64 protein-coding genes and 1 pseudogene (1 of these 65 cut by a window edge) are annotated in these 54,521 nt (G+C 60.0%); 52 read left to right on the forward strand and 13 right to left on the reverse strand.

Features of this window, described 5'->3' with window-relative positions:
• Positions 1 to 49: 49 nt before the first annotated feature.
• The 45 genes from ASC97_RS11040 to ASC97_RS11265 all read left to right on the forward strand — a co-directional run bounded on the left by ASC97_RS11040 (position 50) and on the right by ASC97_RS11265 (position 36,032).
• Positions 50 to 559 (forward strand): hypothetical protein, encoded by a 510-nt coding sequence (locus ASC97_RS11040; RefSeq protein ID WP_057468401.1) that lies wholly within the window; start codon positions 50 to 52, stop codon positions 557 to 559.
• A gap of 223 nt (positions 560 to 782) precedes the next feature.
• Positions 783 to 1,313: a GcrA family cell cycle regulator gene (locus ASC97_RS11050; protein ID WP_057468403.1), complete on the forward strand. Its 531-nt coding sequence runs from the start codon at positions 783 to 785 to the stop codon at positions 1,311 to 1,313.
• Entirely contained in the window at positions 1,313 to 3,850 is a 2,538-nt protein-coding gene (locus tag ASC97_RS11055; protein WP_200959459.1) for a DNA methyltransferase, read from the forward strand. The genes ASC97_RS11050 and ASC97_RS11055 overlap by 1 nt, the downstream gene beginning before the upstream one ends.
• A complete protein-coding gene (locus ASC97_RS11060) occupies positions 3,847 to 4,293 on the forward strand; it encodes a hypothetical protein (protein WP_057468405.1) in 447 nt (148 codons plus the stop codon). The genes ASC97_RS11055 and ASC97_RS11060 overlap by 4 nt, the downstream gene beginning before the upstream one ends.
• A complete protein-coding gene (locus ASC97_RS11065) occupies positions 4,293 to 4,823 on the forward strand; it encodes a hypothetical protein (protein ID WP_057468406.1) in 531 nt (176 codons plus the stop codon). Before ASC97_RS11060 ends, ASC97_RS11065 begins: the two co-directional genes overlap by 1 nt.
• Positions 4,824 to 4,826: 3 nt before the next feature.
• Entirely contained in the window at positions 4,827 to 5,039 is a 213-nt protein-coding gene (locus tag ASC97_RS11070) for a hypothetical protein (protein WP_057468407.1), read from the forward strand.
• Complete coding sequence (locus ASC97_RS11075; RefSeq protein WP_057468408.1) at positions 5,036 to 5,335, forward strand: hypothetical protein; 300 nt, start codon at positions 5,036 to 5,038, stop codon at positions 5,333 to 5,335. Before ASC97_RS11070 ends, ASC97_RS11075 begins: the two co-directional genes overlap by 4 nt.
• Positions 5,329 to 5,535: a hypothetical protein gene (locus tag ASC97_RS11080; RefSeq protein ID WP_057468409.1), complete on the forward strand. Its 207-nt coding sequence runs from the start codon at positions 5,329 to 5,331 to the stop codon at positions 5,533 to 5,535. Before ASC97_RS11075 ends, ASC97_RS11080 begins: the two co-directional genes overlap by 7 nt.
• A gap of 26 nt (positions 5,536 to 5,561) precedes the next feature.
• Complete coding sequence (locus tag ASC97_RS11085) at positions 5,562 to 7,388, forward strand: DNA cytosine methyltransferase (RefSeq protein ID WP_057469318.1); 1,827 nt, start codon at positions 5,562 to 5,564, stop codon at positions 7,386 to 7,388.
• A gap of 374 nt (positions 7,389 to 7,762) precedes the next feature.
• Complete coding sequence (locus ASC97_RS11090) at positions 7,763 to 8,644, forward strand: DUF7146 domain-containing protein (protein ID WP_244481446.1); 882 nt, start codon at positions 7,763 to 7,765, stop codon at positions 8,642 to 8,644.
• Positions 8,645 to 8,652: 8 nt separating this feature from the next.
• Positions 8,653 to 10,482: a DNA primase family protein gene (locus tag ASC97_RS11095; protein WP_057468411.1), complete on the forward strand. Its 1,830-nt coding sequence runs from the start codon at positions 8,653 to 8,655 to the stop codon at positions 10,480 to 10,482.
• Positions 10,483 to 10,792: 310 nt separating this feature from the next.
• Positions 10,793 to 11,587: a hypothetical protein gene (locus ASC97_RS11100; protein ID WP_057468412.1), complete on the forward strand. Its 795-nt coding sequence runs from the start codon at positions 10,793 to 10,795 to the stop codon at positions 11,585 to 11,587.
• Between the two features lie 177 nt (positions 11,588 to 11,764).
• Positions 11,765 to 12,301: a hypothetical protein gene (locus ASC97_RS11105; RefSeq protein WP_082529970.1), complete on the forward strand. Its 537-nt coding sequence runs from the start codon at positions 11,765 to 11,767 to the stop codon at positions 12,299 to 12,301.
• 124 nt (positions 12,302 to 12,425) lie between these two features.
• Positions 12,426 to 13,088 carry a hypothetical protein gene (locus ASC97_RS11110; protein ID WP_244481447.1) on the forward strand — a complete coding sequence of 221 codons (663 nt, stop codon included), beginning with the start codon at positions 12,426 to 12,428 and terminating at the stop codon, positions 13,086 to 13,088.
• Positions 13,085 to 15,070, forward strand: coding sequence for a terminase gpA endonuclease subunit (locus ASC97_RS11115; RefSeq protein ID WP_057468413.1), 1,986 nt, complete (start codon positions 13,085 to 13,087; stop codon positions 15,068 to 15,070). Before ASC97_RS11110 ends, ASC97_RS11115 begins: the two co-directional genes overlap by 4 nt.
• A gap of 41 nt (positions 15,071 to 15,111) precedes the next feature.
• Positions 15,112 to 16,644, forward strand: coding sequence for a phage portal protein (locus ASC97_RS11120; RefSeq protein WP_244481448.1), 1,533 nt, complete (start codon positions 15,112 to 15,114; stop codon positions 16,642 to 16,644).
• A complete protein-coding gene (locus ASC97_RS11125; RefSeq protein WP_057468415.1) occupies positions 16,641 to 16,910 on the forward strand; it encodes a hypothetical protein in 270 nt (89 codons plus the stop codon). Before ASC97_RS11120 ends, ASC97_RS11125 begins: the two co-directional genes overlap by 4 nt.
• A 9-nt stretch (positions 16,911 to 16,919) precedes the next feature.
• A complete protein-coding gene (locus ASC97_RS11130) occupies positions 16,920 to 17,840 on the forward strand; it encodes a S49 family peptidase (RefSeq protein ID WP_057468416.1) in 921 nt (306 codons plus the stop codon).
• Between the two features lie 15 nt (positions 17,841 to 17,855).
• Positions 17,856 to 18,449 carry a hypothetical protein gene (locus tag ASC97_RS11135; RefSeq protein WP_057468417.1) on the forward strand — a complete coding sequence of 198 codons (594 nt, stop codon included), beginning with the start codon at positions 17,856 to 17,858 and terminating at the stop codon, positions 18,447 to 18,449.
• Between the two features lie 2 nt (positions 18,450 to 18,451).
• Positions 18,452 to 18,835, forward strand: a complete 384-nt coding sequence (locus ASC97_RS11140; protein ID WP_057468418.1) for a head decoration protein — start codon at positions 18,452 to 18,454, stop codon at positions 18,833 to 18,835.
• Between the two features lie 11 nt (positions 18,836 to 18,846).
• Positions 18,847 to 19,857 (forward strand): major capsid protein, encoded by a 1,011-nt coding sequence (locus ASC97_RS11145; RefSeq protein WP_057468419.1) that lies wholly within the window; start codon positions 18,847 to 18,849, stop codon positions 19,855 to 19,857.
• A 103-nt stretch (positions 19,858 to 19,960) separates the two neighbouring features.
• Positions 19,961 to 20,362: a hypothetical protein gene (locus tag ASC97_RS11150; RefSeq protein ID WP_057468420.1), complete on the forward strand. Its 402-nt coding sequence runs from the start codon at positions 19,961 to 19,963 to the stop codon at positions 20,360 to 20,362.
• Between the two features lie 5 nt (positions 20,363 to 20,367).
• Positions 20,368 to 20,760 carry a hypothetical protein gene (locus tag ASC97_RS11155; protein WP_057468421.1) on the forward strand — a complete coding sequence of 131 codons (393 nt, stop codon included), beginning with the start codon at positions 20,368 to 20,370 and terminating at the stop codon, positions 20,758 to 20,760.
• A 242-nt stretch (positions 20,761 to 21,002) separates the two neighbouring features.
• Positions 21,003 to 21,479: a hypothetical protein gene (locus tag ASC97_RS11160; protein WP_156390355.1), complete on the forward strand. Its 477-nt coding sequence runs from the start codon at positions 21,003 to 21,005 to the stop codon at positions 21,477 to 21,479.
• 14 nt (positions 21,480 to 21,493) lie between these two features.
• Positions 21,494 to 21,652 (forward strand): hypothetical protein, encoded by a 159-nt coding sequence (locus ASC97_RS33930; RefSeq protein WP_156390356.1) that lies wholly within the window; start codon positions 21,494 to 21,496, stop codon positions 21,650 to 21,652.
• Positions 21,653 to 21,656: 4 nt separating this feature from the next.
• Entirely contained in the window at positions 21,657 to 23,135 is a 1,479-nt protein-coding gene (locus ASC97_RS11165) for a phage tail sheath subtilisin-like domain-containing protein (RefSeq protein ID WP_057468423.1), read from the forward strand.
• Between the two features lie 55 nt (positions 23,136 to 23,190).
• A complete protein-coding gene (locus ASC97_RS11170) occupies positions 23,191 to 23,565 on the forward strand; it encodes a phage tail tube protein (RefSeq protein WP_057468424.1) in 375 nt (124 codons plus the stop codon).
• Between the two features lie 2 nt (positions 23,566 to 23,567).
• Positions 23,568 to 23,942: a hypothetical protein gene (locus ASC97_RS11175; protein WP_057468425.1), complete on the forward strand. Its 375-nt coding sequence runs from the start codon at positions 23,568 to 23,570 to the stop codon at positions 23,940 to 23,942.
• 58 nt (positions 23,943 to 24,000) lie between these two features.
• Entirely contained in the window at positions 24,001 to 25,872 is a 1,872-nt protein-coding gene (locus tag ASC97_RS11180; protein WP_057468426.1) for a phage tail tape measure protein, read from the forward strand.
• Positions 25,873 to 25,882: 10 nt separating this feature from the next.
• Complete coding sequence (locus ASC97_RS11185; protein ID WP_057468427.1) at positions 25,883 to 26,341, forward strand: DNA circularization N-terminal domain-containing protein; 459 nt, start codon at positions 25,883 to 25,885, stop codon at positions 26,339 to 26,341.
• On the forward strand, positions 26,341 to 26,964 hold the full coding sequence (locus ASC97_RS11190) for a hypothetical protein (RefSeq protein ID WP_057468428.1): 624 nt from the start codon (positions 26,341 to 26,343) through the stop codon (positions 26,962 to 26,964). Before ASC97_RS11185 ends, ASC97_RS11190 begins: the two co-directional genes overlap by 1 nt.
• Position 26,965: 1 nt before the next feature.
• Positions 26,966 to 28,009: a phage baseplate assembly protein gene (locus tag ASC97_RS11195; RefSeq protein ID WP_057468429.1), complete on the forward strand. Its 1,044-nt coding sequence runs from the start codon at positions 26,966 to 26,968 to the stop codon at positions 28,007 to 28,009.
• A complete protein-coding gene (locus ASC97_RS11200) occupies positions 28,006 to 28,449 on the forward strand; it encodes a phage baseplate assembly protein domain-containing protein (RefSeq protein ID WP_082529972.1) in 444 nt (147 codons plus the stop codon). Before ASC97_RS11195 ends, ASC97_RS11200 begins: the two co-directional genes overlap by 4 nt.
• 28 nt (positions 28,450 to 28,477) lie before the next feature.
• Positions 28,478 to 29,014: a phage GP46 family protein gene (locus ASC97_RS11205; protein WP_057468430.1), complete on the forward strand. Its 537-nt coding sequence runs from the start codon at positions 28,478 to 28,480 to the stop codon at positions 29,012 to 29,014.
• A complete protein-coding gene (locus tag ASC97_RS11210; protein ID WP_057468431.1) occupies positions 28,986 to 30,065 on the forward strand; it encodes a baseplate J/gp47 family protein in 1,080 nt (359 codons plus the stop codon). The genes ASC97_RS11205 and ASC97_RS11210 overlap by 29 nt, the downstream gene beginning before the upstream one ends.
• Positions 30,058 to 30,840: a DUF2313 domain-containing protein gene (locus tag ASC97_RS11215; protein ID WP_057468432.1), complete on the forward strand. Its 783-nt coding sequence runs from the start codon at positions 30,058 to 30,060 to the stop codon at positions 30,838 to 30,840. Before ASC97_RS11210 ends, ASC97_RS11215 begins: the two co-directional genes overlap by 8 nt.
• 15 nt (positions 30,841 to 30,855) lie before the next feature.
• Positions 30,856 to 31,770: a hypothetical protein gene (locus tag ASC97_RS11220; protein WP_156390357.1), complete on the forward strand. Its 915-nt coding sequence runs from the start codon at positions 30,856 to 30,858 to the stop codon at positions 31,768 to 31,770.
• 11 nt (positions 31,771 to 31,781) lie between these two features.
• Positions 31,782 to 32,819, forward strand: coding sequence for a hypothetical protein (locus ASC97_RS11225; protein WP_057468434.1), 1,038 nt, complete (start codon positions 31,782 to 31,784; stop codon positions 32,817 to 32,819).
• Between the two features lies 1 nt (position 32,820).
• Complete coding sequence (locus ASC97_RS35265; protein ID WP_244481449.1) at positions 32,821 to 33,228, forward strand: hypothetical protein; 408 nt, start codon at positions 32,821 to 32,823, stop codon at positions 33,226 to 33,228.
• Between the two features lie 75 nt (positions 33,229 to 33,303).
• Positions 33,304 to 33,801: a TIGR02594 family protein gene (locus tag ASC97_RS11235; RefSeq protein ID WP_057468435.1), complete on the forward strand. Its 498-nt coding sequence runs from the start codon at positions 33,304 to 33,306 to the stop codon at positions 33,799 to 33,801.
• Positions 33,791 to 34,078, forward strand: a complete 288-nt coding sequence (locus ASC97_RS11240) for a hypothetical protein (protein WP_057468436.1) — start codon at positions 33,791 to 33,793, stop codon at positions 34,076 to 34,078. The genes ASC97_RS11235 and ASC97_RS11240 overlap by 11 nt, the downstream gene beginning before the upstream one ends.
• Positions 34,075 to 34,509: a hypothetical protein gene (locus tag ASC97_RS33935; protein WP_156390358.1), complete on the forward strand. Its 435-nt coding sequence runs from the start codon at positions 34,075 to 34,077 to the stop codon at positions 34,507 to 34,509. The genes ASC97_RS11240 and ASC97_RS33935 overlap by 4 nt, the downstream gene beginning before the upstream one ends.
• 144 nt (positions 34,510 to 34,653) lie before the next feature.
• Positions 34,654 to 35,109, forward strand: a complete 456-nt coding sequence (locus ASC97_RS11255; RefSeq protein ID WP_057468439.1) for a hypothetical protein — start codon at positions 34,654 to 34,656, stop codon at positions 35,107 to 35,109.
• Complete coding sequence (locus tag ASC97_RS11260) at positions 35,093 to 35,425, forward strand: hypothetical protein (protein ID WP_057468440.1); 333 nt, start codon at positions 35,093 to 35,095, stop codon at positions 35,423 to 35,425. The genes ASC97_RS11255 and ASC97_RS11260 overlap by 17 nt, the downstream gene beginning before the upstream one ends.
• On the forward strand, positions 35,403 to 36,032 hold the full coding sequence (locus ASC97_RS11265) for a hypothetical protein (RefSeq protein WP_156390359.1): 630 nt from the start codon (positions 35,403 to 35,405) through the stop codon (positions 36,030 to 36,032). Before ASC97_RS11260 ends, ASC97_RS11265 begins: the two co-directional genes overlap by 23 nt.
• Positions 36,033 to 36,043: 11 nt before the next feature.
• Here ASC97_RS11265 and ASC97_RS11270 read toward each other — a convergent pair whose 3' ends face one another.
• The 3 genes from ASC97_RS11270 to ASC97_RS35925 all read right to left on the reverse strand — a co-directional run bounded on the left by ASC97_RS11270 (position 36,044) and on the right by ASC97_RS35925 (position 37,033).
• Positions 36,044 to 36,379 (reverse strand): DUF982 domain-containing protein, encoded by a 336-nt coding sequence (locus ASC97_RS11270; protein WP_057468442.1) that lies wholly within the window; start codon positions 36,377 to 36,379, stop codon positions 36,044 to 36,046.
• Positions 36,380 to 36,405: 26 nt separating this feature from the next.
• Positions 36,406 to 36,666 (reverse strand): hypothetical protein, encoded by a 261-nt coding sequence (locus ASC97_RS11275; RefSeq protein ID WP_057468443.1) that lies wholly within the window; start codon positions 36,664 to 36,666, stop codon positions 36,406 to 36,408.
• A gap of 133 nt (positions 36,667 to 36,799) precedes the next feature.
• Positions 36,800 to 37,033: an Arc family DNA-binding protein gene (locus ASC97_RS35925; RefSeq protein WP_057468444.1), complete on the reverse strand. Its 234-nt coding sequence runs from the start codon at positions 37,031 to 37,033 to the stop codon at positions 36,800 to 36,802.
• Positions 37,034 to 37,236: 203 nt separating this feature from the next.
• On the opposite strand from ASC97_RS35925, the gene ASC97_RS11285 reads away from it, so the two are divergent.
• Positions 37,237 to 37,647, forward strand: a complete 411-nt coding sequence (locus tag ASC97_RS11285) for a hypothetical protein (RefSeq protein ID WP_057468445.1) — start codon at positions 37,237 to 37,239, stop codon at positions 37,645 to 37,647.
• Here the strand turns inward: ASC97_RS11285 and ASC97_RS11290 are convergent.
• On the reverse strand, positions 37,644 to 38,813 hold the full coding sequence (locus ASC97_RS11290) for a site-specific integrase (RefSeq protein WP_057468446.1): 1,170 nt from the start codon (positions 38,811 to 38,813) through the stop codon (positions 37,644 to 37,646). The genes ASC97_RS11285 and ASC97_RS11290 overlap by 4 nt on opposite strands.
• A 91-nt stretch (positions 38,814 to 38,904) precedes the next feature.
• On the opposite strand from ASC97_RS11290, the gene dusA reads away from it, so the two are divergent.
• Complete coding sequence (dusA, locus tag ASC97_RS11295) at positions 38,905 to 39,948, forward strand: tRNA dihydrouridine(20/20a) synthase DusA (protein ID WP_057468447.1); 1,044 nt, start codon at positions 38,905 to 38,907, stop codon at positions 39,946 to 39,948.
• Positions 39,949 to 40,053: 105 nt separating this feature from the next.
• Here the strand turns inward: dusA and ASC97_RS11300 are convergent, their stop codons facing one another.
• The 5 genes from ASC97_RS11300 to uvrB form a co-directional block, all read right to left on the reverse strand.
• The gene (locus ASC97_RS11300; RefSeq protein ID WP_018900054.1) at positions 40,054 to 40,266 is read right to left on the reverse strand and encodes a cold-shock protein; all 213 of its coding nucleotides are present in this window, start codon (positions 40,264 to 40,266) and stop codon (positions 40,054 to 40,056) included.
• Between the two features lie 427 nt (positions 40,267 to 40,693).
• Positions 40,694 to 40,897, reverse strand: a complete 204-nt coding sequence (locus tag ASC97_RS11305; protein ID WP_057468448.1) for a hypothetical protein — start codon at positions 40,895 to 40,897, stop codon at positions 40,694 to 40,696.
• Between the two features lie 104 nt (positions 40,898 to 41,001).
• Positions 41,002 to 41,241 (reverse strand): hypothetical protein, encoded by a 240-nt coding sequence (locus tag ASC97_RS11310; RefSeq protein WP_057468449.1) that lies wholly within the window; start codon positions 41,239 to 41,241, stop codon positions 41,002 to 41,004.
• Between the two features lie 388 nt (positions 41,242 to 41,629).
• The gene (locus ASC97_RS11315; protein WP_057468450.1) at positions 41,630 to 42,499 is read right to left on the reverse strand and encodes a hypothetical protein; all 870 of its coding nucleotides are present in this window, start codon (positions 42,497 to 42,499) and stop codon (positions 41,630 to 41,632) included.
• A 266-nt stretch (positions 42,500 to 42,765) separates the two neighbouring features.
• A complete protein-coding gene (uvrB, locus tag ASC97_RS11320; protein WP_057469321.1) occupies positions 42,766 to 45,786 on the reverse strand; it encodes an excinuclease ABC subunit UvrB in 3,021 nt (1,006 codons plus the stop codon).
• 762 nt (positions 45,787 to 46,548) lie between these two features.
• On the opposite strand from uvrB, the gene gltS reads away from it, so the two are divergent.
• The 3 genes and pseudogenes from gltS (at position 46,549) to ASC97_RS11340 (ending at position 49,381) form a co-directional block, all read left to right on the forward strand.
• Positions 46,549 to 47,754, forward strand: coding sequence for a sodium/glutamate symporter (gene gltS / locus ASC97_RS11330; RefSeq protein WP_057468451.1), 1,206 nt, complete (start codon positions 46,549 to 46,551; stop codon positions 47,752 to 47,754).
• A gap of 49 nt (positions 47,755 to 47,803) precedes the next feature.
• Positions 47,804 to 48,870 (forward strand): annotated as a pseudogene (gene hisC / locus ASC97_RS11335) (histidinol-phosphate transaminase).
• Positions 48,871 to 49,027: 157 nt separating this feature from the next.
• Complete coding sequence (locus ASC97_RS11340; protein WP_057468452.1) at positions 49,028 to 49,381, forward strand: DMT family protein; 354 nt, start codon at positions 49,028 to 49,030, stop codon at positions 49,379 to 49,381.
• 36 nt (positions 49,382 to 49,417) lie between these two features.
• Here the strand turns inward: ASC97_RS11340 and ASC97_RS11345 are convergent, their stop codons facing one another.
• From ASC97_RS11345 to ASC97_RS11360, 4 genes are all read right to left on the reverse strand, one after another.
• Complete coding sequence (locus tag ASC97_RS11345; protein ID WP_057468453.1) at positions 49,418 to 49,756, reverse strand: ArsR/SmtB family transcription factor; 339 nt, start codon at positions 49,754 to 49,756, stop codon at positions 49,418 to 49,420.
• Positions 49,743 to 50,189 carry an SRPBCC family protein gene (locus tag ASC97_RS11350; RefSeq protein ID WP_057468454.1) on the reverse strand — a complete coding sequence of 149 codons (447 nt, stop codon included), beginning with the start codon at positions 50,187 to 50,189 and terminating at the stop codon, positions 49,743 to 49,745. The genes ASC97_RS11345 and ASC97_RS11350 overlap by 14 nt, the downstream gene beginning before the upstream one ends.
• Positions 50,190 to 50,262: 73 nt before the next feature.
• On the reverse strand, positions 50,263 to 50,850 hold the full coding sequence (locus ASC97_RS11355) for a hypothetical protein (RefSeq protein WP_057468455.1): 588 nt from the start codon (positions 50,848 to 50,850) through the stop codon (positions 50,263 to 50,265).
• A gap of 3 nt (positions 50,851 to 50,853) precedes the next feature.
• Complete coding sequence (locus tag ASC97_RS11360) at positions 50,854 to 51,240, reverse strand: acyl-CoA thioesterase (RefSeq protein WP_057468456.1); 387 nt, start codon at positions 51,238 to 51,240, stop codon at positions 50,854 to 50,856.
• A 363-nt stretch (positions 51,241 to 51,603) separates the two neighbouring features.
• On the opposite strand from ASC97_RS11360, the gene ASC97_RS11365 reads away from it, so the two are divergent.
• Both ASC97_RS11365 and ASC97_RS11370 read left to right on the forward strand, forming a co-directional pair.
• A complete protein-coding gene (locus ASC97_RS11365; protein ID WP_057468457.1) occupies positions 51,604 to 53,421 on the forward strand; it encodes a methyl-accepting chemotaxis protein in 1,818 nt (605 codons plus the stop codon).
• Between the two features lie 289 nt (positions 53,422 to 53,710).
• Positions 53,711 to 54,521, forward strand: the start of a protein-coding gene (locus ASC97_RS11370; protein ID WP_057468458.1) for an alpha/beta hydrolase. It continues 851 nt past the right edge of the window; only the first 811 of its 1,662 coding nucleotides appear in the window; the start codon lies at positions 53,711 to 53,713; its stop codon lies off the right edge, out of view.

A 54,521-nucleotide genomic window follows, 5' to 3' on the forward strand; every position in this document is an offset into this window, starting at 1 on the left:
ACGCGCCGGGATTTCCCAGCGTGGGAAAGCTTTGTCTGCGAGGTGCACCATGAGCAATGACACGATGACCAATGCGTGGTTTCACCGTCTTAAGGCGGCCAACCGTCAGCTAATCAAGCTGAACGGCGGGATCGAGCTATCCGCAGAGATCACGTCGCTTTCGAAGAGCCAGATTGGCCGTTGCCACAGCGATAGCGACACAGAGTTGCTGCCACTCCCGGCCGTCATGCGGCTCGAGGCCGAGTGCGGGAATTATGCCGTGACCCGAGCACAGGCTGAGTTGCACGGATGCAAACTGGCTGATCCTCGGGAACAGAAGACCGATGGCGTCACCGTTATGCGAGGAGCCGCCGAGCTTGGCGGGCGGGTTGCCCAGTACCAGCACAATCATTTCAACGCTGCCATGGATCTGAAGCTGACGCGCTCAGAGCTTTCGCAGGGAATGCGCGACCTGCAATCCGTAGTCGAGACGGCGAGCTCTTTGATGAATGCCTACGCCTCGGCCCTGGCCAACGGTGGCGAAGACGCACCCGCGCTTCGTCTGGTCGGAGAGGAGTGATCGGTATGACCCGTTCTCGCCCATCGTCCATTACCTTTCGAAACATCAAGATGTCGGCTGCCGACGTCGCATCTCTCATGCGTAACCTCAATCGTCACGATATTCCCCTTTCGTCGAAGCGGTGCAGCGTGTGCCCGAAGTGCGAACATGTCCTCTCGATCGGAGAAGTCGTCGAGAAATACTGCATCGCATGCGGAGATATCGAGCCCAGCGAGGTTCGATCATGAACGTCAACATCAATGTCTACTGGACCGAGGAACGCGTGGAACGCGCCGCGAAGCTCTGGTCCGACGGGCTGTCCGCCGCGGCGATTGCCGAGCGGCTGGGGGGCGTAAGCCGAAACGCCGTCATCGGAAAGGCGTATCGCCACCCCGAGTGGTTCCCGCCGCGTGGGGGAGTTGCTCCTCGGATCGAAAGGTCGTTAAGGGCAAAGCCTGCTGTATCGCAGCCTAAAGCGCAAAAATCGCCGTTCCGGGCGGACAATGTTCGAAAACCCGCACGCCTTCCTGACGTTCCGATTAGCGTCCCGGTGCGACCGAGCGGAGCCTTTCGCCATCGGGATTTTCCGATCGGCGGCGCAGCTTCCGTGCCCTTCGCTAAGCTTAGCAACTTCCAGTGCTCGTGGCCGCTGACTGACTTCGAGGATGCCGATACCGGAGACATGCCGTGCTGCGGCCGTCAAAGACGTGGCGGGATTGCGCCCGACAGCGCCTACTGCGCTGAGCACGCGGCCATTTCGCGAGGAGCGGCCTGATGGACTACGGCTCGTTCCTACACGCAAAAATCCAGATGGCACCTGAGGGCGGGTTTGCCGTTTCGGAGGACGAAATCAATCCGATCCTGAAACCACATCAACGGGCAATGGTCGTTTGGGCTTGTGCCGGAGGCCGCCGCGCGATCTTCGCAGCATTCGGCCTCGGCAAATCAGTTATCCAACTGGAGATCCTTCGCCTGGTGCTCAAGCGCTTCGGGGGGAAGGCACTGCTCGTCATGCCGCTGGGTGTCCGGCAGGAGTTTCGTCGCGACGCCGCAATGCTCGGGCTCCAAATCACCTTCATCCGGTCGGTGCTCGAGGCGAGTGCCGATGGCCTCTACATGACGAACTACGAGACGGTCCGAGACGGCAAGATCGATCCGCATTTCTTCACCGCGACCAGCCTAGACGAAGCGTCTTGCCTTCGTGGGTTTGGCGGATCGAAGACGTTCCGAGAATTTATGCGTCTTTTCGACGGGGTGAAATTCAAGTTCGTGGCGACGGCAACCCCGAGTCCGAACGAATATATTGAGCTGCTCGCTTACAGCGCCTTCCTGGAGGTCATGGACGTAGGGCAGGCGAAGACGAGGTTCTTCAAGCGCAACTCCGAAAAGGCCGACACGCTCACGATCCATCCGCATAAGCAGCGGGAATTCTGGCTTTGGGTTGCCAGTTGGGGGCTGTTTGTCGAACGGCCGTCCGATCTCGGCTTTTCGGATGAAGGATATGATCTGCCGGAAATGGTCGTCAACTGGCACGAACTGCCAGCGGACCACGCATCGGCCGGGAGCGAACGCAACGGGCAGGGCAGGCTTTTGCGGGATGTCGCCGCGTCGCTGGTCGAGACAGCACGTGAGAAGCGTGACAGCCTGCCTGCTCGCGTCGCGAAAATGATGGAGCTTCGCGCCGAAAACCCGGATGCCCACCGTCTGATCTGGCACGACCTCGAAGCCGAGCGCCATGCGATCGAGCATGCCATTGCCGATGTCCGCACTGTTTACGGGACACAGGAACTCGACGAGCGTGAACAGACGATCATCGACTTTTCCGAGGGCCGCATCCGCGAATTGGCGGGCAAAGCGTCGATCATGGGATCGGGTTGCAATTTCCAGCGCTTTTGCTCCTGGGCAATCTTCCTCGGGATCGGCTTCAAGTTCAACGACTTCATTCAGGCCGTCCATCGCATCCAGAGATTCCTGCAGACGAGCACCGTTCGGATCGACCTCATCTACACAGAGGCCGAGCGACCCGTGCGCGAGAGCCTGCAGGCGAAGTGGCGTCGGCATATCGAGCAAAGGGCTGAAATGACCGCGATCATCAAGGAATTCGGGCTATCTGCCGCGGCGATGGCCGCCACGCTGTCGCGCGCAATGGGCGTCGAGCGTATCGAAGTCACCGGTGAGGGATATCGCGTCGTCAACAACGATTGCGTTGTCGAGTGCAAGTCGATGATCGAAAACAGCGTCGATCTCATCGTCACGTCCATCCCGTTCTCTACCCAGTACGAGTATTCGCCGAATTACGCGGATTTCGGGCACACGGACGACAATGGTCACTTCTGGGAGCAGATGGATTTTTTGATCCCGGAACTATACCGGGTCCTTGCACCTGGCCGTATCGCCGCCATTCACGTCAAGGACAGGATCGTTCCTGGTGGTATGACAGGCCTCGGCTTCCAGACCGTCTATCCCTTCGCCGACGATTGCACGGCGCATTTCCGCAAGCACGGCTTCGCGTTTCTTTCGCGAAAGACAATCACGACGGACGTCGTTCGCGAGAACAACCAGACCTATCGCCTCGGTTGGTCCGAACAGTGCAAGGACGGTAGCCGCATGGGCAACGGCCTTCCGGAATATCTTCTGATCTTTCGAAAGCCCCCAAGCGATTCATCGAACGGCTACGCTGACAAGCCAGTAGGAAAGCGCAAACGAGAATGGGCTGGCGCCGGGCCCAACACCGGATGGAACAACACCGATGGTTATTCGCGTGGACGTTGGCAGCTCGATGCCCACGGTTACGAGCCGTCATCCGGAAACCGTCTGCTCCAGCCTGACGAGCTGCTCGGCCTGGAGGCTAGCCAGATCTTCAAAATCTGGAAATCGTTCTCACTCGAAGCGGTGTATGAATTCGAGCATCACGTAAAGGTCGCCGAGGTCCTGGAAGAGCGCGGCATGCTTCCGTCCACCTTCATGCTGCTGCCACCGCACTCCAAGCATGACGACGTCTGGACCGACATCACCCGCATGCTGTCGATGAATACGCTGCAGGCAGCCAAGGGCAAGGAATTGCACCTTTGCCCGCTCCAGTTCGACATCGTCGACCGAGCGATCCAGCAGTATAGCGAGCCCGGGGAGACGGTTTTCGATCCCTTCGGCGGCCTGATGACCGTGCCCTACCGTGCTTTGAAGCTCGGTCGCAGGGGCGAAGGCGTGGAATTGAACCCGGCCTATTTCTTCGACGGTTGCAAGTATGTCGAGGCAATCGCGAAAGAGAAGGCGATGCCGAGCCTATTCGACATCATGGAGGCTGCCGAGTGAGCGAGCCGATCCGCCTCTTCATCGTAACCGACGATCCCGACAAGGCATGCTTGGCCGTGATCGGTTTTCACCGATCAGAGTTGCCGCCGTTTATTCGCATCGTAATGGATGCGGATGAGATCAGGTCGTTGCCCGAGGGGGCGCGGTGCATCGGCCAGTGGTTCCAATGGGGGGCGCGCCGCCACGATGGCGCACAGCTCGCGTGGATGGAACGCAAGGACCGCGGCGGCCTCGAAGGCATGACCGAGGCTTTCTACCAGAGGCTGGAGGAATGGGCCTCCAAGCGCCGCGAAACCGAGGCGAGGATCCTCGCGGAGGCTGTCTCCGAACTCAGTGATGGCCGCGTCATTCCATATTCCGAATTTTCCAACGCGCATGCAGCCGCTCACGCCGTCGCATCCGAAAAGGTTGCCGTCATGCCAAATCAGTCGAGGTGGTCTTAATGTTGAACGTGGATCGTTTTGGCCTGGCGCCGGTCGTCACCAAGCAGCAACTGGTTGCCATGGCCCCCCATGTTCGTTCCGAATGCCTGGCTCTTATGAGGGAGGCGGGGCTTAGCGAGGAAGCCATAGGCAGGAAGTTGCGCGTGCGGGCCAGTGTCGTTCGTCGCATTGCTGATGCTCGGCATTTATTCCGTCTTCCGAAAGTTGTTCTTGCCGGCGAAGTCGACGACGAGATCGAGGCTGGGCCAAAGACCATCAAAAAGCACGACGGTCTGCCGCGTGGTTCTTTCATGATCCTGAAGTTCGCCGTTCAGCGCAATTTCGAATTTTCTCTCAGCAAAGACGCCCTCGCCAGGGAACTCAATGCCGAACCTAAGGTGATCGACACCGGCATGACCCGGCTGGTCGACGAGGGGTTCATCCTTCGCATCCGGGCCGGGGTAGGCGGAAAGCCACCGATCTATCGCCTGACCGAGCGTGGCGAGCAGCTCGCGGCGACCGTCTTCAATCTCACCTCCGCCGGAGCCTGATGAATGCTCTCGGACTCGATCAGGCATATGCGGGAGCGAATGAAGCAGGATGGCACGACCGCTGGCCTGCTTCTGGCACTGCAGGCCTTCGAGATTGAAGCGAAAAATATGGAAGAGCGGCTGCACATGCTGCTCGGCCGCCCGCACGTGGCGCTCGATGGAAACCTGATCTCCGCGCCGGAACCCGTCATCGACCTGACAGGAGTATCTCCATGAAGGACTGCAAGACACGCGTCGTTCTGGTTGTCGCACCGAGTGTGATGGAGCGCCACCGGACGCTCAGAGCGTTCGGGCTGGACCCGAGCCGCGATGGGATACGCTACGTCGAAAAGGCCTATGGCCTGCGCGGCTGGTCGCGCGGCACGCCTTACCTCGCGCTGCACACCGAGAACTGGTCGACCATCGAGGGGATAGCGCTTGACCAAGCGCTGGGCGCTCTCACGCGCAGCGGGCAGCTGCGGATCGCAAACGAGAAAGACCTGGCTCAATTGAAGGAGAGCGTCTCATGCTGAGTAAGGCTGACCCGAGGCATGCGACCTCGTCTGCAATGAGTGGGAAGATCGATGATCGCCAGGCGCTTGCCGCGATCGTGCTTTGGAATTCCGGGCTGTTCGATACCTTAGACATCAGCAAGACCCTTTCGATCGGGGAGGATGCGGTCTATCGCACCTTGCATGCTGCGCGCCACGTTGTTGCGGGAGAGCCTGCATGACAGCGATGCCGACACTGTTCGACGGCATGTCGATTGATGACATTCACGCATTCGCGGAAAAAGAGGGATGGGCGGAGCCGATCATCATCGACAGCTTCGCCGGCGGCGGCGGGGCTTCGACAGGAATCGAGCAGGCGCTAGGCCGTTCGCCCGATTTTGCGATCAACCATAATGCCGATGCGCTGGCGCTACACGCCGTCAATCACCCGGAGACGGTCCACCTTTCCGAGAACGTCTATAAGATAGATCCGCTCGATCATCTGCGCGGGAAACACATCGGGCTCGCCTGGTTCTCTCCGGACTGCAAGCACTTCTCCAAAGCCAAGGGCGGCAAGCCTGTCTCGCGCAATATCCGCGACCTTTGCTGGATCATCCCTGGTTGGATCGCGCGTATTCAGAAGAGTGGCGGCAAGGTCGACGTCGTCTTCATGGAGAACGTCGAGGAATTCAAGGATTACGGCCCGCTGATGCAGACCGCACGCGGCGAGATGCCGGATCCCGCTCGCAAGGGCGAGACGTTCCAGAAGTGGTGCAAGAAACTGCGCTCCCTCGGCGGCAAGATCGAAATGCGCGAGCTGCGTGGTCGGGACTATGGCGCGCCGACCATCCGCAAGCGTCTGTTCATCATCATCCGCTTCGATGGTCAGCCGATCGTCTGGCCGGCAAAGACGCATGGTAGCCCTGACGATGCCGACGTCATCGCCGGTCGCAAACTGCCTTGGCCTATCGTAGCTGATTGTATTGATTGGAGCCTTCCTTGCCCATCGATCTTCGACACGTCGAAAGAGATCTGGGGCAAGTATGGTCTTCGCGCCGTGCGGCCTCTTGCCGATGCCTCTCATGCGCGCATTGCGCGGGGGTTCGACCGCTACGTCCTTCGAGCCAGCCGGCCGTTTCTTGTCCGGACGGGAAGCAATCGCCCGCTATTGGCGCCGCATCTGTCAGCCTACTACGGTAAAGGCAACGGTAGCGTCGATCGGTCTGCGCCCATCGATGATGCAATCCGTGTCATCCCTTGCGAAAATCGCCATGCTGTTATCGCACCGGTCCTCACCTACGCCCAACAGGGCGGCGCGAACCGACCAATTGATGGGCAGGCGCATACGATCACCGCGAGCGGCAAAGACCAGAACTCGGTCATGTGCGCCTTCATGGCGCAGGCCAACAATGACAGCCGGCGCATCGGCGGCGTCAATCCCGGACGTCGTATGGACGAAGCCGCTTCGACAATCACCCAAACAGGTAGTCATCAGCAGCTCGTCTCGGCCTATATCGCTCGCGACTTCGGAACCTCTACCGGACACGCCATGGACGTGTCCGCGGCGACGGTAATGCCTGACGGGCAGGGCAAGAGCCGTCTGATCATGCCTTACCTGCAGTCCTACTACGGGACCGGGGATGGCGGACGCGAGGACGCATCCTGCCGCACGGTCACTGTTCGCGACCGCTTTGGCCACATCGAGGCTCATGTCGACGTACCTCCATTCACAGAGGGGCAGGCCGCACGGGCGCGCCAGGTGGCCGAGTTCCTTCGGTCTCATGGCTTCTGGGATGAGCGCGAATTCGTCGCGATCGATGTCGAGGGGAGCACCTTCGTCGTCGTCGACATTGGCATGCGCATGCTGACCCCTCGTGAGCTGTACAATGCGCAGGGTTTCCCATCCGACTACAAGATCGATGGTTACTACGATCACGCGCGCGACGGCCACAAGGGCGGCCCGGTCTGGGTGCCATTCTCGAAGGAAGTGCAGGTGTCGTGCGTTGGCAATAGCGTCTGCCCGCCTGTGGCGAGAGCGCTTGTCGCTGCCAATTGCAATCACCTTGCCGTTGTCAGGATGAAGGCGGCGGCATGAGTAATCCGGTCATCGACGAATTCGTCTTAAAGGCGAAAAAAGTCTCCGTCACCGAGGCTGCGGTTCGCCTTGGTGTTCCGCGTCCAAAAGGGGAAAGTACCGGCCGGCCAGCTTGGTCCAGCGACAGAGGCCAGCCATGCCCGCGCTGTGGCGGCAACGATCGATTTTCGATTAGCGCCAGCAAAGAGGCATGGAACTGCCGAAACTCCGAGACCGGGGGCCGCTCGGCAATTGGTCTCGCCGGATACTTGCTTCGTTACGATCTGAATTCCCGGTCGGGATATCTTGAAGCGTGCTCGGCCGTCCTCGGTGAGCCTATTCCGGAAGGTGGAGAGCGAGAGACACCGGAAGAGTGTCAGACACGTGAGCGACGAATGGCCGAGAGCAGGGCTCAACTCGATGCATCAGAAGCCGAGCGTGAGCGTCAGCAGAATGAATTTCGCGACCGTGAAGTGCGGAAGGCACGAGGCATTTATTTTAACGCTCAGGAATGCATCGACGACGAAACGATCGGTGCAAAAATGATCCGTGCCTATCTCCGGCGTCGCACCGGATACGTGATGCCGGCTGCCGCCTTCTCGAACTTCCGCTTCAGTGAGCGCCACAGCTATTGGCACGGACAGGATCAGCAGGGGCGACCGGTGTCGATTTACGCCGGTCCGGCGATGATTGCTCCGTTTGTCGACTTGGCGGGGCGCGTGACCGGTTGCCACGAGACATGGCTCGATCTGCGCAACGCGCCGAAGTACCGACCGGACCTCGGCAAGGATGAGAAGGGCGAAAGCCTGACGACTAAGAAGATGCGGGGCACCAAGAAAGGCTCGTTGGTGCCGGTGCTCGGGGACATGTCAGCGTTGCGGTGGATTGGCGGCGAGGGGATCGAGACCGTTGCTGCCGTTGCGGGATACGAGAGCTTTCGGGCTGACACGTTCTATTTCGCGGCGGGCGATCTGGGCAATCTGTCCGGACCGGCCGATCGGGCCAAGGGTCGAAGCGAAACTCACCTGGACAGTGCCGGCAAGAAGGTGCGCGTTTATCCGTTTCCGAAGGCTGATCAGAGCGCGGCCGAGGCGATCCAATTGCCTGATCACGTTCGGGCACTTGTGCTGCTCGCCGACGGCGACAGCGAATTCTACTTCACCGCGGCTGCGATGGCGCGGGCGAAAGCCCGTTTGGCCAAGATCGGCCGCGATATCAACATCTGGTGGCCCCCGCAGGGCAAGGATTTCGCCAGTCTGCTATCCGAGAAGGCTTGAGGGCGCGCATGCAAGATAATATCTCCGTCGATATGCCGGGTGGTCTCCGAGAGATCATCCAAGAAGCCGGTGTTCAGCGTGGCTTCACAGGTGACCCCGAAACCCCACCCGTCTCAGACGACTCTGATGAAACTATCGAGCAAGGGCCGCCGCCGCCCGTCGACGACGATCTGAAGGCGACGTTGGAATATTGCGCCGGCCTCGATCACTCAGACACCGACAATGGCAAGCGGTTGCTGAAGCACTTCGGACAGGATCTTCTTGTAATCAGCCAAGAGAAGGCGAAGTCGGCGCTCTACGGCGTCTGGACCGGGACGCACTGGGATATCTCCAACGGCGGTCCGAAGGCACTGGCAATCGCGCAGCAGCTCGGTGACAGGATCGGACAGGAGCGGCATTACATCAAACCGACCCAGTCGGAGCAGGAGCGGATTGAGGCGGGCAAAATCGCTGCCGAGATGGACGCCGCGGGTCAGGATGTCGATGTGGGCAAGCGAAGGCTGTTGGCCGCTCGGGAGAAAGCACTTGACGCCTTCAGCAAACGCGTGAAGAGACGGATGGATCATGCTGTTTCATCGAAGAATATTGCCCGTATGAATGCTGCACTCGCCTGCGCCGCGCCACATATCATTCGCACTCCCGACGATCTGAACGCAGATCGGATGCGCTTCGCGGTTCAGAACGCGACACTTCGTTTTGAGCGCAAGATGCAACGGCAGAAGAACGCGAGATTCATTAGCCGCGAGGAAACGCCAAACGTTCCGGAGACCATCGAAATCTGCATTGAGGCGGATGTGAAAGTGACGGACGGGCATCGGCGCGAAGACCTGATCACGCATGTTGCACCTGTCCGCTATGAGCCGAAGGCCGCCTGCCCGAGATGGATGCGGTTCCTCGAGACTATGCTCCCGGACCCGGCCGTTCGCCGCCTGGTGCAGGTCTCGTCCGGCCTCGGCCTTGTTGGGATCACTGTCCAGTATCTCTTCTTCCACTACGGCGACGGGGCAAACGGCAAGTCTGTCTACATGGAAACGTTGTGCCGACTGCTGGGAGAGGTGGCGGTCACGCTACCCGCAACCAGTCTGATCGGGGAGAGCGGATCGTCTGGAGGCGCATCTCCGGACCTCGCCCGCCTACTAGGCCGCCGTCTGCTGCGTGTGAAGGAATTGCCTGAAGGTGAAGATCTCAAAGAGAATCTCGTGAAAGAGCTTACGGGGGGCGAAACCATCACGGCCCGTGATTTGTTCGCAGGCTATATGGACTTCGACCCGATCTTCGTCGTGATCATGAGCGGCAACGGCTATCCAAAAATCAGCGGCAATGATGACGGCATCTGGCGGCGAATGGCGGTGGTGCATTGGCCCGTAAAGGTGCCAGAGGCTGAACGGCGAGAGTTTGAGGATATGCTTGGTTATTTCAGGCCCGAGTATCCCGGCATCCTCAACTGGTTGATAGAGGGCGTAAGGATCTACCTTAAGGAAGGCCTAGTGATCCCGGACGCGGTGCGAAGCGCTACGCAGGACTATCGCGACGACATGGATCGAACGTCGGCGTTCGTGGCGCGATGTATCGTGAGGGACGAAACGGCAGACCCGCTGCAGGCAAAATTCCTCTACTCCGCCTATTGCCGTTTCACTGAGGACGAGGGCGGCAAACCAATGAACGTCACCGCCTTTGGGCGGGCTATGTCGAAGAAGTTCAAGAAAGACACCACCCAGCGCCTCCACTACTACAATGGCATCCGATTGCGTGACGTGCCCGAGCCGCACGCCTCCGATATGCCGGAGCCGCCGCCTGGCCGGTTCAGCGATGATGAACCCTTGCCCGATGTCTTCTGATGACCCCGGAACCCCACCCGAGGCCTCGGGAACTGTCTCTGTTTTGCGCTTGCGCTGCGATAGTTGCGATAGTTCTGGCGAGGGTTTTGCGATAGTTCGCAGGGGGTGAGGGGTCAATGAATTCAATGGCTTGCGATAGTTGCGATAGTTTTCGCGTGCCTAGTATTAAGAAAAGTGGGGCGAGGGGTGTGAGAAATCATCCATGTAATACGGAAGAACTATCGCAACTATCGAACTAATTGAAATCATTAAACAAAACTATCGCTTAAACTATCGCAAAACTATCTCAACTATCTCCAAGGAAAAGAAAATGAAAAAAGTAACCATTGATCAATTTCTGACTTGGGCTTTTACCCAGGAGCTGTGCAAGGTCGGGGCTGGCAATGACTACGGGCCGAGCATTGCGGGTTCTTGGAATATGATGAGCGCTGTGGCCGAACTGGGCACGTTGATTGATCGCTCGCCAAACGGATACGGAGTTATCCCTGACTACATGGCTGGAGGCGATCCGCATGCAGATGCGGTCGCGGCCGGCAATGCAGTTAAGGCGTTGGCCGCGCGCGGTGGATTTGAGATCGGCGAAGGCTGGAAGCCATTTCCTGAGTGGCGGGATGAATTCGGCCTCATCCAAGCCGAAGTTGAGAACACCGTGGAGGCTTTGCGCCTGAAGCCAGACGCGCTCAGCGGTCGGCATGTTGTCAACCTGGTGGTGACATACGCGATCCTTGGGCGTGGGCCGGATTGGTCAGTCGAACAGCCCGAGGCGCAGATGGTGTCTGTAAACGGCAAACCGCTCTGGTTTGTAATGAAGTCCGCCAAGGATGGCTTCGGGCGCGCATACAACTACGAAGCCGACGGCTTTGATCGTAAGAAGCAGAGGCCAATGCGCGGTGCCTATCGAAAATACGAGCTTTCCGCTCCGTTGCGCGGCGCAATCCTATCCCGATTGGACTGGCAACTGTGGCAAAGCGCGCTCGAAATCCTTCATGCAGATCTTTCCGGGCGGCTGAGCAGCAATTCAATACTGCCGTTTTCGCCGGATCGGTCTCCATGGGCAGCCCATAGAGCTGCATCAACCATGCCTCAAGCCATTGAAAGTGCTTGAATTAAATCTTAGAATTCGGGATTGCAATGCGGCAGTCGGTTGACATACATTAAGCACACTGAAAAAGATTAGAGAAACCCGCTAGGCAGCTGCCCGGCGGGTTTTGCGTTTCCGGACTATGGAGGCGACCATGATCCTCGCCGCTGTAATGGCGGCAACCGATATTGGAGTGTGCTCGTGACGGCTGAATTTCGTTTCGAAGCGAGCGAGATTCTCAATCTGTCGCGGGCAATCAAGGCGCTGCCGGAAGCAATTAAAACGAAAGCCATGGCTAGCGCGATGCGCCGCATGCGCGAGATGGCGCGGTCTCGCATCGTCAAGCGCAACGCCGAACATACAAGGCTGCCTCCCGGTGTGGTCCGGAAGTTGACGACATCGCGCTTCAATGCCGGCGGCAACACACAGGAAGTCATCGTCAAGTCAGGCTGGATACCGCTGCAAAAGCTTGGCGCCACCCAGACATCACGAGGCGTCAGAGTTCGGGGCCGCGGTTCTTATGCCCATGCCTTTCTCTCGGAGATGGATAGCGGGCACCGAGCCGTAGCGATGAGGGTAGGCGACAAGAGACTGCCGATCCGTGAATTGTTCGGACCCAACCCTGCTCATGCGATCACTAACAACCCCGAGGTTTATCTCGATGTGTTGGCGGAGATCATCGAACAGAACCTTGCGCCTCGCGTCCTTCACGAAATCGAGCGTCTCCTCCCTCGGTGAGGTTCGGTCGGGCCGCCGGGCACCCCCCTCGGACGGGCCGCCGGCACCCCCCCTCGGTCAGGGACCGTACGAAGATCCGACCACCTGCGGGCCGGGACGACCCCGAAAGCCTGTCAGTTTTTGCTTGCCAGAACTTGGGTTAACGGGGTTAACGGCGTTAACGCCGGGGTTAACAGACAGGTTAACGATGAGCGATGTCATGGCCTCGATCGCGCAGATTGCTGCGCGCGATGGTGTTTCCAAACCAGCGGTGTCGAAGACCGTTAAAAGGCTTCTTGAGGAGAGAAAAGAAACGCCGGTTGAGCGAGGCAGTCAGGGACAGGTTCTGGGTATTTCGCTTGCCCACTATGACCACTATCGACAGCGCCACGTAAACCCGGCGAAGGCAACGGCGCCTATCCGGTCCGTCGATGGTAGATCGGCAGGCGACGCGCCGCCGCAGCTCAGATCTGAAGATAGCTTCGAGGAAGCCCGTCGCCAGTCAGAATGGCTTAAAGTCGGGCGCGAAAAGATTCGTCACCAAGAGGAATGCGGAGAACTGCTTCGCAAGGATCGCACGTCAGAGGCGGTCGCAATGGCTGGTGCGGAGCTACAGGCGGTCATCAAACGGCTTCCCAATCGTGCCGACGAGATCGCCCTTGCTGTTTCGAAAGAAGGTGTACACGGCGTTCGCGTTCTGCTTCGCCAGGTTGCTTTCGAGATCGGCAACGAGATGGCCGACAAGCTGGTCAAGATTGCGGAGGCCGCCACCGAAACGGATCCGCTGATAGAGGATGAGGACGCGTGACTGTTCACCCAGGCGCCATCAGAGCGGTGACCTCCGCTCTGGCGCGCGCGCTTCGGCCGCAGCCGCCAGTGCCATTCGATCGCTGGCTGCCACAGAATATCGTTCTGGTCGATGGTCCGAAGAAGGGTGAACTCTGGTCGCCCGAGGATGCTCCGTATCTTCTGGAGATCGCACAGTGCCTAAGCCAGGAGCATCCTTCCAACCTGGTAACAGTGCGGAAGGCGCAGCAGACCGGCGTCTCCATCCTCGCTCTCGCCTGGATGATTTACATAGCGGAGAACTGCCCTGACAATGCCATTTACGGCGTTCCGGGGCTCGACGCTCTGCAGGACATCAATTCCGGCAAGCTGCAGCCGATGATCGATGCGTGGCAGAAGCACACGAAAAAGCAGATCATCATGCCGACCACCAGCCGCTCGGGCGTCGGGTCGACGACTTACGAGAAGAAGTTTCCGGGCGGCGCCCTGTATCTCGCAAACGCCAATACCGTCATGGACCTTTCGGCCAAGACGACCCGTTTCGGGGTGAAAGACGAAGTCTCCAAATGGCAGGCGCTTCCGAATGGCGCCGATCCTGAGAATCTGTTCTTCGGTCGTTTCACGGCGTTTCGCCGCCAGAAGACTTACAAGATCCTCGAACTTTCAACGCCGGAACTGGATAGCGGCGACGCGATGGGCGAGGGCCCGGGACACTGCCGTATTGACCGCGGCTTTCGTCGCTCGGATCAGCGGTTTTGGTATATTCGTTGCCCTGAATGCGTCACGGAACAGGTGCAGGTTGATGCCAACCTGCTGATCGACAAGAAGCAGCCGCACAAAACACTCATGCGGTGCGTGAAGTGCGACCATCACATCTCCGAGATGGAGCGCGTGATGGCTGTCCGGGAAGGGCGGTACATCCCTACTTTCTCAGAGCCGGATCGCCATCCGGGCTTTCATGTCGACGCCTTCATGTCGCTGATGATGTCCTACGAGGCCATCGCGGAAGACAAGATCGCATACGAGGCCAAAGGCGAAGCCGGCGCGAAGGACTACCAGAACCTCGTCTGCGCCTTGCCTTACCAGATGAAGGGAAACGCCCCGGACCATCAGAGGCTGATGGAACGGCGGGAAACCTACGACCAGTATGTTTTACCCGCACAGGCGCTGATCTTTACCGTCGGCTGCGATGTGCAGAGCTACGGAATTTATGCAGAAGGTGTCGGGTTCAGCGAGGATCGCCAAAGCTGGACCGTCTTCGCTGAATTCTTCGAGGGGGCGACTGATAATCCCCAGTCCGGTGCATGGAAGCTTCTCGACGAGTTCGTGTCTCAAGAGTTTGCCGACGCCTATGGGGTCTTAAGCCGGCTGGAAGCGATTGGCGTCGATTCCGGCTACCGGACCAACCAGGTGCTTGAGTGGTGCCGTCGTCATCCGAATGCTTACGCGACCAAGGGTATGCCTGGCCGTGGTGTGCCGGCCATCAGTGCGCCAGCCAGAAAGTCCGTCAATCGGCGGGGTAAGCGCAAACGCGTAGGCTCCGCAATGAGCTGGCCGGTAGGAACGTGGCCGCTCAAGGCTGAGTTCTACGGAAACTTGCACAAGACTGGTCTAGCTGCCGGCGAAATTGCCGATCCTCCTGGCTATTGCCACTTCGGCGACTGGCTTGGTGAGGAATATTTCCAGCAGCTGACGTCGGAGTATTTCGACCAAAAGCTGATCAAAGGGAAGTTCCGCGAGGAATGGAAGAAACGGCGCGAGCATAACCACTTTCTCGACTGCCGAGTAATTGCGATGGCGATGGCCGAACACCTCGGTCTTTCGCGCATGACGAAATCGGAATGGGCGCGTTTGCGGGCAATCAAACAGCCGGAGACACCGATCGACCTGTTGTCGCCGCCCAGCGTCGTCGTCGCAGCGCCGCAACCAACGGTACCGGAGCCAAGATCGCTTCCGGTTGACAAGAAAACGGACACCAAAAATCGATGGAACAAGCGGCGGTAAAGCCACGGGTCAGGGTCAGGGCTGGTACGAGCGCAGGTTACATGCGTGACACCCAGTCAGGAGTGATCGCCGCTCGACCAGCGTCGCTGCGGGAGCATCGCGACGAGATCCGCAGGGTGTGGACCCGTGCGGCCGGCCTAGCGATGGATCTTCTGCAGAACAGCGGAAAGCTCCGCGGTGCGGCCGATCAGATCATTGCCGATACTGTTGGCATTGAGCTGCAGCTTAACCCGCGTCCGGATCTCTCCCGGTTCGGCTACAATCCAGCGGAAACAATCGCTTGGATCCGCGAATTGAAAGCCGAGTGGAAGGTGTATGCGTGGACCCCACTGGAGTGCGATTTTCGCGCCAAGTGGACCATTCCGCAAATGACGGATATCGGCGTCCGGCACTGGCTGGCGTTCGGCGAAAGCGTCGGCGTCTGTGACTTCGTTCCGCGGTCGCAGCGTCTACCTGGCACCAAGACCGGCACGAAGTTTCTGTTGTTGTCGCCGCAGCAGTTGGTGCAGGACACCAACGACGTGGAAGGCCTCTATCAGGGCGTCATTCACGATAGCTACGGGCGCCCGATCGCGTATCGCTTCGAAGAGAAGCGGGATGGCTTCAGGCAGAAAATGGATTACCCGGCAAGAGACGCGCAGGGACGCCAGTCCGTCATGCATGCCTACGATCCATTTTCGAGTGACGATGTTCGCGGGATTTCGCCGCTTGTTACGACGTTCCGCAAATACCTGATGGCAGAAAACGTCGATGATGCGACCGCGCAGTTGATGTTCCTGCAGACGATCTATGCAGCAATTCTGAAGAGCGACAAGCCAAGCGCTGAAGCATTCGAAGCTCTGGACATGATGAAAGAGGCGGGCGGCGATGGCGCCGCCGATATCGCGTCTGATTTTGTCGATTACTTCAAGGCGCAGCTCGATCGTGCCGCGGAATCTGAGATCCGTCTTGGTCCGGGTGCCGGCGTTTCGCACCTCGCGCCTGGTGAGGACATGGAATTCAAGAACATCACAGCTCCCGGCCCGAACCACAAGGATGTCATCGGCACCTTCAACAGGGAAACGGCAAGAGCCCTCGGCATCACCTACGGTGGTTATACTCTCGACTTCACGCAGGCGACCTATGCCAGCACCCAGATGGAAAATGCATCCACCTGGCCAATCGCGCGGCGGCGCACCGATCGCATCGCATCACCGCACGTCCTGATCCCGTACGCGAGTTGGGTCGATGAGCGGATCGAGACAGGCTTGACGCCGTTCAAGGGCGGCATCGAGGTTTACCGCGCCAACCGGGAAGCCATTCTATGGGCGCTTTGCACTGGTCCGAGCAAGCCGACCGCTGATGATGTCAAAAAGGCCAAGGGTGCCAGCGAGCGCATCGTCAACGGTACCGGCACGCTCGAGCAGGAAATCAGTGAAGACGGCGGGGACCCGGAAGAGGTCTTTGAAAGCCGTCTCTACTGGCACAATCGATACATTGATGCTGGCATGAAATCGCCCTTCGAACGTGGCCTGCCAAGCGACGCGGCGGCAGACGGCGACACGCCAGCAGGCAAGAACAAGGTGGACGCATGACCAATTCGGTGAAGATCGGCAGCGTCACGATCGATGCCGATGATCCCTGTGCGCTCTATGCCGTGCTCTATACGGCACGGGTAAAGCGTCTCGCCGGTGAGCAGATCGAGGAATCCGAGATCCGGTCTCCGGTCATGCACCAGCGGATAAAGGTCGCGTCGTCGAGCATCACCGATATCGACAAGGAATTGGTAAGGCTCCAGGCAGCCTGCCAAGCGAAGACGACCGGTTGCCGTCCGACACGGCGCATGCGGTTGCGGTTCTGAGGGAACGTCATGAGCTTTCGTTATGCACAGATTGCCCAGCGGGTCTTCAATACGCCGCTGATGTACGATCCTCGTAAGGCCGAGGCATTCCTGCAGGGGTTGGGTAGCCGCATTGCTGGCGACACGGTTGTCATCAATAGCCCAGAGGGTGCCATTGACCACGTCGGTGGAGGAAACGGGCGACCACTAGCCGGAAAGGTCGGCGGGCGCATCGAGCGAGCCTACAACCGGGCAAGCCTTCTGCCTTTTGATATGGTCGACAATGTCGCGATCATTCCAGTCGAAGGTAGTCTGGTCCACAAGGGTGGGTGGGTCGGTTCGAACTCCGGCGAGACCTCCTATCAAGGACTTCAGGCTCAGATATCGATGGCTAGGCGATCGAGCTTGGTTCGTGGTGTCGCGTTTGAGGTCGACAGCTACGGTGGCCAGGTGAACGGTGGTTTCGAAACGGCAGCAGCGATGGCGCAGCTGTCGAAGGAAAAGCCGACGATATCGATCCTTACGGACCACGCCTATTCCGCGGGCTACCTGCTGGCCTCGCAGGCGCGACAGATCGTCATCCCGCGTTATGGGGGCGCCGGCTCGATCGGTGTGATCATGATCCACGCCGACTATTCGCAGGCGCTTGATGATGAGGGTATTCGCCTCACCATCATCCGCGCGGGGAAGCAGAAGGCGGATGGCAACCCTTATGAGCCGCTCAATGCCAGCCTCGCTGAGAAGTGGCAGGCGGAGGCGGAGGGTATGCGTCAGGATTTCGCGGAAGTTGTCGCCAAGGGCCGGCGTGGGCGCATTTCCAAAGCCAAGGCTCTCGCAACCGAAGCCGGCGTTTTCGATGCATTAGAGGCCGTGAGTTTGGGCCTCGCCGACGCTGTCGGTGACCCGCTTGAGGCATTCGACGCCTTCGTCAAGGAAGTAAACCGGGGCTGACCCCAGGAGACTACAATGACCAGTTTGATTGCTGCCATCCGGGCCGCCGTGCGCCCCGGAACGGCTTCTCATTCCTTCGTGTCAGACGAAGGTGACGTGGATGCGCTTGCATCTATTCCAGAAGCGCCTCTTGCAGAGGCATCAACAACCGGAGCGAACATGTCTGATCCACAGACTGGAGCAGGTGCAGCCTCAGCTGTCGCCGCGCTCGCCACCGCCGCCGCTGCTGCCGCCTCTGGGGGCAACAGCGGTTTCAGGGCGGCCACAGACCGCATGACTGCCATTCTCAGCGCGGAGGGCGTCAAGGGCGACGCTAAGCGCATGAGCGCGGCGCTCGATCTCTCCACGTCGTCACCCGACATGGCAGCGGAAGCCGTTGTCGCCTTCGTCGTGGCAAACGTGCCAGCAGCGGATGCGTCGATCCCGACGGCTGCTCCCGATGCGGCAGCAGCCCCGGCAATCGCGGCGGCAGCCTCATATGAGGCTCAGCGCCTCGCTGCCGCCAACCTTGCCATGCCCGGTGCTTCGACTGCCGGAAAAGCTGCCGCTGCAACCATCAACCGTGACGCCATCTTCGCCGCGCGTCGCGCAACCCCGAAGGGAGCATGATTATGGCGACCAGCTTCACTGAAACCCCGCGTGATCTTGCCTTCATCCTTTCGGAAGCGAACGGTATGCTGTCGCGCGAAGTTCTGACCATCAAGTCGGGATCCGGAAAGCTCTCCGCTGGCACGGTCCTCGGCAAGGTGACGGCCGACAGCAAGTATGTACCGTCTCCAAACGCCAGCGTCGCCGGCAAGGAAGGCGCCGAAACCGCTGTCGCGATCCTTGGCTACGAGGTCGATGCGACCTCCGCTGACGTCCCGGCCGTCTGCATTTCTAACGACGCCGAAGTTAAGTCGCTGATGCTGATCTTCGAGGCAACGGTGAATGACGCCACCAAACGAGCGGCCAAGCTGACCCAGCTGCGCGCCGTCACCATCAAGGCACGATAAGGAGAACGACCGTGACCGCACCAAATGTCCATACCTCCGATCCGTTCAGCCTTGAAAGCCTGACGGCCGCTGTCAACGCTGTCCCTTATCGTCCAGGTCAGGTCAGCGCCTCTGGAATCTTCCAGGAAGACAGCGTGACAACGACGATGATATCGATCGAGCGCCGCAACGGCAAACTTGGTCTGGTCGAGCCGACGGAACGTGGCGGAGCCGGCGAAACCACAGGCGACGAAGACCGCACTAAAGTTCCCGTCATTGTTCCTCACTATCAGCGCGATGACAAAGTTCTGGCAGATGAAGTTCAGAACGTCAGGGAGTTCGGTACAGAAACCTCGCTTGAGTCCGTTGTCGGGCGCGTCAATCGCAAGGCCATTCGTCACGGTCAGGATTTGACCATGACGCTTGAGCACCAGCGTGTCGGTGCTCTCAAGGGCATCGTCACCGCAAAATCCGGAAAAGTTGTGGTCAATCTCTACAATGCTTTCAACATTGGAGTGCCTGCCGACGTCTCGTTGGAATTGGACGTTGATGCCACCCTTGTCATGGGCCTTTGGCAGGATGTCATTTACTCGATTGAGGACTCGCTCGATGAGCCTTACGCAGGCATCCGCGTCTTCACGGGCCGGGATTTCCACAAGATGCTCTGGCAGCATAAATCGGTTCGGGACACGTTTGTCTACAATGACGGAGCGCAAGTTCTCCGCCAGGACGTGCCGGATGTGTTCACTTGGGGCAATGCTACCTGGGAGCGGTATAAGACGGGCGCGAAGGCAACGGCTGATCTCGGCGCACCGTACATCGCAGCCGACGAGGCTCGCGTGGCAATCACCGGGGTTGATGATCTCTACATCACGCGTTTCGCGCCAGCAGACTACAACGAGACGGTCAACACCCCCGGCCTTCCTCTTTATGCTCAGTTAGTCGAGCTACCGAACAAGAAGGGTTACGACATGGAAGTCCAGTCGAACCCGATTTCAATCTGCACTCGGCCTGAAGTTCTCCGCAAGCTTAAGCTCACCTAACGCTCACCGGCATGTAAATTGTAAGGAGGCCGGGTTTCTCCCGGCTTCCTGTTCTTCAGTGTGGGCGCCGAGCTGGGTCTCGGCAACAGGAAGGATCACTAGTATGTCCAGTAAAACAATCACCATCGTCTTCCCGCAGGGCGGCATCATCCCTGCATCCGTGTTGGGTGAGCCTGCCGACGTTGATGTTCCGGCACAGAAGCCGGTCAAGGTTCCGTTCCGATACGGGCGCCATTTGATCGACGATCGTTTCGCTGTCGAGGCAACAGCAACGGTCGATGGCGAAGGTTCCACCCCATCCTCGGAGAAGAAGACGGCAGCCAAGAAGGCCGCCGTAGACGACGCTGCGGACAAGGCGAGAGCGCAAGCGATAGCGGAGGCTGAGGCCCGCGTGGCGACTGCATCGGTCGCAGTCAGCGAAGCAGGCGACGATATGGTCAAGAAGGCAGAGGCCGCAGATGAGCTGAAAGCCGCAGAAGATGCTTTGGCTGTGTTGAGGGCCTAAACGCCATGGTAGACTGGGAAGCGGCGCGCGCCTTCACGTTCGAGGCCTGCGCCGAGGTCTTCGACTACACCCTCTGCAGGCTTCAGCCTCGCAGGCGTGGGCTCACGGCAAACCATGTGGCAGGCGATGATCCGAGCCGCCTCGCGTTTGAATTCAAGGGAACCATTGACCTTGAACCACCAAGCGACCGTATTCCCCGGCATTTCTCGGTGGATACCGGGGTCAAGAGTGGCACGGTTTCGTACGACGCCGTTCTGACGGCTCTCGTCACCTCTTGGCCATACCAGCCCGACCGTAACGATTACGTCGTTGACGTAGCCGCCGGCGTCACCTGGACTATTGTAGCGAAAGAGCAAGATGGCACGGCTAGACCGGCCTGGTACCTATCGAGGGCATGATGCTGGCTGCTGAGGCTTTGAGACTGGCAGCAATCGAGGTCTTGTGCCCGACATCGGCTGCCATGGCAGGGGAGGGTTTTCCAACGCTGGCGGGTCCTCGCGTCTTCGATAGTCGATCCGTGGCAATCGAGGATCTAGACCAGGGCAGAAACTATACGCCCATTCTGGCGCTTTATACGCCCGAGAGCGGCGTATCATTGCGCGGGCCTTTGGCGGCAGCCGACGACACGGTGGCGGATGCTATGCTTGATGTCGTCGTGGAGCTGGCCGTGGCATCGAAAGACGAGCACGGCGATTTCGCCGATGCGATGGCGGATACCGATCCGGAAGCTCGCCTCGTTTTGGCGGCGCTGTGCGCTCAGGTTCGCTTTCTGCTCGAGCGGAGCGCTTCGGGGCGCCTTTGGCGCTCCATCGTCAATCATATCATCAAGATCGAGGAGCAAACGTTTGCTGTTCCTGAACTTGGGCTGCGCTGGCAGCGCGTCACCATGCGCTTCCATTGCCAAATTCATGATGACGATTTTGACGGTGAGGGTCTGCCCGAACCCATCAAGTCCGTGTTCCAAGCCTTGCCTGCGCAGAGTTATGCGAAGGCCAAGCTTGCTGCTCTCGGGCAGTATTTTTCAGCCGAAGCCGCACCCTCTCTGTCCATAATCCGTGGCGTGGTTGCGGTTGGGGAAGAACAACTTGAGATCGGCGTCGGCCCGACCGCGCCCTGACATCCGGAGAACCGATGAAGACGATTTATATCGCGGCGTCTGGTCGCGTGATCCCTGGTGGCTGGCCACAAGACGGCCGGCCTATCAACGAACTCAACCAGTTCGAACGCAACCTGGTTAGGGATGGCGATCTGATCGAGGCCAAGCCCGCCAAGCCTCCGAAGAAGGATTAGTCACATGGTAGCCAACATCCCCGGCGATATCGTCGCCCCGCTTCTTGCCTTCGACGTAGAGTCGGCCGGCCAGTTCTCCTCCGAAACCAAGATGGCCCTGCTTGGCCACGGCCTTGCTGCTGGTTCGCTGGCAGAAAGCGGGATCGTACTTTGCTCCAGCGTCAACGAAGCCCGCGCCCTAGTTGGTCGCGGTTCGATGCTGGAGAGCATGGTGATCCGTGTTTTCCAGAACGCGCCGAGCCAGGAGCTTTATCTCGGCCGAGTTGCCGATACTGGTACGGCAGAAATCCGAACCGTGACCGTTGGCGTCATTCCAGCCGATGGTGGTCAAGGCGTGCTTCAGATTGCTGGCGAAGATGTCTCGATAGAGTTTGCAGCGGGCACCACAGCAAATGCTGTCGCGACCCTCCTTGCTGTGGCCATCAATGCCTATTTCAATCCAGCTTCGAAGAAGAGCCTTCCGTTCACAGCGACGGTTGCGACAAACGTCGTCACGCTCACGGCGCGTCACAAAGGCGCCTACGCGACACGTCTCGACACCTTCGTTCCCGTGATCGAAGGCGGCAATGCTTTCAATGGCATTCTGACGTTTGCAACGACCGTGCCCGGGGCTGGTGTTCCTGATGTGTCGGCAATCCTCGCGGCCATGGGCGATGAGCCATTCGAAATCGTGATCTCAGCGTTTGGAGACGACGCCAATCGGACCAAGCTCGACGACTTTCACAACAACACCGCCGGACGCTGGTCGTACGCACAGCAGCTCTACGGCCACGTGTTTTATCCGAAGATGGGCACGACCAGCGAGCTGACGGCCTCGGCGGTAGCCAAGGACACTTGGCATCTGTCGATGATCCCGATCTTCACCAACGCCGGGAATGCTACGCCCGACTACGAGTTCGTTGCCGCGATGATCGGGCGGATTGCGCCATTGCTCGGAAGCGGCTCGGACGGTCGCGTCTCGGTCAACCAGACGGGCCTCAAGGTCGAGGGTGTGCTTGCGCCGCGTGATCGGACCTACTGGCCGGGGTACGCCACGCGCGATGCGCTTTTAAAGAATGGCGTGTCGGCTTGGAAGGTCAACAGCAGCGGCGACGTGATCACCGATAAGATCATCACGCAGCAGCAGACGACCAACGGCGTTCCGGATACTGTCTTTCGCGATATTCAGGCGCCTTACCAGCTAACCTATGCGCTCAAGTTCCATCGAGCAGCCTTGGCGAATGAACATTCGAACAAGGCAATCGTCGACGACAACCCGGCGAACAACCCGAACTTGCGTACGCCGAAGGATATAAAGGCGACCCTGGTAAATTCGTCCGTGCAGCTTCAGACGCGCGGCGTCGTCGAGGCGTCGCAGGATCTACTCGACCAGATCACCGTCGCGCGCGATGCGGACAACCGCAACCGGGTCAACATCATCCTGCCGATCGACCGGGCCAACCCGCTCGACATCTTCGCTGGTCTTGCCCGCGTCTACGCATAACGGCAGGGCGGCGACGCCCTCTCATCCCTTCCCATAGGTTTCAGGAGAAGCAGCCATGTCTGGCAAAGATTTTGGCGGACGCATGAACGTCCGTCTTTCGACCGGCGGTACCCTTTCGCTCCGCGGCACATTCAACGTGATGGCTGGTCGAATGTCGGTAGAGGCGACCACGAACCAGGACGGATCGACCGATCGCGTGATGACACCGACGGCGCCGCGCGCAACCGTCAATTTCAAGGATGGTGGCATCGACCTTGCCGCCCTGATCGAGGCGCCCCGGCAAAACATCGTAATCAATGAGGAAAACACAGGCGTCACCCACCATTATATCGACGCGTTTTTCTCAGGCGAATCGGAGAACAATCGCCTTAATGGTGAGGTCAGTGGCCTGACGATCACCGCTGACGCCTACCGTCGCACTGGTGGCTAGCTATGGCTGACAAGGTCCTCAAGCTATCGAAGCGGTATGAGCCGCCGGGGGAAACGCCGTTCGACCGCATTGTTTTGCGTGAGCCCACCTATCAGGACATCATCATGTCAGGAAAGGGCTTCCCGCAGGAAGGTCAGCCCAACGGGCACGGTGGCGTAATGGTGGTCACGTACCACGAGGTCGTCGATTTTTACGCCCAACGCCTGATCATCAGCCCAGAATATAAAGACATCGCTGGTCTGAATTTCGCCGACACGAAAAAGCTGCAGGATGGAATCTGCGATTTTTTCCACACGGCGGCGCCGACAGGTTCGCCAGCGCCGCCGACCAGTTCGTCTTCAGGCTCCGATGGGACGCAGCTGCCGTCCAGCGGATGACGCTATCGGAAATCGCGTGGTGGGTTAACCGCGCCATGGGCTTCACCAAAGGTTGATCATGACACGCGAAGTCGAAGCACGGCTGAAAATCTCGGCGGTCGACAAGACCGGCAAAACGCTCAAGGGCGTCGCCGACAAGATGGCTGATATCAACAAGCGTGCGGCTGCGTTCAATCGCCAGCAGGGCGCCTTGGCGAAGGGCACGCAGGCGGCGTTCGGAGCTATGCTCCGATACGCTGCACCTGCCGCTCTGGCCTACGGCGCCAAGAAGGCACTGACCGATTTCGCGGCGATCGAACGCGAGATGAATAGGATCGGCATCACCGCCAATGCCAGCGCGACCGAAACGAAGGCGGCGTTTGGTGATATCCAGACAATCACCAAACAGCTTGCCATGGGTGTCGACGATGGCGTGACCGCACTCGATACGCTTGTCGCTTCGGGCATGGATCTGAAAGAAGCGATGGATTTCCTTCCATCGGTTCTGGCCACCGCGCAGGCATCCGGAGCCGCCACCGACGATATCGCCAACACTGCGATCAAGGCCGCCTCGGCTCTTAAGTTAGAAACCAGTCAGATGCAGCATGCCTTCGACATCATGGTCGCCGGCGGCAAGGCTGGTCAGTTCGAGCTGAAGGATATGGCAACCTATATCCCAGACTTGGCGAACTCGTTTTCCTCCCTCGGATATACCGGGGAAGACGGCCTGAAAAAGCTGGTCTCGATCCTGCAGACAATCCGCGAGGATACGGGGTCGGCTTCGTCGGCCGCGACCTATGCGCAAAACATCTTCGGCAAAATCTATTCCGCCGACACGGCTACCAAGTTCTCGAAGATGGGCATCGACCTCCGGAAGGAGATGGATTCTGCCCGCAAGAGTGGCGAGGACACGGTAGCGGCCTTTGTGCGTATCTCGAAGGAGGCCGTCAAGGGCGACTTGAGTAAGCTTCCGCTCCTCTTCACGGATGAGCAGTTTCGCCTCGGCATGCAGTCGCTGATGACCAGTGCGGACAGCTATGAAAAGTTCCTGAAGACCGTCAACAGCACAGATGTCGACGGCACCGTTTTCAAGGATCTCGCGCGAGTGACGGGTGATACTCAGGCAAGTATCGACAGGCTATCGAGCAGCTGGGACAAGTTGATGAACAGTGTCGGCAGGGGCGTCGCACAGCCAGCGGTTCCAGCCATGGATGCGGTGGTCAAGACGGTGGACTATCAGAATGCCGTAACCAGCGGTCTGGTGAAAGGTGGCAAAAGCTGGCTCGGCGCGCAGTTTTGGGCAGGCTCCCAGAGTGAAGCCGACAAGTTGGCCCTTTCGGGTGGATATCGAGATCCGGAATTTTTGCAGCGGATGCAGCAGGGTCCGAACATGCCGCAGGGACCAAGTCTGCCGGAATTTCCGGGCGGTGACCGCAATCTTGATCCGCGCAACCTGCCGAAGACGGGGGTGCCGGTACCAAGCTCTCGACCCTCTGCGGTGGTGGCGCCTCGCGCAGGCCTTGCCGAGATTTATGGTCAGTATGCTGACAGCCGAAACAACGAGAACCGTGTTGGTTTGGAGAAGGCGAAGTCAGCCGGAATGCCGAGTGGCCCCGGGTTATCGTCCGATTTCCTTCGGATGCCATCGAAAGACGAATTCAAGGATGCTCTGAAGATCGAACTCGGAGGCGAGGACGCGGGCCGCAAGGTCGCCGATGGCGGCAAGGAAGCCGGCAAGGCGATCGAAGACTCCGCCGCTTTCTTCAAGGTGGCCGGCTACGATGTTGGTGCCGCCATTTCAAGCGCTGCCAAGGATCTGGCGGCGGTCGCCAGCAAATTTGGTAACTTCGGAAACATCGGGACACCGAACGGCGCGCCTCGCGTCAACGCCGATACGGGCCGCACGATGCTGCCGTCAGCCAACCGCCCCATGAACGCCGGTATGAAATAGGGAGCGTGCCATGCGCAACTGGCAAAGAGATCTACGGGCAGCGAGCTTTCGCGGCGTGCGCTTCTGGGTCGATCTGGAAGCGCTGTCCGGAGGGAAGCGTATCGCCCGCCACGAATATGCAGGCGGGCGCCGCACGATACTCGAGGAGGCGGGCCTGGCTACGGCGACCTACGACGTCACAGCCTACCTTCTGGGGGATGGGAGCGATCTGCAGGCCAAGTCGCTGGAAGTCGCTTGCCTGGCGATTGGTCCGGGCCGGCTCGTCCTGCCGATCGACGGCGGGTTCATGGCCTATGTTGAGAATTTCAGCCGGTCTCGCGAGAGGGACCGGCAGGGATATATCGCATTCGGCTTTGCGGCCATTCCCCTCAGCAACGAGGCCGGCGCCACGCTCGGTCTCGGAGATGTTTCGGAAGCTTTCCTGTCGCAGCTCACTGCTGCTGCCAATGGTTTTTCGGGGTTGCTGTGATGAGTGCCGATCGCAACGCGCTTTGCTCCTGGCTTGCGGATCTCGCGGCTGTGCTTGTTGTCGATGAGGACGATGTCGCTGACTTCAATTCGCGGATTTCCGCAGCGCCCGATCTCTCGGCCCCAGACTTCTCAGCCGAGCTGCTCTCGCTGATACGGGTGATTGGGGAGAGCGTCTCATCTCCCGAAGGGTTTGATAGCCTGAAAGCGGGTAGTTTCGCAGATCCAGACACGGACAATGCCGGCAAGATCCTGCTTGCTGTCGGCCTGGCCTTGGCGGGCGGACGATCCGGATGGATATCGAGGCCGCAGGCTCGGGCTGGGCGCGAGCGAATATCGGCTGCTGGCGATGCGGCGCTCGCTGTTGCCTCATCGATCGGGGCGGATGCGGCGGATCTCTATGGATGGCTTTCGAACCTGGTGCAGGTCGCTGTCCGGCTGGTTTCCGATATCGCTGCCGACCTTGTTCCGGTTGTCCGGGTGGAGACAGGAATTTCCCTGCCGTCGTGTGTCCTGTCCTACAAACTTTATGGCGACGCCACGCGGGCTGGCAGCCTTGTCGATATCGCCGGGTCCGCGACACCGATGCTGATGCCCGTTGGCTTCGACGCTTTGGAAGGCTGACATGTTCGAAGACGTCACGATTGCGGGCTTCCCGCCGATCAAATCGATCAACATCAGCGTTTCGGCAGAAGAGGCAGCGCGTTCTGCGAGCATGGACCTCGTCATCACGGGGTCGGGCCTGCCGATTTCGGTCGGTCAGGAAGCCGCCATCATGGCAAGCCAGACGCTGATGCTGACGGGCTACGTCCGCGACATTGGCACGGGCTACGCCGAAGCCGATCGCGCCCTCAGCTGCAGCCTGATATCGAGGACCGTTGATTTCATCGAATGCTCTGCGGAGCATAAGACGGGCGAGATCTTCGACAAAGACATTGTCGGTATCGCCAAGGAACTCGACACGCTCGGGGTCGGCATCAAGACGGACGGCAGCAGCTTTCCGAAGGAGCCCCGTCATAAGCTCGACCTTGGCGAAAGCGCATTTAGCTCCATCGAGCGGCGCGCGCGCGGACGCGGGGCATTGATCTATGACACGCCGAAAGGCCAGATCATGATCGCCAGCAAGCCGGCGGGTATTCATAAAGGCACCTTGCGGCGTGGCGAGAACATCCTGCCGGGAGCATCGGCCACCTTTACCGAGGCCGATCGCTTCAGCGATATCAAAGTTCGGGGACAGACCACGGAAGGGACGGACAAGCAGCAACTCCGGCCACAGACTTCCGTCAAGGATACCGGCATCGCCAGACGTCGTCCGTTGATCCTCATGCATGAGGGCGAGACAACTGTCGACCGCATGAAGAAGCGGGCTGTTTGGTCAGCGCGACGTGCAGCTGGCAACAGCGTGACTGCAAGTATTCCGGTGACCGGCTGGCGCGATAGCGCCGGGCAGATCTGGCAACCCAACTGGCTCGTGTCAGTCGAGGATGACTGGCTTGGCATCGAGGGCCTGATGATCATCAAGAGCATCGTTTTCGATCAGAACGATATGACCGTGGCAACGCTCTCTCTTGCCGATCCTCGCGCATTGGGTGGCGAGAACCCACGCGGGAAAAGCGCAGGCAGCTATGCCGCGCCAGGTGTCATCGACGCGGAGTACACGGACGAATGATGCGCTTTGATTTCGATGGCCGCGTCGAGGAAAAGGGCGGACAGCAGTTTGTTTCCGGCCGTGGGCCTTATGGCGACGCCTGGTCAAGGATATATCGACCGGAGCCCCATGGCTTCGCGTCAAGCCCGATCGCAGGCGGGAAGGGTTTTGTCCTTCCTAGACCGGGAGCGCCTGATTTCGCGCTGGTCATCGGAGGGGAGCACCCCGGAAAGCGACCGGTTCTGGAGAATGGTGGCGCCGCTATCTACGACGCATTCGGAAACATTCAGAAGTTTGTCGCGGCAGGGATCGTCGTCGACGTTGCCGGCCGGACAATCACCACCACGGCAGGCGGGTGGGTTCTCAATGGTCCGGCGACAATCAACGGTGACCTGCAGGTAAACGGCAGTATCAATGCGACCGGCGCGATTACCGACAGCGACGGCAATGACGGGGCCTAGCTGCCCGCATCCATAGACGAGGACACCAGTGGTTCGCATCATTCCCAAGGATGACAGCGTCGAACCCTATCGCGCGCCGGACCTCGGCTGGGATGGGTTTGTCGGCGATCTGATCATGAATTCGCCAGACCATCCCACGGCGCCCGGCGACTTTCGCGCGGAGCAGGGCCTGGCGACGCAGGTGCTGATCCATCTCATGACGGATCGTCGCGTCGAGGAAAGTGAGCTGCGCGACGGCGAAGAAAACCGTGGCTGGTTCGGCGACAGCTTTGACCAGATGGAGGGCGAGGGGCCGCTTGGCTCCCGCTGGTGGCTTCTGCGCCGGCGCTCTCTCTACGACGGGATTGAAGTCGACGCTCAGGATTACGCGATCGAGGCTCTACAGCCGCTGATCGATCAGGGCGCCGTTGCCCGGATCGAGGCGGTGGCAACCGCCGACCGAAACGCGAACCGGCTTGATTGCGTCGTCAGTCTCTACGGACGCGATGGCGCCCGCATCTATCAACGCAAATTCGAAAACCTCTGGAGACAGATTGATGGCGTGGACAGTCCGCTCGCTGGATGAGCTTTCGTCGCGGGCACGCGGAGCGTTCCGCCAATATACGGTTGGAAGCGATACCAGCCTGAAAAACAACTTCGTGACCGTAGTTGTGAAGGTCCTGGCCGGTCTCGGCCATGAGCTGGAATTGCGGCAGGCATATCTCGCCAAGCAGCTGTTTGGCCGATCGGCGAACATATCCATGCTGACGCTTCATGCGGCTGACGTGAACATCTTTCGCAAGCAGCCGGCTGCTTCCTCCGGCATCATCACCGGAAACGGCTTGGCCAATACGATCTACCCGGCAGGCATCCGGTTCGGGTCCGGGTCGCAGGTCTATGTCTCGACCAGCCCGGCCCAGACTAGTCCCCTCGGAACCGTCAGCTTCAGCGTCACGTCAGAAGGCAAGGGCGCTGCCACAAATCGCGACGCCGGCGGAACGCTCGCGCTTTCCGACCCCGGACTTTATCCGACGCTGGAAACCGAATTCGTGGTCGGCACTGACGGCCTCGGCGGCGGCGCTGATGTGGAAGACGTGGACGCCTTTCGCGCCCGATATCTCTTTCGCAAAGCCAATCCTCCTGGTGCCGGCAAACTGACCGACTACGAGCAGACTGTTCGCGACGTGCCAGGTGTCCTGAAGGCTTGGGCCTATCGCGACGCGATGACGCCGTCCTTTCTTGTCGTGTTCTTTCTGTTCAAGGGCCGATCAGACAACATTCCTACATCAGGAGATGTGGCCGTCGTGCAAAACGCGATCGACGCCAAGCGCCTGATCCGCGTTAACGACAGCGTGGTAGAAGCCCCGACGCCGTCTGCGCTCAATCCCATTGTCGCCAACCTCTCAAATGACACCGACGAGGTGCGTTCTTTAATCGACGCTGCGATTGCCAAGGTACTTTACGACAAGGCACGACCAGGCGTGTCTGGTGACGTGTTCGTCCTCTCGCGCAGTTGGATCTCGGAAGCGATATCAGGAGTGACGGGAGAGACGAGCCATGTTCTGAATTGGCCGCTCGACGACCTGTCGTATACCAACGGGCACTATCCGGTTCCGGGAACCGTGACCTATGTCTAAATCTCCGTGGAAGCATACGCTGACGAACAGCTTCACGCCGCGCACGCAGATGGCTCTGACCGTGCCAGGCGATGCGCTCTCGCAACCGACTAATGATGACCTCATCTCCGCAGGACTGTCGTTCTGGCCTCCAGGGGCCGCTTGGGGCAGCCCTGATGGCGAGGCTGTTTCGCTCGATGGGTGGATCGGCCGATTTACCCGCGTGCTGCTCGCGCCGTTTGAGTTCCTGTATGCGCGCGCTTGGCAGTTGGTTGGCGAGTCAAGTGCCCAGACGGCCAATGAAACGCTCGACGAATGGGAAGCCGATCATGGCCTACCGGAGCGGTGTTTCACAGGCGAGCAATCCACGGCGCAACGGCTGGCCGCGCTGCGCAGGAAGGTGGCGGCTGAGCCGTTGAACCATCCTGAAGACTTTGTTCGGGTCGCTGCGGATTTCGGGTTTGCCATCGAGATCGAAGAACCCTGCCTTTTCGAATGCGGATTTTCCGAAAGTGGCAGCTACCACGAGGCGGGAGCTGCGGCCGAAGAGGCGTACATCGTCGTGCGAGTTCGCGACGCGTCGATCTCCTATTTCGAAGCAGGCGCCTCGGAGCTGGGTTTCGATCCGCTGTTTTCGCTCGGGGGCTCGGAACAGATCCTTTGCTTCATCCGGCAAGAGCTGCCGGGTTGGGTGCTCGCAATACCCGAAGCGTGGATCGCTATTGCCGAGCTGGTGACCGAGAACGGTGCGGTCATCGTCGATGAATACGGCAACTCAATTTGCGTCACACTCTAATCCCCAGAGGGTTCAATGAAATATAACGCTCCTTTCGGCAGCCCAGATCCCAATGCGTCCTTCGTGGATCGCAATACGCCTGGCGCCACCGCCGGCTCAAGAGTGCCGGCGGGTGCAGTCGAGCACCCGCAACGTGAGATTATGGCGGTTATCGCAGCTGCGGGCCTCACTCCCTCGTCAAGTGATCTGACGCAGCTCCTCCAGGCAATCAACAATCTGATAGCTGCGGCCACGGGCAGTGGCGGTGATGAGAATTTCGTGCTGATGACGGAAGCGCGTGTTCGCCTCCCGATCTTTCCAGAAGTTATGACAGCCGATGGCCGCCTTCCGGTTGTTTCGCCGGCTGCGGGGCAGGTTAGAGTACCTGCTGCCTATGATTTCCTGCACCGTGGAATTTACAATGTGACCACCGTCCAGCAGGACTTCGCGACAGCGGCAACCAAGACCTATCACCTTCGGTGGACACCGGGGTCCGGCTTCGCGCTGAAAGACCTGGCGGATGGGGCATACAATCCCGGGGCGCTCAGCGAGGATCATGCCTCGTTCGATAGCACATTCGACAATATGCTTGTGGCGCGTGTCGTCACCAACCCGAGCAATGTTCCGACGATTACCAATCTGGCAAACCTCAATCGCCTGAAGCTGAGCACCGTGAAGACCGGCGCGGCCAGTGCCCTCAATTCCAACTTTGCCAGCTTGTTTACCGGCACTGAGGCAATCAATTGGGCGCGCACGCCGACAGCAGCATTCAGCGGATCCGTAATTACCACCGGCATCGTTGGGGCGGGAGGCCTGGAATATGGCAACGTCGTCTCAAACAGGATCGTTACGCGGTACTCGCTTGGAGCGACGGTGACGTCGAATTGGAACGAATCGCAAGGCGCCCCAGGCGGGCTTACGGGTTCGCTTGAAATTACTGCTTTTGCCTAGGGAGACGTGCTTTGGCTGAACAGATCAGAATAGATCATCTCAATCCTGCGGGCGCGCCTTCAGGTCAGCACCTCGTGCCTGCGATGAAGGACGGTGTAACGGCGTTCCTGACCGTTGACCAGATCCTTGGCCTTCTCGTGGACGGCGCGCCGGGCCAATTAGATACGCTGAATGAGCTTGCTGCGGCTTTGGGAGACAACGCCAATTTTGCAGCAGCGATGACGGCGGCCCTTGCGGCGAAGGCCGACACATCTGCGGTAACGGCGGCAATTGCCGCTGCCGTTGGCCCCAAGCAAGATGCGGCGCCTCTTGTCTTTGGCCAATGCCGACTCTTTCTGGACGGCGCGAACATCCGCCTCATTCGTGACAAAGGCAGGCTCCTTACCATAAACGGAGCGCATTACGTGATCCCAGCTGCAGGCGTGGCCTTGGCGGCTACTGGCCTGACGCCTTCCTCGCTGTACTACATCTATGCGTACATCAACGCCGGGAATTTGGCGCTAGAAGCGTCGGCAACTGGCCACTCGATTGATGCTGCGACCGGTGTGGAAATCAAGACCGGCGATGCGACCAGAACGCTGCTCGGCATGGTGCGTCCGGTGGCAGGGCCAGCCTTCGCAGACAGTCCAACGCAGCGGTTTGTCCGGTCCTGGTTTAACCGCTCCACGGCTCGATTGAAAAACGAGTTCTCCACAGGCCGCAGTACGACGAGCATAACAAGCGTCGAAATTAACTCCGAGATCCGCTGCGAGTTTCTGTCGTGGCTAAATGACCTGACCAGGGCCGCGTTCACGTCTAGCTGCTCTGTATCGGGGGCTGGCGTCCGACAGGGCTCGTCAATCTGTTTCGACGGTATTTACAGCCTCGGCGTCGAGCTTGTCCCGTCCGACACAGGCGCACACGTGGTGGCGGTAAATACCAACGCAGAACTGAGCGAAGGCTATCACTACGCCACGATCTACGGCGTCACCTCGTCTGGAACCTCCAATTGGCGGACTGGCACAAGCCTTGCAAGCGCGCCGAGCCTCACTGTCACGGTAGGGAACTGACATGACTCAGAACGATCTAATTGGCCCAAGCTTCCCAAAGGAAATCGCCGCCGCAGGTCTGTCCGGTCTTGCATTCACTTGGGGTGGCGATGGTGAGATATCGGGGCGGGAAAACCTGACCGATGAGCAAAACATCGCGTTGGATACGGTCCTTGCCGCTCATGATCCGGAGCGGCCGATCGTACCGGAGCAGGTCTCCTCTCGTCAGTTCAAACTGCAGCTCGTAGCGGCTGAACTAATCGACGTGGTCGGCTCCTGGATTGGGACGCAGGATCGGGCCGTTCAGGTTGCATATGAGTATTCAGGAACCTTCGTTCGCTATGAGCCGATGATGGCCGCTGGCTTCGCCGCAATGGGCTTTACCGATCAACAGATCGACGCCTTCTTTCTTGCTGCGTCTGAACTCTGAGGCATCAGAGCCCGCTCCTTGGTGAGTGTGGCGACTGATTGCCTTTGCTTTCTACCCTTTAAATCGGAGACTAAAATGTCTGAACCGCACTGGATCACCAGGGCGCGCGGCTACCTTGGCATGCGCGAGATACCTGGCCCCAAGCACGAACCCCGTATTCTTAAATTCTGGGAACAGATCAAAGCGCCGTTCCGTGACGATGAAACGAGCTGGTGTGGTGCGTTTGTGGGCGGCGTTCTGGCGGAGTCCGGGCTTCCGATCGCACAGGGCGCCGCCGCAGCGCGCTCCTGGCTGAAGCTGCCTACGAAGCTTGCTAGCCCTGTCGTCGGGTGCATCGTCATCTTTTGGCGCGGCACTCCGCAGGGATGGTCGGGCCATGTCGGGTTTGTCGTCGGGCGTGATACGAACGGCAACCTCATGGTGCTTGGCGGCAACCAGGGCGACATGGTCAGTATCAAGCCGTTCTCGAAAGACCGGGTCCTCGGTTATCGCTGGCCAGATCCTGCAAGCAAGCCGAACGCCTCTCTGCCACTCTTGGCTAGCGACGGCAGGGTTTCCACCAATGAAGCGTAGAAACCCGCACGGCCTGTTTGAGTGGCGCCGGCGCCGACTTCTGATTTACTTGACTCTGCTTTATTGCGGGTGCGCGGCAACAGCGATCATCGTTGCCGCGCTCATGGGGATGAGCACTGCGCTTTTGATCGCGCTGGTTGGGGCGATCTTCGGCCTCGCTGGTGCGACGCTCGGCTCATATATCTTCGGTGCCCAATGGGACACCAACAATGCGCGCAATGCAGGCGTGACAGAACTTACTGTTCCCGATGATCCACCGGAGGGCTACGCAGGATGACCGCCAAAATGCTCACTTGGCTGGCGGCCGGTCTTGCGATCATCGTTGTTGGCTTAGGGATCTCACTTAGGTTGACGGCAGGCCGCATCGAAACGCTGAAAGCCGAGAAAATTGTTCTCCAGCAGCAGCTGGACGTGACGACCGCTGACCTGAAGATCTCGGTTGAGAACCACAACCGGATCGTCTCCGAACAGAACAGGCTGCTGGCTGCAGAACGAGAACGCGCCGCAGCCGAGCAAAGCGCAGCCGTCGAAAGCGCTCGCATAGCCAAGGATATCGAATATGCCGAAGACGGTACGAAATGCCGTGACAGCGATCCTGTGCAGCGTCTTCTGCGTGGGCTGTGGAACGCCCAGCAGCATAGTGGTTCCCAAGGCGTCGATCCAATACGAGGCGCAGGACGACCCGGAAAAGCAACTGGTGTGCCCTGAATTGCCAGGCGCGATTAACCCGGACACTTCGACCGATCGCCAACTGGCAGGGTATGTTTTGGAGCTTCGGGATGGCTATGGCACCTGCTACCGGTCCGTGACCTCGTACAAGTCCTTCCGAAAAGGCGTAGGAGGGCCGCACTGATGTCAGGCACGCCTTACGCCGGCCCGGGGATCTGGATTCGTATCCAGCACCGGTTTGGCCCTCGCATGATGGAATGGTTTCTGGCAGGGCATACCGCGCTATGGGGTTATGTTTTGTTGATGCCATCCCGGCTCTTCGAGCAGTCGGAATGGTCGATATTTCGGGCAGTTTTCAGAAGCGAAGACCTGCTCGGCTGGTTGATGGTCTGCCTCGGTATTTTGAGGATTGTCGGTCTGATCGTGAATGGCGCACGCAAACACGTGACGCCGAGCATACGGCAGGTCTCTGCTGCAATAGGCTGCCTCATCTGGGTCGGCATCTCATATTGCTACGCATCCTCTAACGTCGTCTCGACCTGGCTCGCTATCTATCCGCTCTTTGCGGTCGGCGAGCTGGTCAATATCAAACGAGCCGCGCACGACGAGAGAGAAGCACGAAATGGAAAATCTGGCTGATCTGCCGCCGCTTGCCCTCATCACTTTTGGCGCGACCGTCGCCATCATTTTTGCCGCTCGCTATCTAGGCCTGATTTCTGCAGACAAGTCGGGCCCGACTAACGCGACCATTGCTTCCGTCATCGTCGACCCCAAGGCACTCACGACTGCGACCGTCGCTGTCAACAACCTGACCGACGTACTGGCGGAGGGCCAAGAGAAGTCGAAGGATCACGCACACATGATCTGCCGGCGTCTTGAGACGTTGGCAGACGAGATCGAGGCATTGACCCGAATGCTGGGCGATTTGCGGGTTGATCTTGCTCGCAGGCACTAACCTGCTAACTGGTTTTGGAAATTCTTCTCTAGTGCAGGTTGATTTTCCCGATGGGCAGAGCAAGATGCACGAACATCGAAACAAGGGGGTCAATGTGTTTCGCGCTCTTTCCATTGCTGCATTGTTTTCAGTTGTCTCGGTAATGCCGAGCTATGCCGGATTTGAGAATTGGTCTGTCGACAAGGAGGCTGACCCATTTTCCGGAGGCGAAAGCGTTTCCGTCAACTTCATGTCCTCTATTCGGTCCGGGGTCGTCGTGCTGTGCGACAGCGCCAAGAAGGGGCTGACCGTACGAGCTATTCCTGGCTTCGACTATGATCCGAAGCTCGAGGGTTTCAAGCCGACCGTCAAGTTTGCCTTCGACGGCAAGTTGCTGTTCGACGCGGAAGGTGAGACGGGCGCTGTGGGGAATAACCTTGCTGTCTCTCAAGTCGTGCTCGACGGCGATCAGGCCAAGCAGTTTGTCGACGCATTCGCAGCGGCAAAGAAACAGATCGCGATTGACGACGGAATCTCTGATAAGCCGCATCTATTGACCGCGCGCGGCTCAACCAGTGCCGGTCAAGCGATCGTTGCCTGTATCGCCAAGCAGGGCCAGTCGTCGTAAACGCCACGGCCTCAGTGACCCCTCGATCTCCACGTCGGCTTTTTCCTCGGTCGCTTTTCAGCGCCACCACCTGGTGCCAGCCTACCCGGGTCTGTGATGAGTGTGACATCCCCGTCTCGGGCGGCAAGGATGAAAGCCTCACGGGCAGCATCGCCGTTGGTCTGGGCTTCTAGTGCCCGCAGGCACGCGGCAACCGCGCCGCGCCACACGTCGCCCATCTCCTCCTCGGGCCAACTTCCCATCAGTGTTTCCGCAAGACCGGCGACCGTCGTCAGTACCCGGATTTTGCCTGGGTCCGTCGCAATTCCAATCCAGCGTATTTCTACGGGTGAGGGATCGTCCTGCATGGTGAATCCTCCCATTCAGACGCCACTCAACGGGAAAGCAGGCGATTCGTTCCGGCAGCATCATCGACATAGGAGCCGAACAGCATCTTTGCCGCCTTCGCTCCACAAGACGAACAACGCAGTCGGGGTTCGATGTCCTCGATCAGGGCATGTCGGAAGAGCGGCGGCACGGTATGACGGTCAAACGGTTTCTGCTCTCCGCAGCACGTGCACTTCACCTCGATATCGGTGTGCTGAGGGCAGACGTTTAGATATCCAGGCGACCAGTTCATGCTGACAAAGCGCATAGGTGTATCCTCGCAAGGATCGACCGCCGCATGTCGAAGGGATCGGAGAGTGGCTCCCGCCCGGAGCCGGCTGATAAATGGACCAGGTGCTCTTAGTCGTCAAGGGATTTGGCGTGGGAGCGCCACGCCAGGCCTACTTGGCGCGCTGTCTCGACCGAATGAGGCGGACCTTTAGGCGGTCGATGTCGGCCACCATCTCAACGAGTTCAATATCGATCGGATCTACATTGTCAGGGGCGAAGGTCGCTTCCAGCCGGGCTAGAATCTCAGCAGTCATGGATCGATCGTTCGCCTTCGCGGCGGCAAACACACGCTGCTTCAGCTGTTCAGGTATTCGTAACCTAAAATGTAAGTCGTCGGTCGCCATGCCGCACCGATGCCACAAACGACTGTTGACCGATATGCCACCACGATGCCACAGATTGGTTATGCATATTGCAGGTTGAGCGTAGTTAACGAACGTTTGCTGCCTTGCGATTTTGTTGGGGGCGCATTTTAACGAGAAGGCCGGGAAAGCATCGCCCTGGTCCGGCCTTTTCGAACAGAGGACACGATTTAGGGAAAATGGAAATGCAATGCGATGCACAGCGCGCCGGATCTGATCACGGTGCGGCACAACCTTTTCGTATCAACAGACGCAGTATGGTTACAGCTATGGTGGCGTTGGCGGGGGCTGCCAGTCTGCGACCAACTGATGCCGAGGTGGCGCCATATGACAAAGCGATCTTCTATCTGGAGCGAGAATTCAGGATCGCAAGTGATAGAGTTCTCGGCCGCGGTCACAAGGACGAGGCCGACGCATATTTGCGCATGGTCGGCATTGCGCGAGCCATTGCTCTGATTCCTGCAGGATCGGACGCGCTGGGCGTTAAAGAGGCGGTTTCGTCGTGGTCCCTGCGAGGAGAGGGGGAGGCCATGCTCCTTCCCTTTGAGGTCGTGCAAGATCTTCGACGGTCGATTTGTCGCGACAGGTTGATCTAACCTAAATTCGCTGGCGTCTCGGCGCCAGCGTCCCTCATATGAGGAAGCCACTTCCAGCCGGCGTACTTATCTCCCGTCTGGCGAATGTGAGTATATCGCTTCAGACTGGACCAAGACCGATGGCCCGACACAGTAGCAGCCCGCGGGATATCCCACCCGATTTCAAATAGCCTCGAGACTCCATCGTGACGAAGGTCGTGATAGTGCAGATCGTCGATACCCAAAACCTTGCAGGCGTCGGTGAAATTACGCGAGATCGTATTCGAGTTGTACGGGAAGATCTCGGCTTTGCTGCGCGGCATTGCCTGGATGACCGCAATAGCCTCGGTTGTCAGGGTGCACCACACATCGTTGCCGATCTTTTGGCCGGGATGTTTCATATCTCGGACGAGAATGCGGCCGTGTTCGGGCTCGTAGTCCGTCCAAAGCAGCCGCGTTATCTCTTCCTGGCGGCGCGCTGAGAAAATTGCAAAAAGGATAGCTTGGCCCATCGGCATTGATTGAGGTGTTCGAACGTTCCTTTCGGCGAAGTAGGTCAGTAGCCTGTCCAATTCACTCAGGGTTGGGCGGCGGTCGCGCTCCTTGCTGCGGCTCGTTATGCCGAGACGCTTGGTAACCGTGAACGCGTCGTCGAATGCGATCTTGTCGAGTTTGTAGCCCCACATCGGCCGCGCGACTGCGAACACGGCGCCGAGGTGTGACATGTAGTTTCCGACGGTTTGGGGGAGGCGCTCCTTTGCCTCGCCGACTTGCTGAACGTCGGCTCTCAGATCTGGATCAGCATCCTCCGGTAGCCAGCCTGTCTTCATGTCTGTTGCGAAAGCCGCGATATCGACGCTTGTGATCTCGCTGCAACGCTTGTCGGCGATCGCATGCTTCTTGATCATGCGCAGGCATTGGGCCTTCGTCTTGCCAATCTCCTTGACCGATTCCTCAATGTACTTTTGGATTGCCGCGGCGAGGGTTACGTCGGGAGTTTTGAGCTTGTCGAGAGCGCCTGGTTGATCGAGTTCGGTTTCGCGCTTTTTCAGCCAGGCGTTTGCAACCGGTCGGCGATCGAAGGTCTGTGCCTCGCTATGAACCAGCACACCGTCTCGCTTAATTCGGATCTGTGCGGTATAAGCCTTTGTCCCGTTCTTGCGCTTTCGCTCTGATATCGTACCCATGCAGTGCTACAGAACCTCTCGCCAGTGCTACGCTGTAGCATTAGCATCTCAGGAACGGGCGTTAAAGGTCCAAAACGAGATTAAACGAGACATGACGGTTACGAGCGGAAAGCCTGCAAATCAAGGGAAATCCCATTATTCCAACAGCCCGATCATTGCGGTGGCTCCGATGATCGACTGGACGGATCGCCATTGCCGATATTTCCACCGGCAGATCAGCCGCAACGCGCTGCTCTATACCGAGATGGTGGTGGCGGATGCGATCCTACATGGACCGCGCGAGCGGTTGCTGTCGTTCGACGCGGCGGAGCATCCGGTGGCGCTTCAGCTTGGCGGCTCGGATGCGGAAAAGCTGGTGCGGGCGGTGGAGATCGCCGCACCCTATGGCTACGACGAGATCAATCTCAACGTCGGCTGTCCCTCCGACCGGGTGCAGTCCGGAACCTTCGGCGCCTGCCTGATGCTGACGCCGGAGACGGTGGCGGCGTGCATCGCGGCGCTGAAGGCTGTTAGCACCGTGCCCGTCACGGTAAAGTGCCGGATCGGCGTCGACGAGCAGGATCCGGAGGTCGCCTTGCCCGACCTGCTCGACCGGGTGCTCGATGCCGGGGCCGACGCGGTTTGGATCCACGCCCGCAAGGCATGGCTTAAGGGCCTGTCTCCCAAGGAAAACCGTGAGATCCCGCCGCTCGACTATGACATCGTCTATCGCATGAAGCAGGCGCGGCCCGATGTCTTCGTCGGCATCAACGGCGGCATCCAGACGCTGGATGCCGCGGCGGAGCATCTCGCGCATGTCGACGGCATCATGCTTGGACGGGCGGCCTACCAGAATGCTGCCCTGCTTGCCGATGTCGACAGGCGCTTCTTCGGCGCGCCTATGGTCGAAACCGACTGGGACGGCCTGCGCGACCGGATGATGGCCTATGCCGAGCGGCATATCGCCGGCGGCGGCCGGCTGCAGCAGGTGGCGCGGCACATGGTCGGGCTCTTCACCGGCCTGCCGGGGGCGCGGCGCTACCGGCAAATCCTGTCGACGGATGCGGTGAAATCGGGGGCAGGGCCCGAGGTGATCGCGGCCGCCTTCGCGGCAGTGGATTTCGACGGCGCGACGGCGGAGGCGGTCGGGGCCTGAGGGCACGTTGGCCACACGGCGCCATACCGGTCTGCAGTCCCCGCCAACGAAAAACGGCGCCCCTTGCGGAGCGCCGTCGTCATTCCTGCCGAAGCAGAAATGGAATTAGTTTGCCGAGATGTTGACGGCCTTCGGGCCCTTGCCCATGCGATCCGGCTCGGTGTCGAAGGTAACCTGCTGGCCTTCGCGGAGCGACTGGATGCCGGAAGCCTGAAGAGCGGAGATATGAACGAAAACGTCCTTTGCACCGCCGTCCGGAGTGATGAAACCAAAACCCTTGTCCTGGTTGAAGAATTTTACGACGCCTTTGGTGGCCATTGGGATAGGTCCTTTTCCCTGTAGTCTGTCTGGTATCCACCCCCCCGAAAGGAAATGGACGGCTTTCACTTTCGCGCCCCCTCATCAAATTCAGCGCGCGAAGGGTCAGTCGAGTAGTTCACGAACGGGGAAAGAACGTCTACGCACGTGAGGTCCCCCACGCCACCCCCCTGCCGGAAGGCTTTACCACATCAGTCCAGTCACCGGCATGCAAATGCCCGAGTACTTCGATTGGTGCCAGTATTCGAAGCAAAATGCAAGCGAGAATATTCTGGCACCGGATGTGACAACCCGGGAATAGCCAAAGATTCAAACACTTGACGAATAGTAAGGATTCACAGTCGCTGCTGTTTCCTTTTGGGAAACCGTACCGAAACGGTACCGTTTCGAGACGCCTGACGCCTGCTTTCCATGCGCGCGGTGCGGCCTATCTGGCCGCTGCTCCACCCAACCTGTGCTGCACCAGTTCGGCACTGCCGCGGACATGGGAGACGACGGGCTTGCCGCCGGCGTCGACCACGGCATAGGCAATGATCGTCACGTCTTCTTCAAAGGTCGAGACGTAAAGGACCTGCGCCGGATTGACATAAATCATGTGATTGTGGGTGTTCCTGAAGCCTATGAGTGCCATGCATGTCTCCTTCCGTGCTGCGGCGGAAGATATGCCATGCAGGGGTTGATGCAAGTTTAACGGGCCGGCAGCGAGAGTGCCCGGCGTCCGGAGAGGCTACAGCCTCAGCCGCGCCGCCGTAACCGCTTGATGTCGTCGTCTGCGAACCGCACCGCCTCGTCGAGGCAGGCATGGCCGATATCGCCTGATGGCAGTGCCTGACGGACGATCTTCACCACCGCCGGCCAGTAGTCCGGTGGTTCCTGGGTCATGAGGTAGAAATGCGGGGAGCAGGTGCTGCCATGCGTCATCTCGTAGACCCTGACGGCAAAATCGTAGATCTCGTCATAGGTCCCCAGGCTCAATCCCTCGCACGACAACAACGGCGGCGCTTGGGTGATGTTCGATGATGGCAGGCAACATTGAGGAGACGTTAGCCACTGCGTCACCTAGATCATTGAAAGTGATGACGGATTTGTCCCCCCGTCCGGATCATCGTCTTTCAGCGAGAAACGCGGATCAACCGAAATCACCACTGCATTTTCAAGGTTTCCTCCCTGACAAAGAGGACACTATAGCCTTCATCCTAAAGTCCGCTTTTGGCCAAAGGCAGAGGGCGCGCTAGCCGAACAGCGCGCCACTTTAGTTGAGGTCTACTCGACCTCGGCCACCTGTTCCGACGGCGCCGGGGCTACGACAACCTCCTCGGTCACTCCGTCGGTTTCGGTTCCGGTAACTGGATCGACATCATCTTCACTGAGCTTGTCTGGGCAGTGCGGAAGCCAATGTATCACGCACCTGGTCAATTTTGCCGACGGCCGGACCGACTCCGAGAACGTCCTTGGCCCATGCCATCACTTCCGGATCAGCGACCACGACATCACCTGGCTGCTGAACCGTTGCGATGTCCTTGTTGGCAGCAGCCAGCAGCGCCGCACTCAGGGCGTCGTCGCTGAGCGCCGGGTTCGTCGGGACGGCATCGACGCCGTTGTCCAACTCGAACTGGGCATAGGCAACGACATAGTCGCGGATGGCGGCCATACGCGGATCGTTGGAGTTGAGATACGCATGGTAGTTGCGCTTCAGTGAGTTCAAGCCGCCAAGCTTTGCAGAAAGTTTGGGCGTTTCGTCCAGGATGGGTTCTTCCACCTCGATCACGGGAGCCACCGCCACCAACGTCGGCTTCTCCGGTTTCGGCGAAGGTTTGGCGGCCTTGAGCAGTGCCTTCTCGGCCTTCGGCGAAACCTTCGCGGTTTCCGTCAAGGACTTCCTCGATGCGGTACGCTTTTCCGCGTTCTTTTGGGCGCCAAAGAGCTTCCCGAAAGCAGTCGCTATCGGGTCGATCGACTTGGTCGAACTGCTCCTTTCACGCGAGGACAGTGCGGCTTTTCCGTTGCCAGCCGAGGCTTGGCTCTCACTCTTGCTCTTGTCGCTATTGCCACCGCCGTGACCACCGCCATTGCCGCCACCATTCCCACCGCCATTGCCGCCACCGTTTCCGTTGCCTGCGAGGGCAGTCGATGTTGTAAGCTTCAGCGGGCTGTTCAGGTCTACGCTGACAGGCATAGCCGCGATTGTTGCAGACACGCAGGCCGCCAGTGCCAGGCCACCGATTTTATGCATTCGCAAATCCTCCGAATCATACGCTTAACAAGCCCCGCCAGACTGACTGCAGTCCCTTTGGCTCAAATTTGTGACTGCATTGTCCACATAGAGGACCACCTAGCTACTTCGCCAATCTTATGGCCCAGCGTTCTCGCGAACCGCACTGAACACCTATATATTTAGCCTAGAACCCGTCACGTCAAAGTGCAATCTAGCTTTGCGCAACTCGGGATGGGACTCTTCAAACTCCGCGCTGCCGTGTCGATTAAAAAGCAGATATCCCTCTACCGCCCTGGCCGCCCCGTCTTGCCCTTGGTGCGGCTCTTCCGCCTCACATCGCCCGTATCCTCGTAACTCCCGGCACCCGTCTTCCCGCGCACCAGTGGACGAGGGTCGTCGCGCTGCGGCTGTTCTTCCAGCAGCGGCGAGAAGCGCTTCGTGCTCTTGGCAGAGTCGGGCTTGTCGGGCAGGGCGCCCGTGACCGGTTTTTCGGTGCGGCCGACGGTCATTTCGTCGAGGTCGTTACGGCGGAAGAGGGTCTTTTTCGCGGGCTCGGCGATGTCGCGGCCCATCTCGTCGAGGCTGGGTTTGGCGAAGAGTGATTTGGACTCCGAATCTGAGGCTTTCCCGTCCCCAACCTGACCGGGGTCGAGCTCCTCGTCTCTACCCGTCCTCCTGGCCCCCACAGGTGGGAGCGAGCCGGTTGCGGGGGAGAGGGACTCGCGGGTCGCCTTGGCGTTCCTTTTGATGCCTTCCATGGCCTTGGATTCCTCCCGCGCCATCGGGTCGTCCATGACGGCGAGTTCGGCGGCCTTGAGGCGTTTGATCTCGTCGCGCAGGCGCGCGGCCTTTTCGAAATCGAGGTCGGCGGCGGCGTCGCGCATCTGTTTTTCCAGCGCGTTGAGGTGGGTCTGCAGATTGCCGCCGACGAGGTTGCCTCCATCCGCGAAGCCTTTGCCCGAGGCGCCCGAGATGTCGGCGCGCACGTGGTCGCGCTCGTAGACGCTGTCGAGGATGTCGGAGATCTTCGCCTTCACCGATTCCGGGGTGATGCCGTGCTCCGCGTTGTAGGCCATCTGCTTTTCGCGGCGGCGGGTGGTTTCCTCCATCGCCCGCTTCATCGAGCCGGTGATGTTGTCGGCATAGAGGATGACCTTGCCGTCGACGTTTCTTGCGGCGCGGCCGATGGTCTGGACCAGCGACGTTTCGGAGCGCAGGAAGCCTTCCTTGTCTGCGTCGAGGATCGCGACGAAGCCGCATTCGGGAATGTCCAGACCCTCGCGCAGCAGGTTGATGCCGACGAGCACGTCGAAGGCGCCGAGGCGCAGATCGCGGATGATCTCGATGCGCTCCAGCGTGTCGATGTCGGAGTGCATGTAGCGGACGCGGACGCCCTGCTCATGCAGGTATTCGGTCAGGTCTTCGGCCATGCGCTTCGTCAGGACGGTGCAGAGCGTGCGGTAGCCCTTGGCGGCGGTCTCGCGGATCTCGCCGAGCACGTCGTCGACCTGGCTGCGGGCGGAGCGGACCTCGACCGGCGGGTCGATCAGGCCGGTCGGGCGGATCACCTGTTCGGCGAAGACGCCGCCGGATTCCTCCATCTCCCAGCCGCCGGGGGTGGCGGAGACGGCGACGGTGTCAGGGCGCATCGCGTCCCATTCCTCGAAGCGCAGCGGGCGGTTGTCCATGCACGACGGCAGGCGGAAGCCGTATTCGGCCAGCGTCGCCTTGCGCCGGAAGTCGCCTCGGTACATGCCGCCGATCTGCGGCACGGTGACGTGGCTTTCGTCGATGAACAGCAGGGCGTTGTCGGGGATGTACTCGAACAGCGTCGGCGGCGGTTCGCCGGGGCTGCGACCGGTGAGGTAGCGCGAGTAATTCTCGATGCCGGCGCAGGAGCCTGTCGCCTCGAGCATTTCGATATCGTAGCGGGTGCGCTGTTCCAGGCGCTGGGCCTCCAGCAGGCGGCCGGCCTTCTCAAGCTCGGCAAGGCGCAGGCGCAGCTCCTCCTTGATCGACTTGATGGCGCCGTTCAGCGTCGGGCGCGGGGTAACATAGTGCGAGTTGGCGTAGATCTTCACCGACTTCAGGTCGCCGGTCTTCTGCCCCGTCAGCGGGTCGAACTCGGTGATACTGTCGATCTCGTCGCCGAACATGGAGATGCGCCAGGCGGCATCCTCCAGGTGGGCAGGGAAGAGTTCGATCGTATCGCCGCGGACCCGGAAACTGCCGCGGCTGAAATCCATGTCGCGGCGTTTGTATTGCTGCGCGACGAGGTCGGCGAGCAGCTGGCGCTGGTCGAGCCGGTCGCCGACCGTCATCTGGAAGGTCATGGCCGTATAGGTCTCGACCGAGCCGATACCGTAGATGCAGGAGACGGAGGCGACGATGATACAGTCGTCGCGTTCCAGCAGCGAGCGGGTGGCCGAGTGGCGCATGCGGTCGATCTGTTCGTTGATCGAGGATTCCTTCTCGATGAAGGTATCCGAGCGCGGCACGTAGGCTTCCGGCTGGTAGTAATCGTAGTAGGATACGAAGTATTCGACCGCGTTGTCGGGGAAGAAGTTCTTGAACTCGGAATAGAGCTGGGCAGCCAGCGTCTTGTTCGGCGCCAGGATGACTGCCGGGCGCTGCGTCGCCTCGATCACCTTGGCCATGGTAAATGTCTTGCCGGAACCGGTCACGCCGAGCAGCACCTGGCTGCGGTCGCCGTTGTCGAGGCCTTCCACGAGATCCTTGATGGCGGTCGGCTGGTCGCCTGCCGGTTCGTAGTCGGAGACCATGCGGATCTCGATGCCGCCCTCGGATTTCGGCGGCCGCGCCGGGCGGTGCGGCGTCCACATCTTGCCGTCCTTGAACAGCGGATTGCCGCTCTCGATCAGCGCCGAGAGGGCTTCGACCGTGGCGGTGACGGCCGTGCCGGCCTTCAGCTCGGCCGCTTCCTCCAGTGTCGTATCCATGCCGGAGACTGGATTGAGGCCGGCGGCGGCACGCGTCTTCGGATCGGTCGAGCCGCCCATGGAGGTGCCGCGGGCACTTTTCGAAGCGCTCACGCTGCCGGCGCCCTGCGCCTTCGCTCCGCGGCCTTCGGCCGACTTCGAGGCGGCGATCTCCACCTTCTTGCGATGCTTGCCGGCCTTCGAGGCGATCTGGCGCTGCGTCTCGACGCCGGAGGCTTCCGCATCGGCCTCAAGCTGCTTCACCCAGTCGGCGACGGAGCCGCCGAGCGGCGCGCCTTCAAAGGACGACTGCGGGGCTTCCTCGAAGCCATCGGGGGCGGGGGACTTTTCCGGAGATTTGACCATGGCCGGAATATGGAGAGAGTCCTGCCGAAATGGAAGAGGCCAAGAGTACAAAAGGGAAACGGATTTTCCGCGTGCGGTTGCTCTCTTGCCGCGAATGATGTGGTGAGGCTGCGCGGTGCTCCACATCCTCTGCGACAGTTTTCCGCCATTCAACCGGCAAAGTGCAACCAGCGCGCATCCTCGTTGCTCAGCGCGGTCCAGTTCCTCAGGTGCTGTCTGGCGGTGCGAAGAAGCAGTTTACGTCGTCTTCGGTCGGGTGAAGGCAAATGTGAAAGTCTCCGTCGCCAGATGGGATTTCATCACCGTACGGAATAAAATACAGCTGGTTCCTGGTGATAAGATGGTGGTCTCCGCGATGGAGGTAGACGGAGAAACCGCGATGCCCCTTTCGCACAGCGGTGCTGGGTATGGCCTCGCAGTCTCCACCGACATCTCTGCTCTTGCAACACGCCGGCGGGTAGGTCCAACCGCTGCCGGACTGGTGCGCGTCGCTATGCACGCAAAGGCTGGCCCACATCACGACGAAGGGCACGGTGAACGCTGTTGCGGGTGTGAAGGTCACGAAATACCTCCTGGCGAACAATTCAGCCGCCGCCGCAGAATCCTACGCCGATTGCTCACCTGTGTAATGGAAAACCTCGATCCCCCGGACGCCGCGGTTGGCGACCCTGTTTTCCACTGGTCCGATCACCCGCCGCGTGCCAGATTGAAAGCCCGCAACCGTCGGGACGAAAAATGGGGCGGCTTTGAAGAGGGTGGCATATGTCGGCTATACAGGTTCCAGGCTTATTGTCTTTCACCATCGCAATTCTCGTGTTCTTCGCCGGTGCAAATCTCAATCGTTTCATCCCGATCCTGACCCGCTGGAGCATTCCGGAGGCGGTGACGGGCGGGCTTCTGGCGGCGGTGGCGACGCTGGTCGCCTATGAGTTCTTCGGGGTCGAGATCAGCTTCTCGCTGGAGGCGCGCGACATGCTGCTCCTGTATTTCTTCACCGGTGTCGGCCTCAACGCGCGGCTCTCCGATCTGATCGCCGGCGGCAAGCCGTTTCTCGTCCTGTTGGCGCTGACGCTCGTCTTCCTCGCCATCCAGAACCTCGTCGCCTACGGCACGAGTTCGATGCTGGGTCTTCCCGAGGGGATGGCCATCCTGCTCGGTTCGACGTCTCTGATCGGCGGCCACGGCACGACCATCGCCTGGGCTCCCATCGTGACCAGCCGCTTCGGTCTGAGCAACGCTCTGGAAGTCGGCATTGCCAGCGCAACGCTGGGCCTCGTCATCGCCAGTCTCGTCGGCGGACCGATCGCGCAGTACCTGATCCGCCGCAACCGCCTGAGCGGCCCGGCAGACGAAGAGCTGACGATCGGCGTTTCGCAGGCTTCCGTCAGCAGCCATCACGACGACGTCAGCTACGTCAGCCTGTTGCGAACGCTGCTGGTGACGAACCTGGCCATTCTCGCTGGGTACGCCCTGCACGAGATCATTCTGGAGACCGGCGTCAATCTTCCGCTGTTCGTCGTTTGCCTGCTGGTCGCGATTGTTCTGACGAACATCGTGCCGTTGCTGGCTCCGGGATTTCCCTGGCCGACGCGCACGCGCGCCCTGTCGCTGATATCCGACCTGTCGTTGAACGTCTTCCTCGCAATGTCGCTGATGAGCATGCAGCTGTGGGCGCTCGGCGGCCTCGGCCTGGCGCTGACGATCGTGCTGGCCGTTCAGACCGTCGTCGCAGTGATCTACATCCTGTTCGTGGTGTTCCCCGCGATGGGGCGCAACTACGACGCCGCGGTCATTTCCGCCGGCTTCTGCGGGGTGGCGCTGGGGGCAACCCCGACGGCGATCGCCAACATGACGGCGGTTACCAAAATCCACGGTGCGGCCACCATCGCGTTCATCATCCTGCCGCTCGTGTCGGCGTTCTTCATCGATCTCGCCAACGCTGCGGCGCTTGGGTTCCTTGTCCGGTGAAACAGGGCGCGGTCCGTCCATCGTTCCCTTGTCAATATTGGAAATCGCGATGAGCCGATTTTGGAGCCCCGTCGTCAACACGCTTGTCCCCTATGTCGCGGGAGAGCAACCGGCGTCGCAAGGCGTGGTGAAACTGAACACCAACGAAAACCCGTACGGGCCATCGCCTCGCGCGTTGGCGGCAATCGCGGCCGAGGCGACGGACGCGTTGCGGCTGTATCCCGATCCAACTGCGCGCAGGTTGCGGGAGGCGATCGCTCGAAGCCACGGTCTCGACGCAAGCAATGTTTTCGTGGGCAACGGCTCCGACGAAGTCCTGGCCCACACGTTCCAGGCATTGCTGAAACACGATGCGCCGCTGCTCTTTCCTGACATCAGCTACAGCTTTTACCCGACCTATTGCCGCCTCTATGGCATCGACTTTCGCGAGGTCGCGCTGGATGATGCCATGCAAGTCCGCGTCGCCGACTATCGGCAGGGGTGCGGCGCGATCATCCTGCCCAATCCGAACGCTCCCACTGGGATAGCGCTGGAGCTCACAGAGATCGAAAGGCTGCTTGCGGATCATTCCGAGCAGGTGGTTGTGATCGACGAGGCATATGTCGATTTTGGTGCGGAAAGCGCGATCCCGCTGATCGAGGACCATCCAAACCTGCTGGTTGTCCAGACTTCTCCAAATCGCGTGGTCTGGCCGGACTTCGCGTTGGCTTCGCCGTTGGACAGGCGCACCTCGTCGAAGCCCTGCAAAGGGTAAAGGACAGCTTCAACTCCTATCCGCTGGATCGGCTTGCCATCGCTGGCGCGATTGCGGCCTGGGACGATCGGGCCTGGTTCAGGGACAAGCGGGACCGGATCGTCGCCACCAGGGAGAGGTTGTCGATCGCCTTGCGCGGCCTCGGATTTGACGTTCTTCCCTCGGCTGCCAATTTTCTGTTTGCGCGCCATGCTGCCCTGTCGGCGGCACACATCGCGGCGCAGTTGAAGAAAGAGGCGGTTCTGGTCAGGCATTTTCCGAAAGCCCGCATTGAAGACTATCTGCGCATCAGTATCGGCACCGACGAGGAGTGTGAGACGCTGATATCCGTCCTGGAAGGCATTGCGCGGCCTCGGACATGACGTCTCGGCCAAATTGCGCAGCCGTGGATTGCCGTCGTCGGCCAAGTGCAGCCTTGTCGCACTCGCGGCATAAACGCTGCGGCTGCTGCGGGGGCACTTGAAGCCTTCTGAGCCGGCGGTACATGGTGGCGCCAGCATCAACTCTCGGGAATCACCCATGCCCTTTGCCCTCAACCCTGCCGCCGTCTGGCCGGTCGTCATGCTGCTTGCCTCCAACGTCTTCATGACATTTGCCTGGTACGGGCATCTGAAACACAAGGGCACGGCGATTTTCATCGCCATCGTGGTCAGCTGGGCGATCGCTTTCTTCGAATACTGCCTGGCGGTGCCCGCCAACCGCATCGGCTCGGAGGTCTATTCGACCGCACAGCTGAAGACGATGCAGGAAGTGATCACGCTGCTGGTCTTTTCCGGCTTTTCGGTCTTTTGGCTCGGCGAGAGCCTGACCTGGAATCACGCGATCGGCTTTGCCCTGATCGCAGTCGGGGCGTCCTTCATCTTTCGCGGCTGACAGCGCCGATCCCGTGCCGACGGCCACAATGACAGTTCATCGCTCCACGAAGGACCGAAGCCGGCCAAGCGCGTCGTCCCATTGTCGGGAGACACCGTCGAGGTAGGCGCGCATCACGTCGAGCCGGTCGGGACGGAAGGCGTAGTGGCTTTCGCGTCCGACCTTGGTGCTGTGGACAAGCCCGGCCTGTTCGAGCACGTGCAGGTGCTTGGTGATGGCCTGGCGCGTCAGCTCGGTGCCGACGGACAAGCCGGCGATCGATCGTTCGCGTCCGTCGCTGAGGGTCGTCAGCAGGAACAGGCGCGTCGGGTCGCCAAGCGCCGCGAACAGCGTGGCGGGACTCTCGCCGCGAGCTGCGACATCAGCGTTCGACATGAGCCTTGATGTTTCTGACCTGTTCGGCCCAGCCACCCTCGTTCATGCGGAAGGCTTCGGCGCGGCGATGGGCGGGGACATTCTCAAAGCCGGACTCGGTCACCGTCAGGCGCGTGCCGGTGGCCGTCGGTTCCAACCGAAACTCGACGAGCGTCGGCGTCTCCTTGGAGTAGTCGACATTGGGATCGATGGCGTAGGGCTTCCAGGTGAAGGAGAAGAGGTCGGGCTCGTCCATGCGCTTTACGGTCGCCTGCCAGCGAACGTGCTCGAAACCCGGGTAGGTGATATGGCCCGAGGATACTTCGCCGGGGACGAATGGCCCGTCCAGCTGGACGCGGAACCACTCACCAAATTCGCGATGGTCGGTAATTGCCTTCCAGACGCGTTCGACCGGGGCATTCAGTTCAACTGTCTTTTCGATACGAGCGGACATATTCGCAACCTCCTGGTTGCCTTTATATCGCACGATGGGCCGCGATTGGCAACCTGAAAGTTGCCTTTCCAGATCAGCCCAGCACGTCGTACAGGCGGAAGATGAAGCTGACCTGATAGACGAGGTTCAGGGAAACGAAGATCGCGTGAAAGCGGCGGTTGGCGGTCCAGGCGGCGACGAGGCAGGCAAGGATGTAGACGAGGTTGCGGGTCGGATACTCCCAACCCAACGATAGAATGTGGTCCTGTCCCTTGATGGCCGTATCGGCGATATCGATGGCATAGGTGAGGGCAAGCGTGCCGAAGAACCAGCGGCGGCGGGAGATGAAATACTCCTCGTAGCCTCCGTAGTCGTCGAGCGATGCGGGAAACAACAGCGAACAAAGTAGGAAAAACAGGCTGCAGAAGCAGACCAGAAAGAGATAGACGCCGAAATGCAGGACGGGGATTGCCTGAACTCGATATTCCCACCACCAGATATGGATGATGAACAGGAACATCGACAGCGCCCAGCCGAGATGCACGGGATAGACCTTGCCCTTGGCAGGATGCTGCACGATGCCTGCTATGCCCGTCAGCAGACGCGCCAGGCTGAGCGAAATCACCATTCCCATCACGACCTTGATGTGGAGGAAGACCTCCGGCGAGGCGACGGGTTCCATGTGCTACTCCGCCGGCACCGGGGTCGGCTGCCCGTTCTCGTCGAGGGCGACCATGATGAAGGTACCGGCGGTGACCCTTTCCATCTTGTTGTAGCGGGCGCGGGTCGCCCAGGCCTCCACGCTGAGGGTGATCGAGGTGCGCCCGACGCGTTCGATATCGGTGTAGACGGATAGCGTGTCGCCGATCTTGACGGGGAGCGCGAAGGCCATTTCCTTGACTGCGGCCGTCACGACGCGCCCCTTGGCGCGCTCGGCGGCGGAGATGCCCGAGGCAAGGTCCATCTGGGCCATGACCCAACCGCCGAAGATATCGCCGGCCGGATTGGCATCGGCGGGCATCGCCATGGTCCGGAGTGTCAACGTGCCCTTCGGCTTGGCGTCGTCGGTCATAGAGGCTCCTGTATCCAGTTTCATGGTCGATTCCGGGGGAACCTACCGCATAAGCCCGGAAACCGAAATTGGGGGGCGTGACAAAGTGAAGGGCGGGCGTGATCCCGCGATGGCCGACGCCGCACTCAGGTTCTCACGGCCTGCTGGCGATGCAGATGTTCGTCCGACCTGCAACTAAAGTCCTATTCGGATTCTATCCGGTCATCGTTTTCCGATAATATTTATTCTAAACAATAGCTTATGTGGATGTTTGGAACTTCCAGACGTTACGTTATGTAAACCTCCCCTAATTGAGGTTCACGGTCCGGTAAGAAGAACATAGCAATATTTGACTATTATTAAATTCTGAACTTCTGGGGCACCATGCGTAACGTGAAGATTTCGACCCGCCTCTATACTCTGGTGGGGATGGCTTTGGCCATTCTGGTTCTGACGATTGGCTTCTTCCTCAATTATTCGCACACCAAGCTCGAGAACGAGCGGAAGAGCGGTCTTGCGCAGATGGATGCGACGGCGATCGCGATCTTCGAGAAGTACTACAAGCTGGAGCAGTCCGGTGCGATGACGCGGGAGCAGGCGCAGGCGGCGGCCAAGGATGTGATTTCGGCGATGCGTTATGGCGGCAGCGGCTATTTCTGGATCAACGACATGCATCCGACGATGATCATGCATCCGATCAAGCCGGAGCTGGACGGCACGGATCTGTCGCAGAACAAGGATCCGAACGGCAAGTTCATCTTCGTCGAATTTGCCGATACGGTGAAGAAGAGCGGGCAGGGCTTCGTCGACTACTACTGGCCGAAGCCCGGGGCGGCGGAACCGGTGCTGAAATACTCGCACGTCGTCGGCTTCAATCCCTGGGGCTGGGTGGTGGGAACCGGGGTGTATGCCGACGATCTGGCGGCGCTCTACTGGCAGAACGCGCTGTGGGCGGCTGTGGCCTGCCTGGTCGGGGCGGTCGTCATCCTGTGCGTGGCCTTCGCGATCGTGCGCAGCGTCACCGCGCCGATCGCGCGGCTGAAGACGGCGATGACGGCGATTGCCGACGAAGGGGAGACGGCCGACATCGTCGACCATGACCGCCGCGACGAGATCGGCGCGATGGCGAAGTCGCTTCTGGTGTTGCGCGATTCGGTCCGCGAGCGCGCCGTCATGCGCGATCGCGAGAGCCGTCAGCAGCGGCAGATCGAGGACGAGCGGCGCGGCAACGAGGCCAGCTGGCGTTCGGCGGCCGAGCGGCAGAGCCTGGCGATCCAGGCGCTGGGCGCCGGGCTGGAGCGGCTTGCCGCCGGCGACCTGACGGTGGCGATCGACGATATCGGCGATGACTATTCCAAGCTGCGCGCCGACTTCAACACCGCGGTCGAGGCGCTGAACGGCGTCATCCAGGCGATCGCGGAATCGACGCGGATCGTCAACGGCAGCGCCGGCGACATCAGCGCGGCGACCGGCAACCTGTCCAAGCGCACCGAGCAGCAGGCGGCAGCGCTGGAGGAAACCGCCGCTGCCCTCGACGAGATCACCGCGACGGTGAAGACGGCCTCCGACCGTGCCGGGGAGGCGCGCGAGATGGTGGCCGAAACCAAGGCGAGCGCCGGCAAGTCGGGGGAGATCGTGCGCAATGCCGTTGCCGCGATGAACCGGATCGAGGATTCGTCGAACCGCATCGGCCAGATCATCGGGGTGATCGACGAGATCGCCTTCCAGACGAACCTTCTGGCGCTCAACGCCGGGGTGGAGGCAGCACGGGCCGGCGAAGCGGGCCGCGGCTTTGCCGTGGTGGCGCAGGAGGTGCGCGAACTTGCGCAACGCTCGGCCAATGCCGCCAAGGAGATCAAGACGCTGATCAGCAGCTCGGCCAGCGAGGTCGGCAACGGCGTCACGCTGGTGCGCTCGACCGGCGATGCGCTGGTGGAGATCGAGGCGCTGGTCAACCGCGTCAACAACCACGTCAGCTCGATCGCCACGGCCGCCCGCGAACAGGCGACCGGCCTCCACGAGATCAATGCGTCCGTCAACCAGATGGACCAGATGACGCAGCAGAACGCCGCAATGGTCGAGGAAACGACCGCCGCCAGCCAGACGCTGGCCGGCGAGAGCCGCCAGCTGAGCGGGCTGCTTGCAAGCTTCAAGCTGAAGGACGACAGGCCGGCCGGCCAACGTTTCAGCCGGGCGGCTTAAGGACGAACACCCCGTCAATGCGGCCGGATCATGCAACCGGCCGCATTGTCATATCAGCATCACTTGAATTTTCGCCTTCTACTAGTAAGCTGACAGCCAGCTATTCAAATGAGGGCATTCGATGCGGCTTTCGAGCACCCGGCAGATCTGCCGCGGTCAGCGCCAGACATCCCAAGCATTTCACCGCCGCCATTGCCTGGATCTGCCAAACCGGTGCCAGGGGCCGGCGATGTGTCATTGAATCCGGCCCGGTGAAAGCCGGGTGGCGTCGTCCGATAGAGGGAACAGCATGAAACGCGTGTTATCGAGCCTCATCGCTTCCCTTTCGGTCGTCGGCCTGGCCCTGGGCTTTGTGTTCTTTTCAGCGTCGCTGACGCCAAGCCTGATGCCGCGCTCGTTCCTGGTGCAGGGGGCGTTGTCCGGGGTCAGCGCAGCGGTCGGATATCTGTTCGGCGTGGTGCTTACCTGGCTTTGGCATTATCTGCAGCTCCCGATTCCAAAGACGCCGCCGGTGGTGGTGAAGGCGGCCGTCGTCGTTTTCGGCCTGGTGCTGTCGATCGTCTTCCTGTGGCAGGCGGCGGGCTGGCAGAATTCGATACGCGACCTCTGGCACATGCCGCCTCTCGATAGCGCCGAACCCTACAAGCTCGCAGCGGTCGCGGGCGTTGTCTTTCTTGTCGCCGTCCTTCTCGGGCGACTGTTCCGGTTGACCGTTCTGTGGACATCCGACTGGTTGTCGCGGTTCGTGCCGCGCCGCGTCTCGAACGTTGTCGGCGGTCTGATCGCGATTCTGCTTTTCTGGTCCGTCGTCGAGGGCGTGCTGCTGCGCGCCGCGCTGCATTTTATCGATTCCTCGTTCCAGAAGGTCGACGCTCTGCTGGAGGACAATGTTCCGAGACCGACCGATCCTGCAAGGACGGGCAGTCCATCTTCGGTGGTCGGATGGAACGGCCTTGGCCGACAGGGCCGGAACTTCATTGCTTCCGGGCCGACGGCGACGGATATCGGCGCGTTCTGGAAAGGCGAGGCCCGCGACCCGATCCGCGTGTATGTCGGCCTGAACAATGCCGATTCCATCGAGGCACGGGCGAAACTCGCCC

Source organism: Rhizobium sp. Root1203, from assembly GCF_001424945.1.
Taxonomy (GTDB): Bacteria; Pseudomonadota; Alphaproteobacteria; order Rhizobiales; family Rhizobiaceae; genus Rhizobium.

What these genes read in the sequence shown, in the direction of transcription:
- ASC97_RS11040 (WP_057468401.1), top strand. Translation starts at nt 50, where the DNA reads ATGAGCAATGACACGATGACCAATGCGTGGTTTCACCGTCTTAAGGCG.
- ASC97_RS11050 (WP_057468403.1), top strand. Translation starts at nt 783, where the DNA reads ATGAACGTCAACATCAATGTCTACTGGACCGAGGAACGCGTGGAACGC.
- ASC97_RS11055 (WP_200959459.1), top strand. Translation starts at nt 1,313, where the DNA reads ATGGACTACGGCTCGTTCCTACACGCAAAAATCCAGATGGCACCTGAG.
- ASC97_RS11065 (WP_057468406.1), top strand. Translation starts at nt 4,293, where the DNA reads ATGTTGAACGTGGATCGTTTTGGCCTGGCGCCGGTCGTCACCAAGCAG.
- ASC97_RS11070 (WP_057468407.1), top strand. Translation starts at nt 4,827, where the DNA reads ATGCTCTCGGACTCGATCAGGCATATGCGGGAGCGAATGAAGCAGGAT.
- ASC97_RS11075 (WP_057468408.1), top strand. Translation starts at nt 5,036, where the DNA reads ATGAAGGACTGCAAGACACGCGTCGTTCTGGTTGTCGCACCGAGTGTG.
- ASC97_RS11080 (WP_057468409.1), top strand. Translation starts at nt 5,329, where the DNA reads ATGCTGAGTAAGGCTGACCCGAGGCATGCGACCTCGTCTGCAATGAGT.
- ASC97_RS11085 (WP_057469318.1), top strand. Translation starts at nt 5,562, where the DNA reads ATGTCGATTGATGACATTCACGCATTCGCGGAAAAAGAGGGATGGGCG.
- ASC97_RS11090 (WP_244481446.1), top strand. Translation starts at nt 7,763, where the DNA reads ATGGCCGAGAGCAGGGCTCAACTCGATGCATCAGAAGCCGAGCGTGAG.
- ASC97_RS11095 (WP_057468411.1), top strand. Translation starts at nt 8,653, where the DNA reads ATGCAAGATAATATCTCCGTCGATATGCCGGGTGGTCTCCGAGAGATC.
- ASC97_RS11100 (WP_057468412.1), top strand. Translation starts at nt 10,793, where the DNA reads ATGAAAAAAGTAACCATTGATCAATTTCTGACTTGGGCTTTTACCCAG.
- ASC97_RS11120 (WP_244481448.1), top strand. Translation starts at nt 15,112, where the DNA reads ATGCGTGACACCCAGTCAGGAGTGATCGCCGCTCGACCAGCGTCGCTG.
- ASC97_RS11125 (WP_057468415.1), top strand. Translation starts at nt 16,641, where the DNA reads ATGACCAATTCGGTGAAGATCGGCAGCGTCACGATCGATGCCGATGAT.
- ASC97_RS11130 (WP_057468416.1), top strand. Translation starts at nt 16,920, where the DNA reads ATGAGCTTTCGTTATGCACAGATTGCCCAGCGGGTCTTCAATACGCCG.
- ASC97_RS11135 (WP_057468417.1), top strand. Translation starts at nt 17,856, where the DNA reads ATGACCAGTTTGATTGCTGCCATCCGGGCCGCCGTGCGCCCCGGAACG.
- ASC97_RS11140 (WP_057468418.1), top strand. Translation starts at nt 18,452, where the DNA reads ATGGCGACCAGCTTCACTGAAACCCCGCGTGATCTTGCCTTCATCCTT.
- ASC97_RS11150 (WP_057468420.1), top strand. Translation starts at nt 19,961, where the DNA reads ATGTCCAGTAAAACAATCACCATCGTCTTCCCGCAGGGCGGCATCATC.
- ASC97_RS11155 (WP_057468421.1), top strand. Translation starts at nt 20,368, where the DNA reads ATGGTAGACTGGGAAGCGGCGCGCGCCTTCACGTTCGAGGCCTGCGCC.
- ASC97_RS11160 (WP_156390355.1), top strand. Translation starts at nt 21,003, where the DNA reads ATGCTTGATGTCGTCGTGGAGCTGGCCGTGGCATCGAAAGACGAGCAC.
- ASC97_RS33930 (WP_156390356.1), top strand. Translation starts at nt 21,494, where the DNA reads ATGAAGACGATTTATATCGCGGCGTCTGGTCGCGTGATCCCTGGTGGC.
- ASC97_RS11165 (WP_057468423.1), top strand. Translation starts at nt 21,657, where the DNA reads ATGGTAGCCAACATCCCCGGCGATATCGTCGCCCCGCTTCTTGCCTTC.
- ASC97_RS11170 (WP_057468424.1), top strand. Translation starts at nt 23,191, where the DNA reads ATGTCTGGCAAAGATTTTGGCGGACGCATGAACGTCCGTCTTTCGACC.
- ASC97_RS11175 (WP_057468425.1), top strand. Translation starts at nt 23,568, where the DNA reads ATGGCTGACAAGGTCCTCAAGCTATCGAAGCGGTATGAGCCGCCGGGG.
- ASC97_RS11180 (WP_057468426.1), top strand. Translation starts at nt 24,001, where the DNA reads ATGACACGCGAAGTCGAAGCACGGCTGAAAATCTCGGCGGTCGACAAG.
- ASC97_RS11185 (WP_057468427.1), top strand. Translation starts at nt 25,883, where the DNA reads ATGCGCAACTGGCAAAGAGATCTACGGGCAGCGAGCTTTCGCGGCGTG.
- ASC97_RS11190 (WP_057468428.1), top strand. Translation starts at nt 26,341, where the DNA reads ATGAGTGCCGATCGCAACGCGCTTTGCTCCTGGCTTGCGGATCTCGCG.
- ASC97_RS11195 (WP_057468429.1), top strand. Translation starts at nt 26,966, where the DNA reads ATGTTCGAAGACGTCACGATTGCGGGCTTCCCGCCGATCAAATCGATC.
- ASC97_RS11200 (WP_082529972.1), top strand. Translation starts at nt 28,006, where the DNA reads ATGATGCGCTTTGATTTCGATGGCCGCGTCGAGGAAAAGGGCGGACAG.
- ASC97_RS11210 (WP_057468431.1), top strand. Translation starts at nt 28,986, where the DNA reads ATGGCGTGGACAGTCCGCTCGCTGGATGAGCTTTCGTCGCGGGCACGC.
- ASC97_RS11215 (WP_057468432.1), top strand. Translation starts at nt 30,058, where the DNA reads ATGTCTAAATCTCCGTGGAAGCATACGCTGACGAACAGCTTCACGCCG.
- ASC97_RS11220 (WP_156390357.1), top strand. Translation starts at nt 30,856, where the DNA reads ATGAAATATAACGCTCCTTTCGGCAGCCCAGATCCCAATGCGTCCTTC.
- ASC97_RS35265 (WP_244481449.1), top strand. Translation starts at nt 32,821, where the DNA reads ATGACTCAGAACGATCTAATTGGCCCAAGCTTCCCAAAGGAAATCGCC.
- ASC97_RS11235 (WP_057468435.1), top strand. Translation starts at nt 33,304, where the DNA reads ATGTCTGAACCGCACTGGATCACCAGGGCGCGCGGCTACCTTGGCATG.
- ASC97_RS11240 (WP_057468436.1), top strand. Translation starts at nt 33,791, where the DNA reads ATGAAGCGTAGAAACCCGCACGGCCTGTTTGAGTGGCGCCGGCGCCGA.
- ASC97_RS33935 (WP_156390358.1), top strand. Translation starts at nt 34,075, where the DNA reads ATGACCGCCAAAATGCTCACTTGGCTGGCGGCCGGTCTTGCGATCATC.
- ASC97_RS11255 (WP_057468439.1), top strand. Translation starts at nt 34,654, where the DNA reads ATGTCAGGCACGCCTTACGCCGGCCCGGGGATCTGGATTCGTATCCAG.
- ASC97_RS11260 (WP_057468440.1), top strand. Translation starts at nt 35,093, where the DNA reads ATGGAAAATCTGGCTGATCTGCCGCCGCTTGCCCTCATCACTTTTGGC.
- ASC97_RS11270 (WP_057468442.1), bottom strand. Translation starts at nt 36,379, where the DNA reads ATGCAGGACGATCCCTCACCCGTAGAAATACGCTGGATTGGAATTGCG.
- ASC97_RS11275 (WP_057468443.1), bottom strand. Translation starts at nt 36,666, where the DNA reads ATGCGCTTTGTCAGCATGAACTGGTCGCCTGGATATCTAAACGTCTGC.
- ASC97_RS35925 (WP_057468444.1), bottom strand. Translation starts at nt 37,033, where the DNA reads ATGGCGACCGACGACTTACATTTTAGGTTACGAATACCTGAACAGCTG.
- ASC97_RS11285 (WP_057468445.1), top strand. Translation starts at nt 37,237, where the DNA reads ATGCAATGCGATGCACAGCGCGCCGGATCTGATCACGGTGCGGCACAA.
- ASC97_RS11290 (WP_057468446.1), bottom strand. Translation starts at nt 38,813, where the DNA reads ATGGGTACGATATCAGAGCGAAAGCGCAAGAACGGGACAAAGGCTTAT.
- dusA (WP_057468447.1), top strand. Translation starts at nt 38,905, where the DNA reads ATGACGGTTACGAGCGGAAAGCCTGCAAATCAAGGGAAATCCCATTAT.
- ASC97_RS11300 (WP_018900054.1), bottom strand. Translation starts at nt 40,266, where the DNA reads ATGGCCACCAAAGGCGTCGTAAAATTCTTCAACCAGGACAAGGGTTTT.
- ASC97_RS11305 (WP_057468448.1), bottom strand. Translation starts at nt 40,897, where the DNA reads ATGGCACTCATAGGCTTCAGGAACACCCACAATCACATGATTTATGTC.
- ASC97_RS11315 (WP_057468450.1), bottom strand. Translation starts at nt 42,499, where the DNA reads ATGCATAAAATCGGTGGCCTGGCACTGGCGGCCTGCGTGTCTGCAACA.
- uvrB (WP_057469321.1), bottom strand. Translation starts at nt 45,786, where the DNA reads ATGGTCAAATCTCCGGAAAAGTCCCCCGCCCCCGATGGCTTCGAGGAA.
- gltS (WP_057468451.1), top strand. Translation starts at nt 46,549, where the DNA reads ATGTCGGCTATACAGGTTCCAGGCTTATTGTCTTTCACCATCGCAATT.
- ASC97_RS11340 (WP_057468452.1), top strand. Translation starts at nt 49,028, where the DNA reads ATGCCCTTTGCCCTCAACCCTGCCGCCGTCTGGCCGGTCGTCATGCTG.
- ASC97_RS11345 (WP_057468453.1), bottom strand. Translation starts at nt 49,756, where the DNA reads ATGTCGAACGCTGATGTCGCAGCTCGCGGCGAGAGTCCCGCCACGCTG.
- ASC97_RS11350 (WP_057468454.1), bottom strand. Translation starts at nt 50,189, where the DNA reads ATGTCCGCTCGTATCGAAAAGACAGTTGAACTGAATGCCCCGGTCGAA.
- ASC97_RS11355 (WP_057468455.1), bottom strand. Translation starts at nt 50,850, where the DNA reads ATGGAACCCGTCGCCTCGCCGGAGGTCTTCCTCCACATCAAGGTCGTG.
- ASC97_RS11360 (WP_057468456.1), bottom strand. Translation starts at nt 51,240, where the DNA reads ATGACCGACGACGCCAAGCCGAAGGGCACGTTGACACTCCGGACCATG.
- ASC97_RS11365 (WP_057468457.1), top strand. Translation starts at nt 51,604, where the DNA reads ATGCGTAACGTGAAGATTTCGACCCGCCTCTATACTCTGGTGGGGATG.